Annotated in this window: 51 protein-coding genes (1 of these 51 only partly in view); 9 read left to right on the top strand and 42 right to left on the bottom strand. The window is 37.6% G+C overall.

The genetic code is table 11. From position 1 onward, the window contains the following. From IGI87_RS00515 to IGI87_RS00495, 5 genes are all read right to left on the bottom strand, one after another. Positions 1-1,832 carry the 5' portion of a peptidase domain-containing ABC transporter gene (locus tag IGI87_RS00515; protein ID WP_438736015.1) on the bottom strand. 292 nt of this gene lie to the left of the window's left edge, so only the first 1,832 of its 2,124 coding nucleotides appear in the window; the start codon lies at positions 1,830-1,832; its stop codon lies off the left edge, out of view. Further along, a complete protein-coding gene (locus IGI87_RS00510; protein WP_241690088.1) occupies positions 1,825-2,457 on the bottom strand; it encodes a hypothetical protein in 633 nt (210 codons plus the stop codon). Before IGI87_RS00510 ends, IGI87_RS00515 begins: the two co-directional genes overlap by 8 nt. After that, entirely contained in the window at positions 2,454-3,131 is a 678-nt protein-coding gene (locus IGI87_RS00505) for an ABC transporter ATP-binding protein (RefSeq protein WP_104854655.1), read from the bottom strand. Before IGI87_RS00505 ends, IGI87_RS00510 begins: the two co-directional genes overlap by 4 nt. A 15-nt stretch (positions 3,132-3,146) precedes the next feature. Continuing rightward, positions 3,147-3,608, bottom strand: coding sequence for a hypothetical protein (locus tag IGI87_RS00500; RefSeq protein WP_240185154.1), 462 nt, complete (start codon positions 3,606-3,608; stop codon positions 3,147-3,149). Positions 3,609-3,693: 85 nt separating this feature from the next. Beyond that, positions 3,694-3,843 carry a hypothetical protein gene (locus IGI87_RS00495; protein ID WP_002367605.1) on the bottom strand — a complete coding sequence of 50 codons (150 nt, stop codon included), beginning with the start codon at positions 3,841-3,843 and terminating at the stop codon, positions 3,694-3,696. 212 nt (positions 3,844-4,055) lie between these two features. Between IGI87_RS00495 and IGI87_RS00490 the strand changes: the two genes are divergently transcribed. Beyond that, complete coding sequence (locus IGI87_RS00490; RefSeq protein WP_438737378.1) at positions 4,056-5,006, top strand: alpha/beta hydrolase; 951 nt, start codon at positions 4,056-4,058, stop codon at positions 5,004-5,006. 35 nt (positions 5,007-5,041) lie between these two features. On the opposite strand, the gene serS is transcribed toward IGI87_RS00490, so the two are convergent. From serS to IGI87_RS00470, 4 genes are read right to left on the bottom strand one after another with little or no spacing between them, the layout of a single operon-like run. Continuing rightward, positions 5,042-6,313, bottom strand: coding sequence for a serine--tRNA ligase (gene serS, locus IGI87_RS00485; RefSeq protein ID WP_438736013.1), 1,272 nt, complete (start codon positions 6,311-6,313; stop codon positions 5,042-5,044). A 26-nt stretch (positions 6,314-6,339) separates the two neighbouring features. After that, positions 6,340-7,233 (bottom strand): L-serine ammonia-lyase, iron-sulfur-dependent, subunit alpha, encoded by an 894-nt coding sequence (gene sdaAA / locus IGI87_RS00480; protein ID WP_104854658.1) that lies wholly within the window; start codon positions 7,231-7,233, stop codon positions 6,340-6,342. A gap of 14 nt (positions 7,234-7,247) precedes the next feature. Beyond that, on the bottom strand, positions 7,248-7,943 hold the full coding sequence (gene sdaAB / locus IGI87_RS00475; RefSeq protein WP_438737376.1) for an L-serine ammonia-lyase, iron-sulfur-dependent subunit beta: 696 nt from the start codon (positions 7,941-7,943) through the stop codon (positions 7,248-7,250). Beyond that, positions 7,930-9,036: a PTS sugar transporter subunit IIC gene (locus IGI87_RS00470; protein WP_002383466.1), complete on the bottom strand. Its 1,107-nt coding sequence runs from the start codon at positions 9,034-9,036 to the stop codon at positions 7,930-7,932. Before IGI87_RS00470 ends, sdaAB begins: the two co-directional genes overlap by 14 nt. Positions 9,037-9,352: 316 nt before the next feature. On the opposite strand from IGI87_RS00470, the gene IGI87_RS00465 reads away from it, so the two are divergent. Beyond that, positions 9,353-9,973, top strand: coding sequence for a helix-turn-helix transcriptional regulator (locus tag IGI87_RS00465; RefSeq protein WP_002383467.1), 621 nt, complete (start codon positions 9,353-9,355; stop codon positions 9,971-9,973). A gap of 57 nt (positions 9,974-10,030) precedes the next feature. On the opposite strand, the gene IGI87_RS00460 is transcribed toward IGI87_RS00465, so the two are convergent. From IGI87_RS00460 to IGI87_RS00425, 8 genes are all read right to left on the bottom strand, one after another. Next, complete coding sequence (locus tag IGI87_RS00460) at positions 10,031-10,816, bottom strand: hypothetical protein (RefSeq protein ID WP_104854660.1); 786 nt, start codon at positions 10,814-10,816, stop codon at positions 10,031-10,033. A 157-nt stretch (positions 10,817-10,973) separates the two neighbouring features. Beyond that, the gene (locus IGI87_RS00455; protein WP_162782662.1) at positions 10,974-11,735 is read right to left on the bottom strand and encodes a formate/nitrite transporter family protein; all 762 of its coding nucleotides are present in this window, start codon (positions 11,733-11,735) and stop codon (positions 10,974-10,976) included. Positions 11,736-11,911: 176 nt separating this feature from the next. Continuing rightward, positions 11,912-14,779: an LPXTG cell wall anchor domain-containing protein gene (locus tag IGI87_RS00450; protein WP_438736011.1), complete on the bottom strand. Its 2,868-nt coding sequence runs from the start codon at positions 14,777-14,779 to the stop codon at positions 11,912-11,914. Continuing rightward, positions 14,776-15,033, bottom strand: a complete 258-nt coding sequence (locus IGI87_RS00445) for a hypothetical protein (protein WP_104854663.1) — start codon at positions 15,031-15,033, stop codon at positions 14,776-14,778. The genes IGI87_RS00450 and IGI87_RS00445 overlap by 4 nt, the downstream gene beginning before the upstream one ends. Positions 15,034-15,365: 332 nt before the next feature. Beyond that, positions 15,366-16,871 (bottom strand): helix-turn-helix domain-containing protein, encoded by a 1,506-nt coding sequence (locus IGI87_RS00440; protein ID WP_438736010.1) that lies wholly within the window; start codon positions 16,869-16,871, stop codon positions 15,366-15,368. Between the two features lie 82 nt (positions 16,872-16,953). Beyond that, positions 16,954-17,865, bottom strand: coding sequence for a diacylglycerol/lipid kinase family protein (locus IGI87_RS00435; RefSeq protein WP_438736008.1), 912 nt, complete (start codon positions 17,863-17,865; stop codon positions 16,954-16,956). A 946-nt stretch (positions 17,866-18,811) separates the two neighbouring features. After that, a complete protein-coding gene (locus tag IGI87_RS00430; RefSeq protein WP_205216596.1) occupies positions 18,812-19,015 on the bottom strand; it encodes a hypothetical protein in 204 nt (67 codons plus the stop codon). A 503-nt stretch (positions 19,016-19,518) separates the two neighbouring features. Further along, positions 19,519-25,653, bottom strand: coding sequence for a SpaA isopeptide-forming pilin-related protein (locus IGI87_RS00425; RefSeq protein WP_438736005.1), 6,135 nt, complete (start codon positions 25,651-25,653; stop codon positions 19,519-19,521). A 623-nt stretch (positions 25,654-26,276) separates the two neighbouring features. Here IGI87_RS00425 and IGI87_RS00420 point away from each other — a divergent pair. Both IGI87_RS00420 and IGI87_RS00415 read left to right on the top strand, forming a co-directional pair. Then, positions 26,277-27,764: a helix-turn-helix domain-containing protein gene (locus IGI87_RS00420; RefSeq protein WP_104854667.1), complete on the top strand. Its 1,488-nt coding sequence runs from the start codon at positions 26,277-26,279 to the stop codon at positions 27,762-27,764. Continuing rightward, on the top strand, positions 27,758-29,242 hold the full coding sequence (locus IGI87_RS00415; protein ID WP_438736003.1) for a helix-turn-helix domain-containing protein: 1,485 nt from the start codon (positions 27,758-27,760) through the stop codon (positions 29,240-29,242). The genes IGI87_RS00420 and IGI87_RS00415 overlap by 7 nt, the downstream gene beginning before the upstream one ends. A 117-nt stretch (positions 29,243-29,359) precedes the next feature. Here IGI87_RS00415 and IGI87_RS00410 read toward each other — a convergent pair whose 3' ends face one another. The 17 genes from IGI87_RS00410 to IGI87_RS00330 form a co-directional block, all read right to left on the bottom strand. Continuing rightward, positions 29,360-30,091: a WxL domain-containing protein gene (locus IGI87_RS00410; RefSeq protein WP_438736002.1), complete on the bottom strand. Its 732-nt coding sequence runs from the start codon at positions 30,089-30,091 to the stop codon at positions 29,360-29,362. A 90-nt stretch (positions 30,092-30,181) separates the two neighbouring features. Beyond that, complete coding sequence (locus IGI87_RS00405; RefSeq protein WP_438736001.1) at positions 30,182-30,898, bottom strand: WxL domain-containing protein; 717 nt, start codon at positions 30,896-30,898, stop codon at positions 30,182-30,184. A gap of 373 nt (positions 30,899-31,271) precedes the next feature. Beyond that, a complete protein-coding gene (locus IGI87_RS00400) occupies positions 31,272-31,451 on the bottom strand; it encodes a hypothetical protein (protein WP_002381345.1) in 180 nt (59 codons plus the stop codon). Positions 31,452-31,471: 20 nt separating this feature from the next. Beyond that, the gene (locus IGI87_RS00395; protein WP_438736000.1) at positions 31,472-32,707 is read right to left on the bottom strand and encodes an MFS transporter; all 1,236 of its coding nucleotides are present in this window, start codon (positions 32,705-32,707) and stop codon (positions 31,472-31,474) included. A 298-nt stretch (positions 32,708-33,005) separates the two neighbouring features. Further along, the gene (locus tag IGI87_RS00390; RefSeq protein WP_317095799.1) at positions 33,006-33,272 is read right to left on the bottom strand and encodes a hypothetical protein; all 267 of its coding nucleotides are present in this window, start codon (positions 33,270-33,272) and stop codon (positions 33,006-33,008) included. 9 nt (positions 33,273-33,281) lie between these two features. Then, the gene (locus IGI87_RS00385; protein WP_438735999.1) at positions 33,282-33,587 is read right to left on the bottom strand and encodes a hypothetical protein; all 306 of its coding nucleotides are present in this window, start codon (positions 33,585-33,587) and stop codon (positions 33,282-33,284) included. Further along, positions 33,584-34,969 carry a triacylglycerol lipase gene (locus IGI87_RS00380; protein ID WP_438735998.1) on the bottom strand — a complete coding sequence of 462 codons (1,386 nt, stop codon included), beginning with the start codon at positions 34,967-34,969 and terminating at the stop codon, positions 33,584-33,586. The genes IGI87_RS00385 and IGI87_RS00380 overlap by 4 nt, the downstream gene beginning before the upstream one ends. Continuing rightward, complete coding sequence (locus IGI87_RS00375; RefSeq protein ID WP_289853851.1) at positions 34,969-35,484, bottom strand: hypothetical protein; 516 nt, start codon at positions 35,482-35,484, stop codon at positions 34,969-34,971. Before IGI87_RS00375 ends, IGI87_RS00380 begins: the two co-directional genes overlap by 1 nt. A gap of 155 nt (positions 35,485-35,639) precedes the next feature. Next, on the bottom strand, positions 35,640-36,155 hold the full coding sequence (locus IGI87_RS00370; RefSeq protein ID WP_438735997.1) for a hypothetical protein: 516 nt from the start codon (positions 36,153-36,155) through the stop codon (positions 35,640-35,642). 39 nt (positions 36,156-36,194) lie between these two features. Next, on the bottom strand, positions 36,195-36,710 hold the full coding sequence (locus tag IGI87_RS00365) for a hypothetical protein (protein ID WP_438735996.1): 516 nt from the start codon (positions 36,708-36,710) through the stop codon (positions 36,195-36,197). A gap of 164 nt (positions 36,711-36,874) precedes the next feature. Continuing rightward, positions 36,875-37,117, bottom strand: a complete 243-nt coding sequence (locus IGI87_RS00360) for a GlsB/YeaQ/YmgE family stress response membrane protein (RefSeq protein ID WP_002356092.1) — start codon at positions 37,115-37,117, stop codon at positions 36,875-36,877. A gap of 23 nt (positions 37,118-37,140) precedes the next feature. Continuing rightward, positions 37,141-37,701: an Asp23/Gls24 family envelope stress response protein gene (locus tag IGI87_RS00355; RefSeq protein WP_002356090.1), complete on the bottom strand. Its 561-nt coding sequence runs from the start codon at positions 37,699-37,701 to the stop codon at positions 37,141-37,143. A 58-nt stretch (positions 37,702-37,759) separates the two neighbouring features. After that, positions 37,760-38,272, bottom strand: a complete 513-nt coding sequence (locus tag IGI87_RS00350) for an Asp23/Gls24 family envelope stress response protein (RefSeq protein WP_010816949.1) — start codon at positions 38,270-38,272, stop codon at positions 37,760-37,762. A 12-nt stretch (positions 38,273-38,284) separates the two neighbouring features. Then, positions 38,285-38,476 (bottom strand): DUF2273 domain-containing protein, encoded by a 192-nt coding sequence (locus tag IGI87_RS00345; RefSeq protein ID WP_002356087.1) that lies wholly within the window; start codon positions 38,474-38,476, stop codon positions 38,285-38,287. 12 nt (positions 38,477-38,488) lie between these two features. Beyond that, complete coding sequence (gene amaP, locus IGI87_RS00340; RefSeq protein ID WP_113795100.1) at positions 38,489-39,061, bottom strand: alkaline shock response membrane anchor protein AmaP; 573 nt, start codon at positions 39,059-39,061, stop codon at positions 38,489-38,491. 12 nt (positions 39,062-39,073) lie between these two features. Next, on the bottom strand, positions 39,074-39,967 hold the full coding sequence (locus tag IGI87_RS00335) for an SDR family oxidoreductase (protein WP_438735995.1): 894 nt from the start codon (positions 39,965-39,967) through the stop codon (positions 39,074-39,076). A gap of 85 nt (positions 39,968-40,052) precedes the next feature. Next, a complete protein-coding gene (locus tag IGI87_RS00330) occupies positions 40,053-40,241 on the bottom strand; it encodes a hypothetical protein (protein ID WP_104854674.1) in 189 nt (62 codons plus the stop codon). Between IGI87_RS00330 and IGI87_RS00325 the strand changes: the two genes are divergently transcribed. The 3 genes from IGI87_RS00325 to IGI87_RS00315 all read left to right on the top strand — a co-directional run bounded on the left by IGI87_RS00325 (position 40,241) and on the right by IGI87_RS00315 (position 41,652). Further along, the gene (locus IGI87_RS00325) at positions 40,241-40,894 is read left to right on the top strand and encodes a Crp/Fnr family transcriptional regulator (protein ID WP_104854675.1); all 654 of its coding nucleotides are present in this window, start codon (positions 40,241-40,243) and stop codon (positions 40,892-40,894) included. The two genes, IGI87_RS00330 and IGI87_RS00325, sit on opposite strands and share 1 nt — an antisense overlap. 104 nt (positions 40,895-40,998) lie before the next feature. Beyond that, positions 40,999-41,181: a type II toxin-antitoxin system HicA family toxin gene (locus IGI87_RS00320; RefSeq protein ID WP_317095793.1), complete on the top strand. Its 183-nt coding sequence runs from the start codon at positions 40,999-41,001 to the stop codon at positions 41,179-41,181. A gap of 33 nt (positions 41,182-41,214) precedes the next feature. Then, on the top strand, positions 41,215-41,652 hold the full coding sequence (locus IGI87_RS00315; protein ID WP_438735994.1) for a type II toxin-antitoxin system HicB family antitoxin: 438 nt from the start codon (positions 41,215-41,217) through the stop codon (positions 41,650-41,652). Positions 41,653-41,696: 44 nt separating this feature from the next. Here IGI87_RS00315 and IGI87_RS00310 read toward each other — a convergent pair whose 3' ends face one another. The 5 genes from IGI87_RS00310 to ruvA all read right to left on the bottom strand — a co-directional run bounded on the left by IGI87_RS00310 (position 41,697) and on the right by ruvA (position 48,158). After that, entirely contained in the window at positions 41,697-42,614 is a 918-nt protein-coding gene (locus IGI87_RS00310) for a helix-turn-helix domain-containing protein (protein WP_010713649.1), read from the bottom strand. Positions 42,615-43,156: 542 nt separating this feature from the next. After that, entirely contained in the window at positions 43,157-45,496 is a 2,340-nt protein-coding gene (gene ygjK / locus IGI87_RS00305; RefSeq protein ID WP_438735993.1) for an alpha-glucosidase, read from the bottom strand. A 178-nt stretch (positions 45,497-45,674) separates the two neighbouring features. Beyond that, positions 45,675-46,373 (bottom strand): N-acetylmannosamine-6-phosphate 2-epimerase, encoded by a 699-nt coding sequence (locus tag IGI87_RS00300; RefSeq protein ID WP_438735992.1) that lies wholly within the window; start codon positions 46,371-46,373, stop codon positions 45,675-45,677. Between the two features lie 141 nt (positions 46,374-46,514). Continuing rightward, a complete protein-coding gene (ruvB, locus tag IGI87_RS00295; protein WP_002381340.1) occupies positions 46,515-47,531 on the bottom strand; it encodes a Holliday junction branch migration DNA helicase RuvB in 1,017 nt (338 codons plus the stop codon). A 12-nt stretch (positions 47,532-47,543) separates the two neighbouring features. Further along, positions 47,544-48,158: a Holliday junction branch migration protein RuvA gene (gene ruvA / locus IGI87_RS00290; protein ID WP_113795107.1), complete on the bottom strand. Its 615-nt coding sequence runs from the start codon at positions 48,156-48,158 to the stop codon at positions 47,544-47,546. A 218-nt stretch (positions 48,159-48,376) separates the two neighbouring features. On the opposite strand from ruvA, the gene IGI87_RS00285 reads away from it, so the two are divergent. Further along, positions 48,377-49,363: an LLM class flavin-dependent oxidoreductase gene (locus tag IGI87_RS00285; RefSeq protein WP_438735991.1), complete on the top strand. Its 987-nt coding sequence runs from the start codon at positions 48,377-48,379 to the stop codon at positions 49,361-49,363. Between the two features lie 13 nt (positions 49,364-49,376). Next, a complete protein-coding gene (locus IGI87_RS00280; RefSeq protein WP_010822421.1) occupies positions 49,377-49,601 on the top strand; it encodes a DUF896 domain-containing protein in 225 nt (74 codons plus the stop codon). Between the two features lie 46 nt (positions 49,602-49,647). On the opposite strand, the gene IGI87_RS00275 is transcribed toward IGI87_RS00280, so the two are convergent. The 3 genes from IGI87_RS00275 to glmU all read right to left on the bottom strand — a co-directional run bounded on the left by IGI87_RS00275 (position 49,648) and on the right by glmU (position 57,485). Beyond that, entirely contained in the window at positions 49,648-51,327 is a 1,680-nt protein-coding gene (locus tag IGI87_RS00275) for a peptide ABC transporter substrate-binding protein (protein ID WP_438735990.1), read from the bottom strand. Positions 51,328-51,462: 135 nt separating this feature from the next. Then, the gene (locus tag IGI87_RS00270; RefSeq protein ID WP_438735989.1) at positions 51,463-55,668 is read right to left on the bottom strand and encodes a 5'-nucleotidase C-terminal domain-containing protein; all 4,206 of its coding nucleotides are present in this window, start codon (positions 55,666-55,668) and stop codon (positions 51,463-51,465) included. Positions 55,669-56,108: 440 nt separating this feature from the next. After that, positions 56,109-57,485, bottom strand: coding sequence for a bifunctional UDP-N-acetylglucosamine diphosphorylase/glucosamine-1-phosphate N-acetyltransferase GlmU (glmU, locus tag IGI87_RS00265; RefSeq protein WP_104855083.1), 1,377 nt, complete (start codon positions 57,483-57,485; stop codon positions 56,109-56,111). Between the last annotated feature and the right edge of the window lie 186 nt (positions 57,486-57,671).

The following is a 57,671-nucleotide window of genomic DNA, read 5'->3' as shown; positions in this document are numbered from 1 at the left end:
TTTTTTAAAATATCATAAATATATTCATCATCAAATGAATCAGCTTCTAAGAACAGATTTTCTTTTACTGTTCCAGCCATTATAAACGGTCTGCTCGTTATCTGGATAACGTCTTTTCTATAGGAACTTATATTATTGAAAATATCGTTGTTACCAAGGTATATATGTCCTTGGTCTGGTTTATAAAGTGATGCTAAGATATTACTTAAAGTGCTTTTGCCACTGCCATTTTTACCGTAGATACCATATGTTTTTCCAAAATAAAATTCTTCTGAAAAATCTTTCAAAACATAAGAAGTAGCTCCGTAAGAAAATCGAAGTTTCTTTACAGATAATTTTTTTGAATTATTGAAGTCTATTTGTTTTGCGATAGATTCAGTTTCTTCTTTTGTCACATGAATGATATCATTTAACTTTCTAACCATAACAACTACGTTTTGTATCTCTTTTTGATATTCAATGATGTTTTTTACTGGTGAAGTAAAATAAGTTATCAGTGATATATAGGCTATTAGTAGCCCAATACTTATACCTCCATTAATTACTAATATCCCCCCTTGCCATAATACACAAAGTGTGCCTACTGATTCAATCAAAATAATGATACTAGATTGTACGTTCTGATAAATTACACTAATTTTTTCTTGAGAAGTCAGTTTTTTTGCATTTTTTAAAAATTTTCTAGTAAAAAAATTTTCTAATTGAAAAACTTTAACTGTCTCATATCCATTTAAAATCTCATTTAATGAAGTAATTGTTCTTGAATTTATGTCTATAATTTTAGTATTAACTTTATTTAAAGGCTTAATAAACAATATAGTAATTAATAAATAACTAAAAAATATTCCTAAGGTAATACTAAAAAGTTCTTTACTTATAACAAATAAGATAGCTCCACCTGCTAATGCTATAAAAAATTCCAAAAACAGCGATAGTACTAGTCTAGTCAATATTGATTGTACTTGCGTAGCTATATTATATCTTGTCAGCACTTCTCCACTGTTTTTACTTTTTAAGTTAACTATCTCCATATTTATAAGCTTATTCAAAAAAACTGAGAACAAGCTATCATTCATACGCTTTGACATTTTAGCTATAAACAACGTACGTACTATTCCTAAAATCCATTGAAATAGATATAACAAAATGATAGCCATAAATAAATAATTAAAATTATCAAGTATATTTAGATAGATTTTTTCAAAAAAGTTATATGTATGTATTTTCTGCACGCTTTTTTCTGTCTGTAATATAAAAGTATCTATAAATTTTTGGTAAGAGAAGCTTCCTATAAAAGAAATTAATGCCATTATGATTGAAAAAAATAAAACAATGCTCAAGGTTCCTTTTTCTTGCTTTAAGCTCTCATAATAAAAATTGTGATTTTTCATCTTAGGAACAGAATTTTTTATTTTATCTATATTAAAGTTCACTATTCTTCCTGTCCAAGTAGATTGAAAATCTTTTAATTCTTGTTTTAAAATCCCCAGAGCTGGGTCAAAAATTTTGATATGCTTGTTATTTATAGCTTCCACTACTACAAAATGAGCTAAACCTGATTTTGTAATGATATGTGCTATAAAAGGCAGATGTATTTCATTATTTTGTATACCTTCAATTAATTCAGCCCAATTACCTTCAAGCCCTTCAGGATTTAAGTTTAATTTCCTTGAGCCATCCAGTATTCCTTGAATCGTAGTCCCAGATTCACTTGTTTTTGTTAATTCTTTAGCTGTCACCAGAGATAACTTCCCACCAGAAAGGTTTACGATGGTTGCTAAACAAGCTGGTCCACAATCCTTTATTTCTGTTTGTCTTATCCTTTTAAACATATCTTCCCCCTATTTTGAAATATTTAGATATTACTTTTCGATATACAAAAATAAATTGAATTCCACAAAAAATAAGTACTCCTAAAAATAGTTTCAAATCATAGAATAAGAAAAAATTGAAAGGAGTAATTAAAAAAACTTGAGCACGAGTATCGATTAAAAAGTCATACAGATAGAAATATGAAATACTTGTTATAGATATCCCTATACCACTTCCTATCCATGTACCCGTTAATAATTTTAAACAAAACTCTTTAGTCAATTGTAGCGGACTACACCCGAGGGATGTTTTTATTTGTAATTCTTGTTGTGACAACAAGAATTCTCTCTTTAATTGCATAACTATGTAAAAAATAAAAAATAAAAATAATGCAATTATTAATATTAACAAACTCACTTCCAGCATTGCTAACAAGAAAGTTAATTCCTCTGAAGTATCATTATTAAACAAATGGAAAATTGGAGAGATGTTTTGAGCATCCTTTTCTTGGCTCTTTTTAAATAAATAGACATAAAAATATAATCGGACAAACACAGTAATCCATAAGTTAATAAACATTGAAAAATAGAAATATTTACTGATTGATTTTATTTTTAATAAGTAATTAGACCTATTTATAGTCAATTCTCCACCTCTATAACTTCATTCAATTTTTTTTCTGTTATTTCGTAAATCTTCTTCTTTATTGATGGAATCTGATCATAGTCATGTGTAACCACGATTAGAGGGATATTATACTTATTACTTACACGGTATAAAATATTCATTATTTTTTTTGATGTATCTGGATCTAAATTTCCTGTAGGTTCATCTGCCAAAATAAGTTCAGGATTTTTTATAATTGCCCTAGCAATAGCAACCCGTTGTTTCTCTCCTCCTGAAAGAAGAGAGATTCTCGTGTATAGTAACTCTGTAATTTTTAACTCCACAGCTAGTTTCTCAACCTGTTTTTTGATAATCTGACTAGGAATTTTTTTGATTTTTAAGGGATAAGCAATATTTTCATACGCACTTAACCATTCAATTAGTTGAAAATCTTGGTGAACATAACCTATGCTCCGCCTATACGATATTAATTTTTTCCTCGTATCTAAACAGACTTTTTTTTCATCTAGAACAAATTCTCCCGTAAAATAAGGATGTTCACCTGCGAGTATATTTAAAAGTGTTGATTTCCCTACGCCGCTTTTTCCTATAATAAAAGAGACTTCTTTGCTAGAGAATTCAACAAAATCAATTTGATAAAGGAAAAAATTTTTTTGAGTCAGTACTTTTACATCTATCAACTTAATATTCATTATCTAACCTGCAATTCATTCTAAAAATACGCTATAATGTTTTTTGATTTGTTCTTTGTATGTGGAAGTAAATTCAAATATTACTTCTTCATCAGATACTAACAGAAATTCAACAACTACTGTGCTCGTTTTTAAAAATTTATCTCCCTCAATTTTAGTGGATAAATTTTTCAAATTAACTTCACCTTGTAAAGCCTTAACTGAAAATATATCTTTTATCTGTGTATTCTGAGGAACTCCATCATTCAATAAATTAAGCGTTAATTTTATACTATTGTTAACTTCCTTTTTTAATTTACTTACTTCAACTAACTGAACATAATAATAGGGAAAGGCTATTTGTTCTGCTTCTGAATACGTTTCAACCACATCGATAGCCGAGTCATCATCTTGCTTATGCACTAGAGACTCAGGTGCAGCACATCCTGTAATAACTAACAAAGCTAAGATATTGTATAATACCTTCATATTTTTCATTCGTACAATCCTCATATTATCTGTGCAACTTCAAAAGAATACAATTTTTGTTGACTAAACTGTATTCTTTTGAAAAGACAACATTTTATCTCCAATAAGAAACAAAAATATGGTTATATACTTGCACATGTCTTAAATAACCTGCTTTACTTCCACCACCTGCATTACACAACCAACAATGCCAATGAAAACCAGCTTTAACTTCTCTTGCAACCGTTTCGTTAATCTTTTTCATTTTATCACTCCTTTCTAAATTATAAAACAAATATATTATAATTAGAAAACAATGTCAATTGTTTTAATATTAAAAAACATTGCTTGTCCAAAAGCTTGTATATAAAGTTATTTTTTGGTCAACCTTTGCATTTAGTTATTAAAGAATAAAAGCTGTAATGTAATTTTATTCTAATAAAATAATGATTTTTTCTTTTGAACACCGTCTTTTTTTTGTATAATAATCAAAAAGCAAAGAAAGGTTTTCTTATGACTGAACAATTCATACTTACTTCAAACGATCAACAAACTCAGCTCAATGTACGTCATTGGCCCCGTCCTTCACCCAAAGCCGTGGTTCAATTGATTCACGGCATGGCAGAGCATATCCAACGTTATGATGAATTTGCTCGTTTTTTAAATCAATTAGGGTTTGCCGTAGTTGGTCATGATCATCTAGGTCATGGCGAATCTGTACAACCAACCGCACCTGTCTACGGTTTTTTTGGAGAACAAGGGCCTGAAAATGTCGTTACAGACATTCATCAAGTGAAACAATGGGCTGTGAATCGCTATCCACAATTGCCCTATTTTATGATGGGTCATAGCATGGGGTCTTTCGCCTTGCGCAACTATCTGCAAGACTATCCTGTAACTATGCAAGGAGTCATTTTCATGGGCACTGGAACAAGTCCGTTACCTTTAACCGCGGCATTGCCTTTTATTAAAAAAATGGCCAAGAAACAGCCGACAAAACCAGCTCCGTTCATTGATAAGCTGGCGTTTGGTTCTTTTAGCAAAAAATTTCCTGAAGCAAGTTCCTTTAATTGGCTTTCTAAAAATCAAGCCAATGTGGCTGACTATGAAAATGACCCATTAATGGGCTTTATATTTACCAATAATGGTTTTGCTACCCTTTTTTCACTTGTTAAACGAGCCAATCAAAGGAATTGGTACCAAGCTATCCCAAAAGAATTACCTATTTTGATCATTAGTGGCGCTGAAGACCCAGTTGGTGATTTCAGCAAGGGGCCAGAGAAAATTCAAAAGCAATTAAAGCATGCAGGTTTTCAGCACGTGACGTTACGACTATTTCCCACATTACGTCATGAAATTTTATTAGAAACGGAAAAAGCAACGGTTTTTCAAGAAATTGGGCATTGGTTAACGGATTTAACAAACTAAAAAGAAGGTTGATGCTGTGACATCAACCTTCTTTTTTAATCTATTTTCGTTAAACCGCCCATATAAGGACGTAGAACTTCTGGAATCGTTACCGTGCCATCTTCATTTTGATAATTTTCCAAAATGGCAGCCACTGTTCGACCAACAGCAAGCCCTGACCCATTAAGTGTATGGGCATATTGAACTTGACCCGTTTTATCACGATAACGAATCAACGCCCGACGTGCTTGGAAGTCTTCACAGTTTGAACAAGAACTAATTTCTCGATACGTTTTCTGTGCCGGAATCCAAACTTCTAAATCATAGGTTTTCGCTGCTGAGAAGCCCATGTCACCTGTCGAAAGAGTAATCACTCGATAAGGGAGGCCCAATTTTTCTAAAATATCTCCAGCATTGTTGGTCATTTTTTCTAATTCTTCATAAGAGTGTTCTGCATCACTAAATTTGACCATTTCTACTTTATGGAACTGGTGTAAACGAATTAATCCTCGGGTATCACGGCCTGCGCTACCCGCTTCCGAACGAAAAGAAGGACTTAAAGCAGTAAAATAAATGGGTAACTCTTGCGCCTCTAAAATTTCATTATTATAGTAGTTAGTTAACGGGACTTCCGCTGTGGGGATCAGCGTCAAATCACTTTCTGCAACTTGGAAAACATCTTCTTTAAACTTAGGAAACTGGCCAGTGCCAAACATTGCTTTGCTATTGACCAAATAAGGAGGAATCACCTCGGTATAACCATGTTCATAAACATGTTGATCTAACATAAAATTATAGACCGCTCGTTCTAAACGAGCCCCTAAGCCTTTGTAATAAAGAAAACGGCTACCAGATACTTTCGCACCTCTTTCAAAATCTAAAATTCCTAAGGCTTCACCGATTTCCCAATGTGGTTTCGGTTCAAATGAAAAAGTTTTTGGCGTACTCCACCGCCGAACTTCTACGTTGGCGGCTTCGTCTGCACCAACAGGCACACTCTCATGTGGTAAGTTAGGCAGACGTTCTGCAATGGCTGTGCATTGTTCTTGCAAATGAACAACCTCTTGGTCTAAAACTTTAATTTGCTCGCTAACTTCTTGCATATTTAGCAATTGTTGTGAAGCATCTTTTTGCGCACGCTTTAATTGTGCAATTTCTCCTGACACCTGATTACGGTGTTTTTTCAGTTCTTCAACTTTAACAAGTAATGCTCTCCGTTCTTCATCTAAAGCCAAAAAGCGTAATAAAACTTCCTCGTCCACACCACGTGTTTTTAACTTTTTCTGTACCACTTCTACATTTTGGCGAATTTTTTTCATATCCAGCATCTTATTTCCCTCTTCATGATTAAATTTTAAACAATGGTGAATTTTACTTTTTCAAAAATTTCATTCTTCATTCGTTGGCCAGTCGCTGTGCCAGCTAAGCCACCTAAACCCGTTTCTCTCAATTCTCGTGGTAATTGACGACCGACTTTATTCATGGCTTCCACTACTTCATCTGCTGGTATTTTATTTACAATCCCAGCTAGAGCCATATCTGCAGCGATTAACGCATTGCCTGCACCTACTGTATTTCGTTTGACACAAGGAATTTCGACTAACCCAGCTACCGGATCACAAACTAAACCTAATAAATTCCCTAAAGCCATGGCAAAAGCTTCAGAAGATTGGCGTGGTGTCCCGCCAGCCGCTTCAACAGCGGCGGCAGCGGCCATCGCTGAAGCACTGCCTACTTCGGCTTGACACCCACCGACAGCACCAGCAATCATCGCATTGTTGGCTGTGACCATCCCAAATAAAGAACTGGTAAACAAAAAACGAATTTGTTGGTCACGCGTTAAATTCAAGGTATTTTTAATCGCTGTTAAAACCCCTGGTAAAGTGCCACTTGCACCAGCAGTTGGCGTTGCGCAAACAACGCCCATTGCTGCATTGACTTCATTAGTACCTAGTGCGGCTTGAACTGCAGACATCATTAAATCACCTGATAACGTTTTGCCAGCTGCGCGGTATTTTTTTAAACGAGCCGCATCACCGCCCGTTAGCCCAGTAGGAGAAAAAACGCCTTCTCCTTCTTGCGAGCGTTTGACAGCAGCATCCATGACATCCAAATTTTGACCCATCTGCGTCCAAATTTCTTCATAGCTTTTTTGGCTACGTTCCATTTCTTGCTCAATCATCAAATCAGAGATTTTTTTTCCTGTTTTTTCAGCTTTATCGATAAATTCTTCAATCGAAAGGTACATATGTCAAACTCCTATCATAATAAGATTATTTTCGATGTGTCATCTAGTGAAAACAGTTGTTCTTTCACCGAGGAAATTGGTGCCGAATCTAAGTCAAAGATGAACAAAATTTGATCCCCTTCCACATAACGAGACACAGCATTCACTTGAATATTATTTTTTTGTAACGTATCTTTAAAAGCTTGCATCGCCTGCTCTTCTTGATTAATAACTAACAAAATAGGTAACGGACCATGTAGTTGTACATTGAAACCATCTAATTCAATGTATTTCACCTCGATAGTACCACCACCTACAGAAATTCCTGTTAAATGGATTTCATGCGTTGCATCACTGAGTGTCACACATGCTGTATTAGCATGATTCACTGGACTTTCTTCACTCATTTCTAAAAATTGAATCTCGATCCCTTGTTCTTCCGCAAGTTCAATAGATTGTGTTACGTTGGCATCATCTGCTGCTAGCCCAAGAATTCCACCAATAATTGCAAAATCAGTCCCATGTCCTTTATGCGTGTCTGCAAAAGATTCATAGTATTTAATCACAATTTTTTCTGGCGTTCCACCGAATAATTTTCGCGCCGCTAAGCCAATCGCCAATGCTCCAGCTGTATGCGAACTAGAAGGACCAATCATAATAGGACCGATAATGTCAAAACAACTTTTATAGTTCATTACTTTGTTTACTTTTTTAGGTTTATTGATGGCCATAGCTGTGTTCATACGTAACTCCTCCTTTGGTTTTTACTGCTTCTTTTTCTTTCTCACTGGTTACTTCCGTCGTTCCTTCAAATTCTGGTGTATTATCCACCGCTTCAATTCTGTAACGTTTAAAGACCAAAGCACCTAAAAATCCAAACATCAGACTAACCACTGTGATAATCGCTACTGCTAGTAAAGTCGTTTGAATGGCATTGTTGCCTAACGTCACAAGTAAACCAGCCCACGGCGTTGCCATTCCTGTCACAGGTACTTTTAAGCCAAAGAAGGTTACCACGATACCACTAACCATCCCTGAAAATAAATTGGTTGCGTAAATAGGAATTGGATTGGAGCTGATGATATCGACTTGTGTTAATGGCTCGATTGCCACAGCTAACGGGGTTGAAGCTGTGCCTAGTTTTAACTTTTTAAATAGCGCCGCATTGACAATGGAACTACCGTAACAGGTCAACGCACCGACAGCCATTGGTACACCAGTCAAACCAATCAAGGCAGTTAAAACCATTGAACTTAACGGTGTCATACCAACAATCGGGATAATAGCGCCTAAAATTGCGCCCATCACATATGGATTGCCATCCACTGCACTTAAAATCGTTCCCCCAATAACTTCTAGGACGCCTAATACAACGGGTTGAATAAAACCAGCAACTAACGAGGCAGCGACTGGAATGACTAAAATAACGACTAATAAGTCAATCCCTTCTGGAATACGTTTTTGCATCTGCTCAACAACAAAAGATAAAAGATACGCGGTAATAAAGGCTGGTAACAAGCTGACTTTAATCAATGACAGACCTAAAATAATTGAAAAAACTGGACTAATCCCAAAAGCGAGCGGCACAAGAGCTCCAGCCGCTAAACCACCTAGACTACCCATCGTTTCACCAATTTGCGACACATAATCTAAATGAAAAACGCCGCCTACTGCATACCGCAAAAACGCCTCTGGTAGAAAGGTGGCGCAAGCTGCACCAGACAAAGCACTTAAAGATTTTTTCCCTCGCGGTGCTTTAAAAGAGAATAGGGACATGCCACATAAAACTAAGACTAACATCAAGATTCCTGATAACGTTTTCATTTCTTTGCCTCCAAATATATTTTTTTATAACGGATGGTACTCCTGAATAAAATTTTTATTACTCAACAAGTGAAAGAATGAACGAGCATCCCGATGAACTAAAGTACAATGAGTAATAAAAATTTCATTCCACATTCTGAGTATAAGACTAAACAAAAGTTTAGTCAATGTATTTTTTTAACATAAAGAATCTTATTGCTTTTCCATTAAAAAAGTATTACACTAAAATTAATTTCAGTGTAGGGGAGGATATCACTTGGAGTCATATTTACGTTTAAGTGAAGTAGATAAACAAATCTTACATTCACATGCCTTAATGCTTGATGGATTAGGGAACTTCTTTGGTAGTACCCATGAAGTCATTCTTCATAGTTTAGAAAATTTGGAAAGTTCAGCTATCAAAGTCATCAATGGCCATTTCAGTAACCGTAAGGAAGGTGCCCCCATTACTGATATGGCGTTAAAAATGTTAAGTCAAGTAGAGTCGGAACATGATTACGCTGTGAAACCCTACTACAATAAAAATCAAAAAGGGGTTATTTTAAAATCTTCCACCATTCCAGTTATCGGTGAAAATGATCGTATCATTGGATTAATCTGTATCAATATGCATCTAGAAATGCCATTAATTGATTACTTGCAAGACTTATTACCTTCGGGACAACAAAATGATATGTCCCAAGAGCTTAAAAATTCTGAACATTTTTCTGACAATATTGACGAATTAATCACTACTTCACTGACAAAAGTGAAACAAGCAGTAGAAAGCGACCCAAACGTATCACATTTGAATCAAAACAAAGAAATTGTTATTCGTTTATATGATCAAGGAATTTTTAATCTCAAAGATTCTGTCATAAAGATTGCCGATCGATTAGGTATTTCAAAAAATACCATCTATTTACATATTCGCAATCATAAAAAAGAAGAAGCCTAAACCATAAAAGCCACCAACACTAGTTAGCGTTGGTGGCTTTTATCACTTCTCTTCTATTTAATTTGGTAAATCAAACAAGTAAGGTGTCCCTATTTCTCCATTTAATGTAACATCTAAGCGATTTTTCGTGCCAGGAACTAAATTACTGGCTGTGAAATTCCCTTGGGCATCCGCAGTAAAACTTGCTAAAATCACCCGCGCATCATCTGCACGCGACACTAAAATAGTTGCATTAGGTGCTGTTTTACCAGAAATTGTCCCTTGTTTCGGATCAATCGTAATATTGCTAAAAGAAAGCTCTGCTTCTTGTCCTGAACTTGGAATATCAATTTGGACAGGTGCGCTATTTCGTTGATCAACGGTTGCGATTAATTGAGTAGTCGCTCCCGCTCTGGGACTAACTACTGTAAAGTTGCCATTGGCATCCGCATAAAAAACACCTGCTTGTGCAGAAGCATCACCAACTACCGTTGCTGTAATTATGGCATTAGGCAACGTGGTACCATTAATTTCATTTCTTTCAGGATTATAAACAACATTGGTAATTGTAATATTTGTATCAGGTGTTTGGTTTTGAGGGATTTCATTCGTTTCATCGGTTCCTACAGAGGGCTTCGTGCCATTCCCCGACGGATTTTCCCCTGCCACATCAGAATTTTGACTCGTGACAGACGAACGACTACTTTTCATTTCTTGTTGGCTAGATGATTTCTTCGTGGCGTTCTTTGTTTCTTGTTTTGGCTTAGAATCATTTGTGCTGGCTGTTTTTTTGTTTCCACAACCTGCTAAACTTAAAGACAACACACTGAACGTTAACATACTGAACAAAACAATTTTTTTCATTTTTGTTACCTCCAGAAATCTTTTTGTAATATTAACGTAACATAATTTTAAAAAACTGGCAATAATTTTTTAGTCATTTTTGATAATTTTTCACAAAAAGTAAAAACCTTCACAAAGGCGTTTAGCCATAGTGAAGGTTCTTATCTGCTAAAGGGATTTAATGTTTGCGATAGCTTAAATAGTAGAAGCCAGAAACAAAAATAGCGCCACCAATGATATTACCTAAATAAACAAAAATAAAATTACGGAAAAAAGCCCCCCACTGAACGCCGCCTTCAAAAATTGCGGCTGGAATGATAAATGCATTCGCCACACTATGCTGAAAACCAATCGCGACGAAAATCATTACTGGAAACCAAATACCTAATACTTTCCCCGCTGCATCTTTCGCACCATAACAAAGCCATAAGGCCAGTCCTACAAACCAGTTACAGCCAATACCTGAAATAATTGCCTGAAGCCATGTTGCTGCAACTTTATGTTCTGCTAGAGAAAGAACCTGATTTAAATAGACTCCGCTAGTGGTTAAACCTAAATAATGGCCAAAAAAATAGGCAACAAATAGGGCACCAACTATATTTGCCAATGTAATTGTGACCCAGTTCACGAGCAATTCTCTGAAAGAGACCTTTTTAGCAAACCAAGCCGTACTCACCGCCATCATATTCCCTGTGATTAACTCACCACCAGCCATTAAAATAACAATTAGACCAATTGGGAAAACCGCAGCCCCCACTAAAGCTTGAACACTGGCTAAATCTGCTGGAATAGAGGCGGAAACACGCACATAAGCCAAATAGCCGAGAGAAATCATGGCACCGCCGATAAATCCTAAAATGAGTTTTGCTACCAAAGGCTTTTGAATTTTTCTCTGACCGTTTTCAATACTAATACTTAAAATTTCATCTGGTGTATACAAACATTTCACTTCCTTTGTTTTTTGTCCTCCTTTACTTTACCCTTATATCACAGAAATTCAAGTACTTTTGTGTAATTTTTCACTAAAAAACTGTTGTTCTTTTAATTTTATATAAAAACATCCTGAAACAAGCCTTATTTCTTGTTTCAGGATATTTACTTATCCGTTTTAAAGAGTTATCTTTTTACTTTAAAACAATAGGTTGCTGTAGCTAACGATAACAAGCTAAGACCTAAGAAGCCCCCAACTGCTGAAGTTTGTTCACCTGTTTTGGGGAGTTTTTTCTTGGCAATTTTAGTCGTATTATCCGCTTTTTTAACTGTTTCTGACGATTTTTGATTCGTCTGTACCTGTTTAGTTGCTTGACTTTCTGCTGCTGATTCCTTTTTTTGACTAGCCTTGGTAGACGTCTTTGAATTGCTTTGATAATCATTAGGATCTTGATTAGACTCTTCCGCGTAAATGATAGAATTCTGGCCTTTGTTTTGGCTGTTTTCGTTTACAGTACTTGGGGTGCTACTCTCACTTGTACTGTTGGTTTCGCTGGTTGTACTTGAAGCACTGCTTTCACTTTTACTACTTGTTTCGCTGGTTACGCTTGGTGTATTGCTTTCATTTGTATTGTTTGTTTCACTTGTACTACTTGTTTCGCTAGTCGTACTTGAAGTATTGTTTTCACCTGTTGTGCTTGGCGTGTTGCTTTCACTCGTACTACCTGTTTCGCTGGTTGTACTTGGAGCGTTGCTTTCATTCGTACTGTTGGTTTCGCTGGTCGTGCTTGAGGTGCTACTTTCACTTGTACTGTTTTCGCTTGTGTTACTAGTTGTATCTGTTGGTTTTTCAACTAACAGAAGTAACGCCATTTTTATGGTTTGTGTTAATTGATTAATACGCTTTTGTGCATCTGCGGGCGTTTTAAAATTACCAAGTGTTAGCTCCAATAATTCTTCATCTGACCAAGCAAGCAGTTGTTGTAACTGTTTAGGACTTTCTACGCCATTTGTTGTATCTATTAAGGCTTCTTGCATGGCTTGCCAAGAGTCTTTAGTATATGCGGACTCATCTAATTTATGAATGGTTGCTAGTTCGTTTTCTGCTTCTGCACGTTCTAGCGTGATATCGGTTTTTTTAACTAATACTTTCATTGCAGCCTGCAAATTACTTGTTAACTGATCCACTTGTTCTTGTGTTTGGTTCTCAATTTCCGCACCTTCTGCTAACAATTGTGTCGCCTGCTGATAATAGGGAGAAACAGTCGTTTTAGGACCAAGAGCAGTGAATAACTGCCAAGAGTAAACCGTGTATTGGTTTGCTTCACCTATCGAAGCATAAACAGTTTGAAGCTTAGACAGATCAAGCTTTTTAGCTGGGGCCTCTACCGTCACTGGTACGTTCACCGTTACCAGTGACCCTGTTTCATAAGTTAATTGAACGGTCACTTTTTGTTGACCAATTTGATTTAAAACCTCTGGATTGACGACTTTAGCGGTTGGTACTTTTTCATCCGCATCATTTGTATTAGCAACCAGTTGATAAGGATCAATTGATTGTCCTTGTACAATCGTTGTAGCCACAGGGGTTGCTAAAGTATTTCTAACCGGAATTGGCGTATTTTTATATTGCTCATAAAGCGTTGGTGAAATTAACGATTCCCATGTTGCTGGCATTAAGCGATAGTCCGCCTCTGTCCAATTTTCCACCAATAATTGACCGTTTTTAAGGCCATCATCTCGGATATTCCCTTTCACAAAACTCGTTTCTGGTCGGAAACCACCACCACTAGCGATTAACAATTCCCGTCGACGATTCTGTGGAATATTATGATAATTAACAAATTGATTGTCGATAAACACACCATTAAACACATTGTTATTCCCTGTATGTCGATTGTATTCCATTCCAATTGCATATTGATTGTCCCAGTATTTCCAATCAAAAATATTATTAGCCACTAACCAATTGGATAATTCTGAAATAGCACCTTCTGCTTTTGTTTCTGCCAAACCAATCTCTGGTGTTCCATACATAATAAGACCTGTATTTCGCAAATAATTATTCATAATCGTAATATTACGCCCTGATTTAAACTTAAATCCGCCAGCTGGACCATTTTGCAGTCCGCGTAAATGATTCCCTACCACTGTGATATTTTGGGCGCCACGGAAATAAATTGCATGATCTCCCACCAAGCCATTCAAGTTTTCATTATCATAAGGTGAATAGAAAAAATTATGTTGAACGGTTACATCTTTCAACATATTATAAGAATTAACCCCGGTGGATAGATAATTTTGTTCATTAGGCACTGAAATAGCACCGGCTTCAATGGCTGTTTGTAAACGTGTAATAGTCGCTGCTAAGTCTGAACGACTGGTACTTTTAATTGCATCTAATTCTGTCACTTTTAACCCAAATAAATTGTCCACGATGTCTACATCTGACATATACTGAAAGCGACTTGGTGTGGAATAACCACCAATATAAATTGCTCGATTAAAATCAATCTTCGGTTGCATGTGTGCTGTATCTCGCATAAAAATATTACCTGAAATTTTAACGCCAATATCTGCATTTAAATTGACCACGAATCCTTTCAATGGATTATAAAAGATATTGTTTGCTAAAGTTAATTGATTCGTCAATTTCAAAGTCACATTGATGCCATCAAAGGCAATATTTTGAAGTCGGACATTGGTTTTCGTTCCGTACGTTGTGTCTGTCAGCTGAAGCGGTGCCCCTGTAGCATTATGTAAAATAGTGGCCCCTTCTGTATCACCAATTAATTGATAATTTGAAGAAATAACAATGTCTTTCGACAGAGCGTAACTTCCCTGTGGTAAAAATAATGCCCGTTCTTCCTTTGCCGACTGACTCAACAATGCTTGCAACTTATCTGTTTGATCCTCGGTGCTATTAGGCACCATCGCTTGCGCACCAAAAATTGTTGCATCTGTTGCATCAACTGGTTCAGCCGCTTCAGTCACCATTGGTAGACCAGCCACTGTCAATAAACCAAACAGAAGAATAAGTATTGTTTTCTTCATCTGGTTCCCTCTTTTCGTTCCATCACTTCCAACGGCTTATTTTGCAAAAGTTGATACAGCGTGACGACACGACTGTCTTCGTATGCATATATTTTTTTGAATCTTGGATTCATATGTAAAACACTTGTCACCTTTAACAAATTTTGATTCGTGACTTCCAATTCTAAAGCCTCAACCAATTCCTTTAATCGGACGCCCGCACTATTTTCTTCACAACTTAAAATTCCTTCAATTTGTTCCATCCGTTTTTTCATCTCATCCCGCCTTTCTTCCCTTGCTACTTCTATTATATAGAAAAATTCTTGTGAGAAACCTCAATATTTTTTAACTACCTATCAAAAAAAGCAATAGTTCCTTTACTACCAAAGGCCAATCACCTATTATTGATGCTAAAAAAGTAAAAAAAAGCGCCTTTTTGACGTAATTTCAAGTTGAACTGGTGTAGAATTTATAAAAAATAGCAAGAAAACATCAACAAGTAGGTGCTAAGCACTTACCTATTGATGTTTTCTTCTTGTTTTTTTAATTTTTAGAAAAACTTTTTTACAATTTGTCTGACGTGTATATAAAAACAGCTCATTTTTTATTAAAGTGACGTGGTTCTTTTCTCGTTGATTCTTACTATTTTTTGATTCAATCGATTATATTGCTCAAACGTTAACTCACTTGAAAGTAAAAAGATGTCTGGATGTCCCGTTTCCACATCTGCCAAAGAAGTCACTAAGAGTAAATCAATGTTTTGCCATTCTTCTGTGCTTGCTTCACTGTATCGTAAAACTTCCAATGCATAAAATCGACGAAAATTATTTTCAATCGAAAGTTTCACACGTTCTTCTTCCAACACTGGCAAGCCTGATTTTAAGCCTAAAACAATTTTTTGTTCACGATGAATTAAATCATTGGAAAGCGCCAAAACACTAGAATAACGCAAAGCCAAAAATTCTTTATTTGTAAATAATTCATTGCCTGTTTGTTCGTAAAGTTGATTTAAGCCTTTGCTTAATTCTTCTAAAAGAATTGGATATTTTTCTTTAACTTTATTCCAAAAGACATTGTAAAATTTCACATTTTGGACATAGTAAAGTTCGGCAAACAAATGTGTAGCAAACAAATAATAAAAAATTTGCGGACGAATTTTCTCCAATTGCGGCGTCATTTGTATTTCTTCTAATAAGAAATGTTGGACTAAATGAGTCAACATATAAACAGGTGCTTCAGACTCATCAAAATGCGCTAAAATTGCTTTTGCAGTGGCTTCATCTTGATAAAATTGGTCATTAGCCAACAAGAAAAAGTACACAAAGGTTAAATCGTTTTTATTAAGGAAAAGTGTTGTGGCTGTCATCTCTTCTATAAACGCTTGATAATGTTTATTTCCTTCTAAATAAGTTTCTTGCTCAGCTGAAGGTCGGTATTCGGCGCCTTGCGCACTACGGACTTTTGAAATAGCGACCATATATTTAACCCGACGTAATACCGTTTCCGCAACTTCTACGTTGAAAAAAGCCATCATTTTTTGGACGGTTTGTGTGACTTCCGTTTCTTGGATATACTCAAAAGGCCAAGTATCACGGATTAAGTCCATAAAAATAGTGTAAGCAAAATGGCGCAAATACGCTTCATTGCCTTCAATTTTCCAGGTGCTTTTATTAATCACTAAACCCAATGGCGCTAAAATTTCTGTAAAACCTTTGAGTAAGCGCCGAATCGTGGCATCACTGGTATGATATTTTGTTGTCGCTGGCACAATTCCATTAAATCGCCCCCAGAATAAATCTTCCATTACTTGATAAGTTAAACTATCTTGAAAAATTGCTGTATAGAGTTTCTGGAATGCTTGGCTGGAAGCTAAGTTCAAGCGATAGCCATGACCCTTTTCAAAAGCCAAAGAAGCATCATTATCCACAGCATAATACGTAATGTCATCTTTTAGAAGCTCTACGTATTTTTTGACTGATTTTTTGTTTAATTGTAATTCTTCGGCTAACTCATTGATGTCAATCCAGCCTTCATTAATTGGCAAATTTCTTAAAATAATAATTTTAGAAACGACATCTGTATCGAATATATCAACATATTCATCCCATTTCACTGTTCACTCAACTGCCTCTCTTCTGTTCTATTGTACACAAAATGAGAAATCTATTCCACGAAAAAAATAACAGTTGTTTCTTTTATTCTTTCGTAGATGTGGACGTTTCAGGAACAAACACGTTGAGTCCCCCAGCTTCCACCGTTACTTTAATCGGTAAATCATCGGTAGGGTCGCCATCTGTTCGTGTTTGGACTTTCTTATTTTTTTCGCCACTAATTTTAAATTGACTCCCAGAGAAATACACGACGCCAGGTATTTTATTTAATTGACCTCTGATAATTTTAGGTAAATAATAGACAAACTTATAAAAAACTAACTTAGGCAAAATGATGATGTGTACTTCGCCGTCATCTGGCGTGGCATTGGCATCGAAATTGGTAAAGCCACCAGCAGAATTTGTCATGGTCATCGTTAATAATTGGGCTTTGCCATGCCAACGTCTTTCATCGCCATCAATTTTTAGTTTGTACTTTTTCTTTTTCATTAATAAGCGGAAAAATTGCTTTGTAAAAGCTAAAGGACCATATTTTTGTTTCTCCTGTTGGGTCACATTCGCTGCTGTGTCCGCTAATAAGCCAATCGTTAAGGTTGAAATCATTACATCTTGATTTACCATCCCAAAGTCAACTGGTGTTGTCTTGCCTGCCAAAATGGTTTCAAAGGCGTCTTCTTCTTTCAAAGGAATACTTAACACACGCGCAAAATTATTAACTGTTCCACCTGGAATAATCCCTATTTGATAGTCACGAATGGTGTCTTTAAAATTTTGAACGGCATGATGAATGGTCCCGTCACCACCAATAACAACCAAGACACCCACTTGATTTTCTTTGGCATTTTTCCGCATTTCTTCAGGATCAATATCCGGGTTGGAAGGTTGCAAAATAACCGCTTCGCCTTTCGCTTCTGCAGCTTTTTTAAAGCGTTCCGCAATCTCTTTACTTTCACTACTTCCTGAAGTTTCGTTGTATAAAACCATCATCTTTTTCATTATTCTATCCTCATATCTCTAACTAAATTTCTTGCACATGTAAAGTGTACAATATTTTAGCCAAAATACCTAAAGATATCACCGAAAAACAGGAAAGACAACGAGCAATTGCTTGTCAACTGTGTTGTATTATTCCCCTAGATAGCAAGTCCTAACGTCTTTCTGTTTATATAATTACTTTTGTCCTTTTCGAAATATTCAATAAATGCTCATCCATTCTTTGAAAGACAAATTCATTCAATTTAAAATTCCTTTGCTAAAAAATATTTTTTGTTGCTCGCAAAAATTTGCTGGTTATCTCACCTATGTTCGATATTTTAAGAAAACCGCAATCCTGAAATACATCAACAGAATTACGCTTCTAAATTCTAATACTCTCTTCTTCATTCGCTACAATTAAGAAAAAGAATCACCAAGCATTACATACTTCACCAACAAATACACCAAGCTTGCATATATGCTAATAAAATAAACAAATTTTCTGCACTTTTGTGTCGATTTGATTAATATCTATCCAGAATCCATAATAGATGGTTTTCAATACATACAAAAATATCTCTAATGTCAATTTTGACAATAGAGATATTAAGAAGGAGAGTGATAAAACGGACTATTTATATTATTTTTATTAAACGTTTCTAAAATCTTCTTTCTTTACAAAAATTCTTACAACTTTTTATTCAGGAACTAACCAGTTAAATAGAAATACTTAATAACAGGCACTATTTTACCCTAGCTATTTTTCACATACTGCTTATTATAAAACTCTCCTTAAAAGTTTTCTCCTTGTTTTTTAAAGAGTAACAAAATGTTCACAACCATATTTTAAATAATATACATTCTTTTCATTTTGCCAGATGAGACTATCAATTACAAAAACCGTCGACTATTGAAGTCAAATCTGAAACTACTATTAAATAACTAATTTTTTTAGCACCTATAACTTTTAATTACTATCTTTTGATGAACTTGTACTTTCCACACTTGTACTTGTGTCGGTTTTTTTCCCTTTTTCAGATTTTGAAGTTTGTGAAGTTTGCGAAGAGCTCGAAGAACTATTATTTGTAGGTTTTTGTTCTTTTTTCCCTCCACAACCTGCTAAACCGAAAATAGACAAAATAGTGACTGTAGACAATAAGATTTTTTTCATGAATATTCCTCCCAATTAATATTTTTGGTTCAGTATATATCGTACCTTAAACTTATGAACTTTCCATGCTTTATTTTTTAAATTATAATTAAACCATTATCTATATATTATAAGGGCATAACTAATCGCGAATGCAATTGTGTTCCACGGATTAGTTATATGAACTTTTAATTGTGACCCTAAGTAGTATTTTTAGCGCATACCTAAAAATTTTTAGTTTGCTTTGAAATGAATCCAGAAAAATAAAACTAAAATATCTTTTTTCTGCTTGATGAACAGGCTAGAGTTGTGTGTTACCAAAGTAACATCTAGGGGAACCATTTTTCAGCTTACTACTTGTTATACCTTTACTTTCTCACAGAATAATTTGCATAAAAAACGTTCTTTGATGTTTAAAAGTGTAAATTTTTAACACAGTGAACATTCCTCTAGAGACAAAAATAGACCCAGAACAGTGGCTTTTCTGTTCTGAATCTATTTTTGTTAGACATTCCTATGCCTCTTTATTTCATTCTCTTTTTATAGAAGAGCCAACTTGCCAAACCGACCAGCAGGAGGCCAATCAAGACAAAGAAGTAATTGACTTGTGTGTTGGTTTTCGGTAAACCAAGCCAACCTGTCTCTCTAGCTGCTTTCGTCGTTGTTGGTTGATTTGGTATTGTTTTTTGGGATACAGGTTGTTTCTTGTTAACAAACGTGCCCGCATCCACGAGTTCAGGTTTGTCTTTCGCTGTTGCTGCAATAGTGAATGCGACAGCTTGCTTAGACAGTTGGTAACCATCAGGTGCTTTTGTTTCCACAAAGGTATATTTACCTGGTTGTAAGTGGTTCACTTGAACTAACCCTTGGTTGTCAGAACGTAATGAACGAGCGACGGTTTGCCCTGTCTGCACATTTGTCACTTTAAATTCAGCGCCCGCTAAGGCATTCTTTTGCTGGTCAATTTTCACCAGCTTGGCAGCACCTTGGTAATTAATAAAAGGTGCTTTAAGTACCACAGTGGCTGGTTTGCCTTGGTTGTCTTTGGCAATCGTAAAGCTTGCGCTTGGCGTTTCATTAAGAAGATAGCCAGTTGGCGCTTGTGTCTCCACAAAACGATACGTTCCCGGTGCTAAGTTTTTCGCCATGACTTTGCCTTGCTTGTCAGACATCAGATTGGTTTGTCCAGCTACGGTTTTCCCTGTTTCATCAATGACCTTAAACACCGCACCTGCCAATGCTTCACCTGTTTCGTTTTCTTTGGTTAATTGAGCAGTTCCTTGATAATTGATAAGATCGCCTAAAGCAATTGGCTGCTCTTTTCCTAATTGGGCGGTTACATCAAAGGGATGTGGCGTTGTGTCTAACAGATAGCCTGTTGGTGCTTTCGTTTCCACTAAAACGTAATGCCCTTCATTCAGCCCTTTAGCGTAAATTTCGCCAGTCTTATCCGTTGTTATTTCAGAAACTTTTTCTCCTGCACGATTCAAGAATGTTATCGGTGAACCTTGTGGCTGATTCTGAACATCAGCTTTATAAATTACAAAAACTGCACCCGCTAAGGTTTGACCTTGCTCATTGACTTTACGTCCCGTTACTTCCGCTTGATAATTTACAAACTCTAACTCATCTAGTGGTTGTTTATCATTTGAATTCTTCTTCACTACAAAATAAATGGGTTGTTTATTGACGATATAGCCATCCGTTGCATCCATTTCATCTAATTCATAGCTACCAGCGCCTAAATCGTCCATAGCCAATGAACCATCTTTTTCAGCAGTTACTTCTCTTTCAAAAATTTTTTCCCCGTTTTCGATTCGATACAATTTGAAAATGGTTCCTGGAAGAGGATTCGCATTGGCATCAATTTTCTTAAAGACGGCACGTCCTTTGAAATTGGCAAAGGCCCCTAATTGTAAGATTCCAGGATCGCCTTTGAAATCCCCACGAATTTCTACTTTTACTAATTCAGGATAAATAATATACTCTGAACCATCTGGTAATTTTGGTGCTTTGATTTCTTTGTAATAATAGGTACCTGGCGCCAAGTCTCTAAAGATAATTTTGCCATCTTTGCCACTCGTTGCTGTAATCCCTAATGATTGTTTATTGTGATCATATAATTCAAAAACAGCACCTGCTAATGGTTGGTCTGCGCTATTCGTTTTCACGATTTGGAAAGCCCCTTTGTAATTCACAAAGTTGTCACTAGCAACCACGACCGCTGGTTTACCAGCATTTTTCTCAGCAATTTCAAATGGAACTGGCGTGGTATTTAATAAATAGCCTGTTGGCGCTTTGGTTTCTACAAAGCGATATTTACCTGGGGCTAAGTGCTCTGCAACAATTTCTCCTTGATTATTTGTCGTCAAGCCTGTTTGAATCGTTTGTCCCTTCGCATCGAGCACTTTAAATGTCGCACCACTTAATAAGTGTCCATTCACATCTTTTTTGATTAATTTAGCTGCGCCTTGATAGTTAACAAAGTTAGCCGTTGCTATAACTGTTGCTGGTTTGCCCCGATCGCTTGCTACAATCGTGAAAGCACTTGGCTCAGTGTTTAAAAGGTACCCTGCTGGCGCTTTGGTTTCCACAAATTGATATTTGCCTGGGGCTAAATCCGTCACTGTGACTTTTCCGTTTGCATCCGAAACTAAGTGTTCTCGAACCGCTTGTCCTGTGGCATCAAGGACTGAAAATTCAGCATCCGCCAATGGATTGCCTGCTTGATCTTTTTTAATTAGTTCAGCAGAACCTTGGTAATTAAGCATTTTAACATGAACATCACGAATTTGTCCGCTCGTGTTCTGTGTCACGATGAATCGTTTGGGTGTCGTATCTAAAAGATAACCTGTTGGCGCTTCGATTTCTGTGAACCGATAAAGACCTGGTTTTAAACTATCCACTTCCAACTGGCCATTTGCGTTGGTTCGATCAGGCGCAAGGATAACTTCTTCCCAATGAGTAAACGGCGTGGTTACAGCATGCTCTAATTTAAAGCGCGCATTGACTAACTTTTTACCCTTCTCATCCGTTTTTTCTAAAATCACTTTACTCACATCATTTTTGATGATGGTTGGTTGTGCCCCTTCAGCTGAAGTTGCTTCATTGAGCGTGATGGTTTGCCCTTTGGCTAATTCGTCAGAAACTGTATAACCTTCTGGCGCTTTTGTTTCCACCAGAATGTATTCCCCTTGTGGTAGGCCGCCAAATGTAATCACACCTGTGGCATCCACTGTTCCTTCACGAAGAACTTGTGTCCGCTCTTTATTCCAAAGTTGGAAATGAGCACCAGTTAAAATGGTCGTGCCATCCATCGCTGTTTTCTTCAACTGGATTTTACCTTTGGTGCCGCTGGCATGGCCGCCACTATGATCAATGTCAACAACGATATCGCCGTTATCATCTCCATGAATAATTTTTGAACCGTTCCCTGTAATGTCCACTTGGTTAGACACAGTATCCGTGCTTCCAGCAGCCGAAGAGGTAACTAAGCTACGATATTCTAAATAATACGGCGCTTCAATGTGGGCCATTTTTACAACGATTTGTTGTTGCCCTGTTTCATTATCGGTGGTAACTTCCAGTGTGTAATCTTTTCCTTCTTCTAAAACCACTGATTTATCTGGGGTAATGGTGCCATCTACACTAACTTTCGTTCCATAAATCACAATCGATGCTTGGTCAACAACTTGGTTTGGCGAAGGAGTATCTGTCACTACTACATCATCTAACACGGATTGGGAGCCATTGATCGTCACATGCCAATCGACATAATTGGGATCAGCCGGGTCAACTTCTCCAGTTTTAGCGACCGTTTCACCGCCATGGTTAATGGAAACCTTACCAATCACATCACGACTTTGGCCGTTGTTGGTGTATGAAGCGACGTTGTCATACTTTTGAGCCTCTTCAATCACCCTATCATCAATGGAGGTTTTGAATTCAACAATATAGGTTTTAGTCTCTCGTGGTGTTTCACGATTTGGAAAAGCAACGTCCACTGTATTCTGGTTGCTCTCACTTGGCTCAACCACATGAGCCATTTTGTCGTTCACTGGTTGATTTGGATTGATCTTAGCAACGGTACCGTCTGCCAAGGTTTCTCCCTCGTAAACGTTCAAACTGCCGCCAACATACTGTTGATTGTCTAAAATAGGATCCGTTAAAGTTGCATTAATCAACGGATTATTACTTAAGTTCACGGCAATGGTCCAAGTAATTTCTTTCGTTACCGCATTGTAAACGCCACTTTTTTGGGCATTTAGTGCATAGGGTGGTAATGGTTTAAATGGCTTGGTGTCATCAGAATGATGCGAATCACCGTTTTCATCCGTCCAATCAATGGAGGCACGATTGGTAAACTGATTCGGTCCTTCTTCATTACCATCTGAATCAAGTTGTGTGACATCAAAGTTCGTTAAGTATTCAATATGAAATTTATCTGTTGTATCTGCATATTGCCCTTTAAATGTAAGCGTAAAGCCCGTTTCAGCGCCTGCAGCGTTTTGTTCAACATGTAAATCAAAGTCACGGCCTAACACTAAGGTTGCCCCTGTCGTTTGATCAGTAATTACTAAGGTACTCGCAATTAATGTTAACCCTGGTACCGGACTAAATTCATCCTTTATGACTTCATTAATCATCTGATACCCGTTATTATTGACATCCAATGTCCACCCAATCGTTGAGTTATTATAGTTTGGCTTGCCAATTCCTTTAATAATATTTTGTTGACTTGCTGTGCCATCGCCTTCTGAATGCTGACCAGTACCGACATCCACACGATTATTCACGGCGACATCGCCCTCAACAATTCCAGCAACTTTGGTTTTATAATTAACCTTGACGGCGCCAGTCACATCATGTAAAAAGTCAATCTCAAAGGAGCCATCTCCGTTGACAACCACTTTGTAATCTTTTCCTTCCACAAGTTCTGCCCCAACGACTTCATTTCCTTTGTCGTCAAACGTCACTGAATATAAATGTAAAGAGTCTGGCTCAAAGGTTAAATTATCGCCCATTGTGTCTGTTATGACTGCTTGTTCTTGCGGAATGGTTTGTTCGCCATAATTGTAGTTAATTTCCCAAGAAAATTCTTGGTTGGCTTCATCATAATCTACATTACGTTTGTCTAACATTTTGCCATACGTTGCCGTGACAGTTGCTTCAGCGTCTAACCCCTTCGGATTATTATCACTTGTTAACGTCGCGTGGTTTTTAAAAGGCACATCGCCACCGCCATCTGGAATAACCGCCTCATCAATCGTGGTTTGATACTCCAAATGATAGGCTTTATTGGTGTCCCCTTTAATGGTCACATTGCCATTCTTATCGACAGTATACTCATCTGGGCTAAGTTCACGACCAACTTTTTCAACCGTGCCATCAAGATTCATGACTAATTCATAGACTTTCACTGACTTAAAAGTATTTCCTGCTGGCCACGTTTCTGTCACCGTTAAATTTGTTTGATCTTTCATCGCTTGATTGATAGCTACCGTCCAAGTGATACTACTAGGATTTGGTGTCCGATCAAAATGTCCTTGTTTATCAATCTGATCCTCCGTATCGGGTCTCACAGGAATGACAACAGGCGGTTGATGATCGTTTGTAGGAATATCAATCACCCAATCACCAGGGCCACGACCATCTGAATCATCCAGATGCGTGTCTAAAGCAAAATCGCCATGAATCTCACTTTCAGCCGTCACTCGTTCATTAAAGGTAAAACGCACGGTGCCATCTTCACTAATTGTATACGATCCATAAACATTGCCCTCGGTATCCATCAAATCACCTGAACCTGGTTTATTGGGCTTCAAATTACCAGGCAATTGAAACTCGAAGTAATCGCCGGCGTTCATTTGGGCTCGCACATCTTCGGGAAGCGACCAGTTAAACTTCCAATGAATGGTCACATCTTCTTTGTATGGCGGTGTTGCCGGTGTCCCATCAGGGTTTAAATAAATCGGATCCTCAAAATTATCGATAATCGTTGTTTCAGCATCTGTAAAATAGTCACTGATATCTGTCGGCCCCGCTGCACGTGGTTTGACAGTCGTCGACTCGGTTGGTTTACTTTCTGTCGCTTTGGTTGTGCTTCCTACAGTTTCTTCTGACGAACGAGCAATGGCGTCATTTGTAGATGTTGCTTCTGTGGAACATTTATTCGTTGATGTCACTGAAGAACTCGTGACTGCCGTTGATTCTGTCGGATCAGTACCACTATTTAACATTAGCGCCCGTTGTTGCGCCCCATAAGAAAACGTCACTTCTGTTGGTACTGAAGGTGTCGCATTCAACGTAACAACTAACGTATCTGCTAACGCTTGTTGATTCAATTCAAACTGAATCTGTTTCTTTTGATCATCCACTCGAACCTTACGGATATTATTGGTCGCTGCCCAATGCGCCGCTTTCAACGAAACATTGGCACTGTAATGTAATACGACCTCTTGTGTCGTTGGTTCGGCTGGTCCTTGAAGCGCTAGGGTCATTTCCTGCTGGCTGGTTTGCTTCACTTCTCCTAGTGTAATCTGTCCACTGCTGTTAACCTCTTCCGCCAACGCTATAAGCGGCGTACCATAATTTAAAACAAGCAACAAACTCAGCAAACCATAAATCCAACGATTGACGATGGAGCCATTCTTTTTCATTTCTTTCATCCTTCCTCTACTAACAACATAGAGAAGAGAACGTTCACTCTTTACCAATTTTTTATTTTAAAACAAGTGCGTGCTCTTCTGTTGTTTTTTCCTGACGAAAACAGATAGCCAACACACCTTTTCTTTTTATCTCCTTAAAACGCATTTTTACATTGCGTGTTATTCACTATAGAATAAAAAGAGTATAACGAGATTTTCCCGTCAAATTCATCAACAATTTCCTCTTCAAGCAGAAAAAGTTGACGCCTTTTCGAAACCCTTTTCAATCCCGCGAAAACACGCGCTGACACGTTTCAGATTTACATGATATCTTCTTCAACTATACCGTTTTTTTAAAATTTTTTCATAAAAACAAGTCAGACAAAAAGCCAGAATTGTCTAGGGTTTCCCATCAAAAAACACAACAATCAACTTTAGTGCTTTCGTTATTTAATCAATTAAGCGCAGACCAGAATTTTTGAAACTGCGGACAAATACCGTCTTTTTTCCCTCCTACCACAGCAAACGGATGCTTTCAATTCTTCTTGATTTTTAAGAATAGATACAGTAGCATAAGGACAACAAGCTCTTTCGCTAAAAAACAAAGAACATAACCAATTAGAAAGGTGGTTATTATGTATAACTTACTGACCAAACAAGAAATTCAGTTACTATCTTTGATTGAATTTCTATATGACAACAAAGAAAAAGTCCCCATGCAAGAACTGCGGCGAAAATATGAATTTTCCCACTACAATATCAACAATTTATTGAACCAATTAAACTTGTTAATTTCACGCGTCAATACACATGAAAATGTACATATTCGCATCATTAATCATCAACAGTCCATAGAATTAGTCGCCGATGAAAACATCCCGATTGAACTAATGAAGGAAGCCGTTGTGCGTAGCTCCCTCACCTATACCTTAGCAATTGAATTACTCTTAAAACGCTACACTTCCGCCAAAGATTTTTGTGATGAACACTTTATTAATTTCTCTATTTTTAAACAAGTCAGTGATCGGTTGAATAATCAGCTAGCTAAATTTAATTGTCATTTAAATTTAAAAAGACGAGAAAAGATTTGTGGCAACGAGACCGACTTTCGGAGTTTCTTTTACTCCTTATTTTTTATTTCAGGGACTTCTCTGGTACCTTTCTTAGCTAAAAATAACCAAGCGCAATTAAAAAATTTTATCGAAATTATTAAAAATCGTTACCCTTACTTTACATATACTGATCTACGCAAATTAAAATTAATTATGTCCATAGGTTTACTGCGTTACCAAGCTGGTTTTACGATTACCGATTATCCGAAAGTTGCTGCCATTAATCTGGCCTTTCCTTATCCAGAGTTCCAATTATTAGTGAATGATTGTTTTATTGATGAACAAACGAAACGAGCAAGCTGGCAAGCAGAAATTCGCTTTTACTATGACTTATTCAGCACCTTAACCATGTATTCGCTAGAGCAAATCGAAACAATTAACTTTGCTAATTTAGCCATTATGGGCATGGACCAAAGTCCACATACTACTTGGATTTTTGAAAAATGTTCCCAATTACAGTTGAACTTAAGCGCTCTTGAAGTCGTCTTTTTATTGGTGAATCTCTCCAACGCCAGTGAACGTCTAACCCATTTTCCTATTGAAGAAGAATTAAGCTATGAGGTGGCGAATGTCTCCTTATATGAAAAACAATACCCCAATGTTTCACGGACAACTGATTATTTCTTAAAACGCTTGCCTTTTGCCAAGTATCATCCTTTAGATGCTTTATTTAAAGAAACGATTTTTCTGATTATCCGTAGCGTCCTATTAAATAAACAAGTACCAGTCAAAATTTTATTACATTCTTCAATTAATCAAATTCAAGAAAAATGGCTCACGAAAGAGATTGCCAATTATTGTGACGTTCCTTTGAAATTTGTGAACCACATTCAGGAAATACCTGATTTAGTCATTACAGATAAAAAAAACCCGCTTTTCCATGCTAGCCGTACCTTCTATTGGCATCCCGTCCCCTACTTAGATGAATACTATCATCTCAAACATGTGGTCCGGAAAATCTATTTCGACAAATTACGAGACGAAAACAGTTTGGAGGAGATTGGATGTTAACAGGCTTACTTGATACCCCTTACCGCAAAAGTTTCGCCGTTTTAGAAAAGTTATTAGAACGTAGCGAAGCTGCCGAACAAACACTGGCGCTCTCCACCTTGGCGACGCAATTAAAAATGCAACAAAAAACCCTTCTGCAAACGATTGAATTATTTCAAGCAGGAATTGAAAAAAATGGCTGGGAAAAGCTCCTTTCCTTATCCATCGACACCAAAGAAATCACCTTTTGGTTTGCCCCTTACTTCCAGTTGTCGTTTCTGATGCCTTACTTTGTAAAAAAGAGCTTCGCCTATCAAGTGCTAGCCTATGCCTTTAATCACGGCACGCTGGACAACAAGTATTTTGAAGAACACTTAGCGATTTCTTCTTCGACGTTGACTCGGAAAATCGGTCAACTGAATCAATGGCTCAAAAAATATCAAATTGAAATCAACCTAAAACGGACGAACGTCTTAGTGGGCAAAGAAAAAGATATCCGTATTTTCTTTATGATGCTTTTTTGGAACAACTACTCAGAAGATGATTGGCCGTTACTGACGGTCCCAAAGAAAGATGTCAATAGTCTCTTTAAGCGCTTAAAATATTCCGTTTCCTTTGACACAACGCAGGATTTCACGAAGGATTTGATTTTTTCTGGTGTGATTTTAGCCCGGTGGCGCAGTGGCTTCTATATGAAAGAAATGCTGGTAGAGAAAGAGGAAATTGTCAATCCTTTTGTTAGTTTGACAGAGTTTAACTTATTTTTTAAAGAAGAAGCGTATCATCAAGTACCGATGAAGTTTGTCCAAAAAGAAGGCGTCTTCGCGTTCTTTTTATTGACGATTAGTGCCAGCTATGCGACGAAGGACATTTCAGAAATTCCGGCGGCTCGAATGCACATGGTTCAGTTGTTAGCCTCACCGATTAAAGAGGTCGTTTATCAATTGACGTCTTTCTATCACATTAAGTTGACGTTTCATGAATATCTTTATTTATATACGTCGATTCAAAATTTGAGTGTCTTTTTTCAGACCTTTGTGACGATTGCCAATCCCTTTGTGCAAGACAGCTTTTTGAAGGAAGCCCGTCAGAAACACCCGAGTCTCTATAAGGATATCACGCGTTTGTCTGCAGAGCTGTTGCCGACACTGGGGGGCAATGCTGAATTGTTGGCTGATAGTTTATTTATGTTGTTTAGTACTTTAAAAGATCAGTCAGTCCCGCCCATTCGGGTCTTGGTCCGCACCAATCAAAGCAACTTGATTTTAGATACCCTCTACGAAAAGCTGAACAAAGCGGTGGAGAAAAAGTTGGTTTTTGTGGCCTCACCAGAAAAGCCGTTCGATGTCATCATTACAGATGTCTTTTCTGAAATGACTGCTAAAGCAACTATTCCCACCTATTATGTCGACTTTTCCGCCAGCATTGGCGCATTAGCGCAGAGCTTAGCGAACTTAAATACACAAGTAGTGACGAAAAAAAGTCCCCGCCATTTTTAGAAGTTTTCACGTGAAACATTTTAAAAAAACGCAGCCTACTTCCTCTTTTGAAGAAGTGGGCTGCGTTTTTACTCTGCTGTGTTGCTGGGAGCAAATAGTCTTGTAATTAATTGTACGTTAGTTAGCTGGCGCTGGTGTAGAAGGTCCTGCGACTAGGTTCCATGTGATGGTGCCTGTGTAGTTGCCTGCTTTGATTTCGTTAGCAGTGGTGGTAAGGTTTAAGACTGTATCTAGCATTGAAAATTGCCATAATCCTTGGCCTTTACCCGTTGTCGCATTAGCCAACAGCTTTGCATCTCCCCCTAAATCAAGCGTCCAATTTATTGATGTTGGCATTTCTGGTCGAGTTGTAGGGGCTGAAACATCTACTGTAAGATAATTATACTTCTTACTCACTTCATCATATGCCAAATCATATCTATTCATTGAACCAACAACTATATTGCCTTGTAATTTTTCATTTCCCAATGTCATACCATTAGATTGAGCGGTCAAGTGCCATCCCTCTTTTGTACCTCGTAAATCGCCAACACCTATTGCTTCTCTATAACCATGTAAACCGGCATCTGTTTTATTGGGTATTGGTTTAGTTAAATCATCTGTAATAGATAGTTTTCCAAAATTAAATCCACTTGGAATAAACAGCAAATCAAAATTATTATTCTTGGCATCAGGATCGGGTCGCACTGTATTTGGTGTAGGTCCATCTCCATCTGGCAACGTACCCCCTTCAATCCCTACCGTCACTGGTGTAGTCCCTGTTGTAGTTGCCTGTGCTGAAAGTGGTGCCAAACTAGCGCCAACCACGGCGCTACCAACCAATAAACTTGCCAATAATTTCTTTTTCATCTTATGTACCTCTCTTTTTTTATTCTTCTATAGAGAATGGACGATTGAAAACAGAAAATCGATAGCCATCCTCTTTTTATTCATCTGTGTTTAGATAGACGGTCCTGCGACTAGGTTCCATGTGATGTTGCCTGTGTAGTTGCCTGCTTTGATTTCGTTAGCAGTAGTGGTAAGGTTTAGTGTTACATCACGCAATCCAGCTTTCCATAATCCTTGGCCTTTACCAGAAGTAGCATTCATGAGAAGTTGGGCATCTCCCCCTAAGTCAAGTTTCCAATTTAAATATACAGGTAAATTAGGGGTAACCTCAACGGGATTTGTGTCTGCTGCGGCCCCATTAATATATGTATTCGTGTCTTTATCGTATATTAAATTAAACACAGCAATTCCCGCAACATTGATATTTCCTGCTAACTTTTCACTTCCTGATACCAGTCCAGATGATTGAGCTGTCACATGCCAACCTTCCTTAGTTCCGCGCAAATCACCAACCCCTACTGCTTCTCTCATTCCAGCTACGCTTTCATCTACTTGTGTAGGAATTGGTTTAGTCAAATCATCTGAGATAGATAATTTCCCAAAATTTAACCCTTTTGGAATAAATAGTAGATCAAAATTACTATTTGAAGCATCCGGGTCAGGCCTTACGGTATTTGGGTCACCGTTACCATCCGGCAACGTGCCCCCTTCAAACCCCACTGTCACTGGTGTTTTCCCTGTTGTAGTTGCCTGTGCCGAAAGTGGTGCCAAACTAGCGCCAACCACGGCGCTACCAACCAATAAACTTGCCAATAATTTCTTTTTCATATATGTACGTCTCCTTTGACTCTCTGAATTTTCAGCCAACGCCAATCTGCTTCCGCGCCGCTAAAGCTATGTTCTTATTATACAAGAACTGCCACCATTTGTAATTTTAAATATTTAACACCACCTGCATGAAAAATAATGTTTCTTGATATGACAATGTTTATTTGTTGTTTGGCACTAGATTTTCAATTAATTTTGATAATTAAAGATGTTATTTAATCGATTTCAGCGCTAAAAAGTTTAACAAATAGCAAGAAAACGTCAAAAAGTCAGCGTTGAACCCTAACTTTTTGACGTTTTCTTCTAAAATCTTATCATTTATTTCACTATTTCGGTCGCAAACTACCGAAAAACCATTTAATGACACCCGGTTTTACATGACGTTGTTATTTTCAGTCACCAATTCTAGCTCTTGCAAGTAATGATCCAAAGTTGCATGATGTTGGTCGACATCGGCTAACTCTGTTTCAATTTTAGCTAAACGTGTGTTCATGCGTTGAATTTCCGTTAATGTTTGTTGTAAAACGTTTAAAATCCGTTCATCATTAGGCATTGAAATCACTCCTTGTCCATTTATAGTTCTGAGCCGTGTTCAATCTCTTCAATCGTTTCAAGAGACAAATCTTTGGCATCATTTTTAGCTTTGTGGAAGACCATATATAAAATGGTACAAACGATTGGGATACAGCCTGCTAAGAAGTACATTTGTTGGAATGACATAAAGTTGCGTAATTCACCTAAAACGTACGGACCAACCCCTAATCCAAGGTCTAAACCGATGAAATAAGTCGATAAAGCAATCCCGATACGGTGAGGACTTGGGCTTTCTTGAAGACAAACTGCTTGGCCATTTGACATGAAGGTACCATAACCTAAGCCAATTAACCCACCTGAAACTAATAACATCCAACCAGACGTAGTCATACTTAATAAGAACAAGCCTAGTGTTAAGAAAATGTAGCTCGGATACATGACGTAGCGTTCACCTTTGACATCAAAAATTCGACCTGTCGATGGACGTGTTAAGGTAATCACGACCGCATAGACGATAAAGAAGAAGGTGCTGACGTCCACTAAATCGATCACTTTGACATAAGAAGATAAGAAAGATAAAACACTTGAATAAGCAAGACCCATTAAAAAGGCGATAAAGGTAATAAATAAAACTTTCTTTTCAACAAAACTATCAAAATTCCATTTAGATAAAGCTTCACGATGTTCAGGTGTTAACGCAATATTTTTCACTGGGAAAATGAAGCAAGCAATGGTTGTTAACAAAATTAAAATAATTGAAAAGTTAATAATGACATGGAAGTTGGCAACATTTAACAATAACATCCCAATAAACGGCCCAATTCCGGCTGCTAAACTCGTACTTAAGCCATAATAATTGATGCCTTCCCCTTTTTTATTTTTAGGGATATAGGCGGTAACAATTGCGTTAGTCGCTGTCGAAACGGTTCCGTAACCAAACCCATTTAAAAAACGGACCAGATAAAGAATACCCATGCTTGGCATATACAGATACGCAACAGTCGTTAACAGATAAAACAAAGCCCCATAACGTAAGACTTGTTTGCGCCCAATCAGTTCAAGGAGTTTCCCCATGAAAAGTCGTGCAAGCAATGTCCCGATAATGTAAATTCCTGAGGCCAAACCCGCTTGACCTAAAGTGGCGTGTAAGCTATCTTGCGCAATCACCGCAATAATAACCATTAATAAATAATAAACAAGATAGACAATGAAATTAATCACTGTAATGCTGATAAAGCCTTTATTCAAAAGCTTTGTTGGTGTTTGTTCTGTCATGATTCTTTAAATTCCTCTCTCTTTTTTGTTCTGTTTATTTTTTGTTGCTATTTTTCAATAAAAGACCGCTATCCCCTCACTTTGATGACTTATCAAAAAATTTTCTGAAATTCATTTGCAGTTATTACTATACGAGATATCCGTTACAAAAAAATGTAAATTTGTGAATGATAAACGTTATCTACAAATAACTTCAACAAATGTTGTTGACTTTTGTTGAAGAAAGAGCCCTCAACTATTCTCAAAATATCGAATGGTTGAGGGCTCTTTCTTTTAATTAAAAATAAGTTCACATCTATTACAAACTGTCTATAGTTTGACTCTGTGTTTCTAAGACATCGGTTACTTTTTTACCAAATTGTCCTTGGATCGACTTTTCTAAGCCAGTATTTGCATTTTCTATTGAGCGTTTGGCTTGTGCTAAAGCATTTTTTCCCCTTCGCTTGCTTTTCTGTACTTTTTTACTCTGTTGTTGTAACAGCGATAAACCGAGAGACTGCGCTGTTACTTTTTGTAGATTCTTTTGGTATTCTTTCCATAATTTCTCCAATAACTCCATGAACATCCTCCTTCGTTAACTTTCCCGCTGTGCATTTAATTTTCTATACGTTATTTCCAACTCTTCCCTCTGACGGTAAAGTTTTCTCTTAGCATGACTTACTTCTTCTGAAAAGTCATATTCTAATCGGCCAAGCGCTTGTCTCGCTTGTTGTAGTGGTTGCTGATTTTCGGCAATCATTCGAATAGCAGACTGAATGTTATAATAAGTTTCTTCAGCGAGTTGTTGGCTTTTTCTCTGATAAGAAGCTAAGAGCATTTCTTGCTCATCTAACCCCCGCAATTGTCTGCGGCATCTTTCTAGCTCATCGGCTGTCGTCATGTTAAGGCTCCTTTCAGTTGGTTCGCTAATTCTTGATCTCTCTGAACCAATTCATTTATTTTAGCGGTAATTTGTTGGGTTAATTGGACAAATGAGGTTCTAATACGATTGATTTTGCTGAATTTTTGCTGGAAATATTCCAGATCTTGGTCAACCATCGTTTGTTTCGTACATTGGACTTGATCCATCGCCTCTCTCATTTCTGCATACGAAAGTTCTGGTGTATGTCGTTGAATGAGTTGCAATCCGTTTTCCCAATCTTCTTGTAATTCTTGCATCACTTTTTTGTAAATATGTAGGCACTCTTCCATCGCTACATCAAATTGTGATGCGGCGACTTTAACAACCGCTAAAGCTTGACTATCTTCTAAATAAATCCGTTCATTACTAGATAATCCGCCACCGCTCGCCGTTAAAGAAACACGTAATTCATTCAACTGATTAAATTGTTTCAGTTGTTCTTGAAGCCATTTGTTTTCTTTTTTTAAACGGTTGATTTCTGCCAATGTCTCAGGATTCGTGCCGTCGTAAGTCTCCAACCCACGGATTCTATTTTTATTTTCTAAAATCTGCTGCGCCAGGATGGTTTGTTCGATTGCAACGCCACCATACCCATCTGAATAGACAGCAATATCGCCAAATTTATCAATATAATTACCGGCATCATCAGTTTTAAACATATCCAAATCATGGCCGAACGTCTTTTTAACCCAGCCAACAATTACGCCACTATAATTATCAACTCCAAAACTATAAAAAGGAATTTTGCCTTGTCCACCTGTTACAAAACTGTTGGTAACCGCATCTGAAGTATCATAGAAATTAATAATTTGACCTTTGTAGTTTTTAATTTGTTCGTCTGTCAATCCTGAACCAGCCGCACCATACGTGATGGCATTGTAGCCTTTCAAAACCGCAACGTAAATTGCTTCGGCACCACCAAGAGAATGACCTGTCGTGTTAATTGTATAGCCAGCTCCAGGAGAATATTGGCGCTCAATCTGACTGGCATATGTTAAAGCAGATTGGAACGCTCCAGCTTGGTGTTTATCATTAAAACCAATTTCTCGAAAATTGGTTTTCCAATCTTGCCATGATTTGGTACCAGCGTAGACAATGGTGAGGTTTTGACTGATTACGGATTGGGGATAGCCTGGTACACCCTTTATATTTTTATCATTTTTATATTCATCTTTGATTTCTGCCACTGTCATAGCTTGCATGCTGTTTCTTCTTGGTTCATGTTCGTATCCGAGGGTATCTTTATAGGTATCAATGGTATCGATTACAATGTGATTTGTTCCTTTTATTTTCTCATTGATTTGAACATTTTCTTTCTCTACCTCATATACTTTTTTTGAAAATTTTCGATAATTATCCATTACTTTATCCCTCCTTCATCATACACAATTAAGTCTTCTGGCATTCTTTCCTTTGTAGGTTTGTCTTTTTTCTCAATGTAATAAGGGCCATTGCCTGTACTATTTGTTATGCTATAAATAAATTTTTCAGTTTCTGCTGATATCGTGTCTAAATCCACTTCTTCTTCATACACGTCGTTGATTGTAAAATAAACTTCTAATGTATTCATTGCTCCTACTGAAAAACTGGTAAATTCTACTTTGTTAACGTCGTAGTATTTTGCAATCTCATCTAATTTATTTGAATACTCTCGATAACTCAAGTCCCCATTTCCCTTATTATATCTCTTCTCTAATTGTGCTCTTTCTTGCTCATCAAATGTATAAATTCGGTAGTTATTATACAAATAGTTCGCTAAATCTGTTTGGATTTCGTGTAATTTTGCTTTTTCTTGTTCGTCCATGTACCATTTCCCTCCAATTCCTATGAATAAAATAATGAGTAATCCGATTAACCATTGCTTTTTATGTTTCACTGATTCACCTCCTTGTTCTTTATGTACGATAATTTTTATTGGTTTGTTCCTTTATATGTCATCGATTACAATTTTGTCAGTACCTTCAAGCTTAGTATTTATTTTATCCTTTTGAACGCCGTAGACCTTATCTGATAAAATTCTATTATGATCCATTAACGAATCCCTCCTTCATCATACGTCACTAAATTTTCTGGTACAGATAAATTGGTTGCTGTTGGCTTTTTCTCAAGATAATAGGGGCCTTCTCCCTCATGCTCACCGATTTTGAATACTAACTTATTTGTCTCTGCGGAAATAGTGTTGAGATACGTCTGTTTATCTAGCTTATTATTTATTGTATAGTGTACTTTCAACATTTTCATTGGACTTACCGAAAATCTGGTAAATTCTATTTTGTTGATGTCGGAGTATTCTCTTAACGCACTTAATTTATTAAAATACTCCTCTTCTGAAATACTTCCTTTTCCCTTATAAAACTCTTGATAAATCTCTTCGACTTTTTTTTGATTTCTCGTATAAATCCGATAGTTATTATACAAATAGTTCCCTAAATCCGTTTGAATTTCGTGTAATTTTGCTTTTTCTTGTTCGTCCATGTACCATTTTCCTCCAATTCCTATGATTAAAATAATGAGTAGTCCGATTAACCATTGCTTCCTATGTTTCACTGATTCACCTCCTTGTTCTTTATGTACGATAATTATCCATTACTTTATCCCTCCTTCATCATATACAATTGAGTCCTCTGGCATTTTCTTCTTTGTGGGCTTATCTTTTTTTTCAATGTAATAGGGACCTTTGCCTGTACCATTTGTTATGCTATAAATGAACTTTTCAGTTTCTGCTGATATCGTGTCTAAATCCACTTCTTCTTCATACACACCGTTGATGGTAAAATAAACTTTTAATGTATTCATTGGCCCTACTGCAAAACTGGTAAATTCTATTTTGGTAATGTCGGAGTATTCTCTTAACGCACTTAATTTATTAAAATACTCCTCTTCTGAAATACTTCCTTTCCCCTTATTAAACTCTTGATAAATCTCTTCGACTTTTTTTTGATTTCTCGTATAAATTCGATAGTTATTATACAAATAGTTCGCTAAATCTGTTTGGATTTCGTGTAATTTTGCTTTTTCTTGTTCATCCATGTACCATTTTCCTCCAATTCCTATGATTAAGATAATGAGTAGTCCGATTAACCATTGTTTCCTATGTTTCACTGATTCACCTCCTTTTTGCCCCACAACGTCTTTTTAATTAAATTTTAACAAAACCACCTATCAAAGGAAAGTTACATTTAATCTAATTTTAATAAACCAGATAATATTAAAGAATATAAAAAAAGAGTTTGGACAATCGCCCAAACTCTTCTGAAAAATCTTCTCTATTTTCTTCCTAAAATCCATGAAACGATGGCAACTAAAATCACTGCCCCGATAATCGATGGCACAATAGCCATACCAGCTAAGCTTGGTCCCCATGTGCCTAAAATGGCTTGACCAATTGTTGAACCAACTAAACCTGCAATGATATTGGCAATAATGCCCATTGATGATCCTTTTTTAGTAATTGCTCCAGCGATTGCCCCAATGACACCGCCGACAATTAATGCCCAAATAAAGCCCATGATTGTTTCCTCCTTTTAACCGTTTACTCTACACGTGGTTCCATGTTTTCTTTGACTTGTTCTGTTCCTTTATTCACAGCTTTTTTTGCTTTTTCTGTTTGTTCAGAAGCAAATTCACCGGTACTTTTGGCAGCGCCTGTGACTTTATCTTGAACCGTTTCGCTATCTTCTTCGTATTCTTCTTTTGATTTGATATCAACTACGTTAACATTCACTTCAATCACATCTAAGTGGGTCATTTTTTTCACTTCACGACTGATTAATTCTTTCATTTTTTCATAAATGTCTTGAATATCTTTACCGTATTCTACCACGATATCCATGTCAACAGCGACTTGTTTTTTACCAACTTCGGTATCAATACCAGCTGTGACGTTATCTGTATTTACTAATTTTTCAGCAATATTTGAGAAAAAGCCGCCATCGACTGTTAATAGACCATCAACATTTTCTAAGGCTAAACCGATAATTTTTTGAACGACTTTATCTTCAAATGTTAATTCACCTTTGATTGCATGATCTTCTGGTGTGTGTGGTCCGTTTCCTGCTGGTTTTGGTACATTATTGAATTTTTCGTTACTCATGGTTCATTCCTCCTAATTTCTTCTATTATTGCTTTATTTTTAATAAAATAATAACCCATTATTGAACACGAGGTGCCGTGTTTTCTTTGACTTTTGTCTTGCCTTTAGTTACCGCATGTTTGGCTTTGTTGGTTTGTTTTGACATAAAACTACCTGTCGCTTCAGCGGCGTTACCAAGTTTATCTTGGACCGTTTCACTTTCTTCTTGGTACTCTGCTTGTGTTTTGATATCTACTACGTTGACATTAACTTCGATTACTTCCAAGTGAGTCATTTGTTGGACTTCACGAGTAATAACCTCTTTCATTTGATCATAAATGGTCTCGATATCTTTTCCGTATTCGGCTACGATGTCCATATCCACTGCGACTTGTTTTTTGCCGACCTCAGTGTGAATTCCTGTTGTAACATCGTCACTGTTAATCATTTTGTCTCGTAAATTCGAGAAAAATCCACCGTCAACAGTTAACAAACCGTCGACTTCTTCCAAAGCAATGCCAATAATTTTTTGGATTACTTTATCCTCAAACGTCAACTCACCTTTAACAATCGATACATTTGCATTTTCCATAGCCAAAACCTCCTATTTATGATGAAAATAATTTTTGACAATGCCTGTCTGTTCCAAATACAAACCTAGCCAAATACCTAGTCCTGTCAGGAGTACCACTAACAATGTTTTAAAGAAGCCGATTGACAGAAACAAGATTGCAAAAACCAAGCCGACTAAGCCACCAATTAACGGAACGGCATATTGTTTTATCCATTCAACCATTGTACATCCCTCCTACTCCACACGTGCTTGTGTTTGCTGTTGTTGTGGTCGTTTTACTGATTGAATATCTTCAAAATGAACATCAATCGTAATCTTGTGACCAGTTCCCACCAAACGAGCAAGCCGTTCTTCCATTGTTTTTGACCAAGCTTCTGTTTGTCCAATTAAATCTGTCGTTCGTTTCAGTGTACCTTTGACATTGACCTTAATGCGCCGTTTTGTCGCCTTTACACGAATGGTTGGTGCTTCCAGAAAATCGCTGTCTTGTAAGCTAGAGCGTACAAATCCTTCGATGGCTTTACGGTGTAACACTAACTTCCCTTGCTGCTCTTTTAATTCAAACGTGCCTTTTCTTCTTGGGAATAAAAGAATGAATAAAAATAGAAAGAGCATAATTCCTAGTAAAACCAGCGCTACCCAAAAAATTGCTTGACGAGCGTACTCATTGTCTTGCAAGAACCATTGAACATTATCTGGGGGCTGCCAAGCCGTCTCGGCTGACCAAGTGGTGATGGCCACCGCGCCAAATAATGCCATTAAAATCAGTGAGCCTAGAAGCAAAAGTATTTTAACAACTTTATTCACGGAACATCCCTCCTAAAGATTAATTGCTTCTCCACCAGTTACGCCATAAACTTGAGCCGTAACATAACTTGCATCGTTGGACGCCAAGAAAACATAAACAGGGGCTAATTCAGCAGGCTGACCAGCACGTTCCAGTAAAGAATGTTGCCCAAATTCTGGCAACTCTTCAATTGGTTGTCCATGATCTAATTGTAACGGTGTCCAGATTGGTCCTGGGGCCACGCCATTTACCCGAATGCCTTTTGGTGCCAGTTGTTTTGCTAAACCAACGGTAAAGTTGGCAATTGATGCCTTCGTTGCTGCATAATCCAACAAATGCTCACTTGGATTAAAGGCTTGGACGGAAGTCGTAGTCACGATGCTGCTTCCAGCAGGTAAGTGAGGCACTGCTGCTTTGACAATGCCAAACATCGCAATAATATTGACATGGAAAGTGTCTATCACTTGTTCCATTGGTAATTCTTCAATAGCGGCACAGGAAATTTGTTGGGCTGCATTTAAAACAAGTGTATCTAAGCCGCCTAAAGATTCACGAGCTTGTGCAACCAAATCTGCAGGCGCTTGTTTGTCTCTTAAATCTGCTGGGAAAAGAAAGACTTTTCGGCCAGCTTCTCGTATATAGCGCGCTACCTCTTCAGCATCTTTTTCTTCACCTGGGAAAAAATGTAACGCAATATCCGCGCCTTCGCGAGCAAAAGCAATGGCGGCTGCTCGTCCAATCCCAGAATCACCGCCTGTAATTAATACCCGACGATTTTCTAATTTGTGATTTCCGACATAGCTGTCTTCCCCACAATCCGGTTTAGGAACCATTTTGTCTTGTAATGCGGGAGTTTCTTGATCTTGCTGCGGAAATCCATCACTATAAAATAACTTTCTTGGGTCTTTTAAGTTTGGTTCTGTCATGAAATCTCCTCCCTTTCTACTATTACCTTAATACAATTTTTTAATTTTGAAAAATATTTGAGCACATAAAATAAAAAAAAATTTTTTAATACTCATTAAGCGAAATTTTTCGCGAAAGTATCTGAAAGCTGATTTTATTTTTCAAAACAGCGTTTAATTGACCATTTTTATCAACATTTGTTATTGACATATGATGTCCAATTCGCTTAAATAAGAAAGAAGCCAACAGGCAAAGACAAAAAATATTTAGAAATAATTGAGGAGTTACCGCCAATGAGAAATGTTTTACAAGACTACTTAGATGAGCATTCATTTCGAGTCGTTGTAAAAAAGAAGAAAAATTATTTAACTTATGAAGGACTGCAGGATCGTTATGCCTATATTTTAAAAAGTGGCATCATCAAAACCAGCGTTATTTCCAAAGACGGTCGTGAATTTAATTTACGTTATATCAACAATTTGGAAATTGTTTCATTGCTACGTGATGAATATTCAGAATTTATTGATGCACCTTTTAATATTCGCATCGAATCTCCACAAGCAGAACTTTACCAAATCGACCGTGTACAATTTTGGCGGGATATCAATAATAGTAAAGAGTTACAGATGTATGTCAAAGAATACTATCGGGACCGTCTAATGCATTCCATGAAAAAGATGCAGCAAATGTTAATGAACGGTAAATTTGGAGCCGTTTGTACACAAATCTATGAAATGTACGATTCATTTGGTGTAGAAACAGAGGAAGGTATTTTAATCGATTTCGTGGTGACCAATGAAGAAATTGCGCATTTTTGTGGGATAACTTCTGCTAGTAGCGTTAACCGGATGATGCAGCAACTAAAAGAGTTAGGGGCAATCGAACTACGTAATCGCAAAATTTTGATTAAAGATTTAGACATGATTAGAGATAACATTATTGTTTAACATCAGCACCCCCGTAAGTTTGACCTTACGGGGGTGCTTTTTCATCCACTTGACAATACGTATTACACGTATTAAAATATATCCTGTCAGGAGGTATTGTGCACATGCCAATGACACAAAAACAAATGGTCAAATTGCTAAAAAAGCTCGGTTGGTTACCAACCGATGGTGGAAAAGGCTCCCATATAAAAATGGAGATGTCTGGCAAAAGACCGATCATTATCCCACACGGAGAATTGAAAAAAGGAACCGAAATAGGGATTTTAAAAGAGTCAGGGCTGAAATAGCCTTCCTCAATGATTGATAAGGAGGCATCATTCATGCTAATTAGTTATCCTGCATGTTTCTACAGTGTCGAGAATGGTTACTATGTTTATTTCCCAGATATAGGTGGTTCTGGTACGCAAGGAGATACAATTCCTGATGCAATTGCGATGGCTTCCGATTATTTAGGTATGATGTTATCTGATGATATTGAACATCAAAGAACAATCAACCAGCCATCTCCTATCAATACGTTGTCGTTAGAAGATAATAATCCCTTTAGAGATGACGATGACTTCAATTTTAACCTTGCAGACTCGTTTGTTACTATGGTAAATGTAGAACTAAATGATTATTTAGGAACAAATACGTTAGTCAAAAAAACCGTCACCATTCCCAAGTGGTCTGATGAACTCGGGAAAAAAAATAAATTGAATTTTTCTAAAACCTTGACCGATGCTATCGTTGAAAAGTCGCTACATGTTTTAAAGTAGCCTAGAGAAAGCCCCCCACAAGTTCAAACTTGCGGGGGAGCTTTTTATTTTTCAGTGACAATATTCACAGGAAATTGTCCATAATCTAAATTAAATGTCCGACCAGCCGTCAGCTGAAGCATTTCTTTTTTCATGCCTTCCGCCAAACGTGCATCCCCAAAACTTTCAATCATATCAATAACGGTGATTACTTCTTTATAATATCTCATTTTGCCAGTGTACAGATAATACGTAAGATTTTTTAAATAACGTAAGTTAAAATGAATATAGTAGATTTCGGCAGGAATCGTGGTAACACTCATTAGCGCTAAATACTCCCGGGCTTTCGCATAATTTTTCTTATAAAGTTGCGCTGTAATGATATTTAGGTAAAAACCATAGGCGACATTTAATGTTTGGGTATCACGTAATTCAGCATCTTTGACAGGAAACATCTGCTCAAGAATCTGAAGGACTTCGTTTTCAGAAAATAACGCCCCTGTATTAGTCACCATTTGATAATCGTAATATGTATAGTAGCTTTTGCTAGAGATAAGTGCGAGAATTGCCATTCGATCAGTTTCATCGAATTCTGGAATTTCCTCCCAATCATTACTGAAAGTTAGCTTAATATCTGTATAAATAGACATCTCTACTGCGTTTTTTTGGGGATTGCGCTCTAATTGATAAAAGTAATGAATCAGGTTCTTTTTTTCACTTGTATTGTTCAACCCCATTTGACAACATTCAATTTGATGCATAATTTTAGATGAAGCCGTACTTCTTGTTTCAGAGACCATATGAAAAAATTCATTAAAGGTAATCCCAAGTGACTGTAATGCTGTCATTAAATCCTCGTAACTTAGCTTGGCTTCACCAATTTCGATTCTTCGATAGGTTTGTTTCCCTTTTTTTGGTAAAACATCTTTCTGAGCAATTTTTTTCTTTTTTCTAAAATACTTTAATGCCTCTAACACATCCATAATATGCTCCTTTCTATTAATAATTTAATATTAAGTATTATTTTTTTATTAAATAAAATATAACATTTTATAAAAATTATTTTTACGAACTTTAATATTACCAAATAATCAAATAATATATTTGTTTAAATTATTTTTTTGAACATTATAATTGTCAGGCGTCAACAAATTTAAAAAAACTTTTCTAATTCGTTCTTGAAGAAACTAAGATATCTGTCTTATAATGAAATTCAATATAACTTAGAGCAGGAGGTGTCGCAATGTTTGGTTTCAATATTAGTTTATTTCTTATTACTCGGTTCCGTTAAACCCACTCTTCATTAACCATTGTACAATCAATCTCATTGAATATCTATTTCATTTTTATTAAATAACATTTTTAATAAAAGTACATATAGTTTATTTTTAGATATTTTGTTTAATTATATGAAATATATTTATTTAAATAAATAAATTACATTTAATTAAATCAGAGGGGAACAGATTGTAGCAAGTGAAGAAAAAAACAGCTCTTGAGCAATATTTTCTCAAGAGCTGTTTTTCTATTTTATCTCAAAAGCGGTTTGCGTTGTGGGGTTATTACTTAATAAGGTGTTTTTATACAATAAATAGTATGCTGCCGCTGACCAACTAAAGTTTTTCGTACTTAGGCCCTTCCCTGTCAGTGGATCATAATTTTCATGAATAGGTCCTTCTCCCATCAATCCTTCGGCATGTAAGAAGAGTTTTTGTGTCATTTCTTTTGCTTCTTTTGTGTAGTCATAGTTTTGAAGAGCTTCTACACCAAACAAGGCTTGATCAAGCCAAACTGGTCCTCGCCAATATTTCGTTGCAGCAAATTTTTCATTGTCTTTGGATGCCGTTGGGAATGGCATAAAGGTATTGAACATTTCTTGATTCATCATGTTTTTCTTAACTGCCGCCGCCTGTTCTTTGGTCGCTACTTTTGCCCATAGCGGCAACCAGCCCTCTGTTCCTTTGCCACGATTGACTAATAATTTCGTTTTCGAGCCGTCTTCATTTATTTGTAAGTCATAGAAGAAGCCGGTTTTTTCATCAAACATATTTTCTTGAATATATTTTTTTAGTTTCTTCGCTTCTTTTTGATAGTTTTTATAATCCTCTTTTTTGCCTAATTCCTCTGCTATTGAAGCTAAATAACCCTTTTCAGCGTAGAGATACGCATTCAAATCCACTGATTCTTGATTAATCGAATACCCCACTACTTTTCCTTTATTTTTATTTTCAAAAACTTTAACTCCGATGTCGCCTTTGCCCACACCTTCTTTGTCAAACCGTGTAGCGTTATCCATGCCACTTTCCCACGCGGCTGCTTCAATAACAGCATCATCGTCCACTTTAGGTTGGCCATTCTTATCTTTAATGATTTGATCCTTGTCATCTTTTTGCCAGTGGGCATCGCTGACCATGCTTCCATATTCTGCTATCCCATTTTTATTGTGGTCTCGGTTGGTATACCACCAATTATGATAAGCCACAAGTTTGGGATACATTTCTTTTAAAAATTCCTTATCTTTGGTTTCTTGATAAATATGCCAAACTGCCCATGCAGCCAATGGTGGTTTAGAATTTCGTTCATTCCAGTTGCCACCTTCACCACCACGCGCACTGTCTTGATTGTAAAAGACAGCATCAATGATCGCTCCTGCATCTTGTGGACGTACGGTATCATCTTTTTGAATTTGATAATCAAACAAGGCTCGCATATTATTTTTAGCTAACTCAGGATTAAAATCAGCCGTTGCTACATCCGCTTTCCACGAATCCCAAGCCCACATACCAATAAACCATTTATAAGACATGGATGGAACAATCCCGTCGTGCTTAAAGGCACCTGCCGCACTTCGCCAATTGGTATTAATCGTTTCAATCGATTTGACAAGCGCATTTTGATATTCAGGAAATTCTGCTGTTTTCTTTTGATCAAACGTTTTATCTAGATACCCTTGCCATCTTTGCTTGTTCTCTTTGAAATAGCGCGCCGCATTTTTGGTATATTCGGGTGCTTGTTTTTGTTCCTTTGCCTCTTCTTCTTTTGTAAAAGTATAGCTTTCTGTCGTATAGGTGTTGTACGTTTGTTTAGGCTTTAATTCAATTGGTTCAGCGGTCGCTGTATAATTCCGATTATCAATTTTTGTTGAAACTTTATCTGCGTGATGAATCGTATATTTTGTGTCTTTCGTAGCAAAATAATTCCACGTTTCTCTGACTTCGCCAAAATTCACTTGAATGTCATTGTCTTTAGCAGTTAAACGAGTGCCAATATCTAAGGTTTCCGTTCCCTCTTGAATTTTGTCAAAGACCGCACCTGTCCAGCTTGCTTCAAGTGACAAGGGCTCTTCACCAGTGTTTTCAAGTGTCGTTTGGATAAGCGCCGTTCGATTGCTGACAAAAATTAAAGCTAAATGAATCGTTAGATCGTCTAATTCATAGGTTTGCTCTAGGCGCCCAGGATAATAAGACAAGTCCATGCGGTTGCTTTGGCTTAAATCATAAGTTTCTCCCGTTTTTTTATTTTTGACCGTTAATTTGTTTAAACTTGCCGCCAAGTTTACTGGATATTCTTCCGCAATAATCAATGGCCCCGCAAAACCACCCAGCAGCTCTTTATTGCTTTTTTCAGGTAAATAGTAGCCATGCCATGCACCTAAATCAGAAAAATTATTAAAATAATTGGTATCGTATACACCATTCGTCCGTTCTGTTGGTGATGCACTCACATCTAAAACATTCGCAAATTCATCAACTTTTGTTCTTTCAACACTTGCTTGCACTTCCCCGCTTAACGCAAAGCAGCTGACTACGGTGATTCCTAACGCTAACCAAGTAGACACCCGTTTCTTTTTTGATAATCCCTTCATAAAACCCCTCCTATAAAATGATAGCGTTTTATACACTAATTTATTATCAGCAAGGACTATGCCAAATGGAGTGTATCCCTTTTCATTATTGAAAGATTCAACTTTCTCCAGAAAAAAAAGCGACCGTGTCGAAGTGTATTAATCAAAAAATAACGAGTGTATCGATAGTGTATTTAGTTTATGCTTCATTCTGTTTTATTTTCGTAGCTTCCACAAATTTTTCAGTAATTTTTTGCGGTCTTGTAATAACAGATCCCACCACTACGCTATAAGCACCTAGCTCCAGAACACGTTGGACTTTTGCTAGTGTGTCAATCGTTCCTTCTGCAATGATGGGCGTAGTAAAATGCTTCTTCGCTTCTCTTAACAGTTCAAAATCATTTTGTTCAATCCGCTGATTTTCACTTTGTGGCGTATAGCCGACTAACGTTGTGCCAATGTAATCAAAGCCTAACTCTGCCGCTTCAATCATCTCTTCTAGCGTGGAACAATCCGCCATCCATTCTTGGTCAGGATACTTTTCTTTTATTCTTTTGAAAAATGTGGCTAACGTTTCACCATTCGGTCGTTTCGAATGGGTTGCATCGAGAGCGATAATTTCTGGCTGAACAGCCATTAATTCATCTACCTCACGCATAGTTGCGGTAATATATACTTCTGCTCCAGGATAATCTCGTTTAATAATCCCAACGATTGGTAAATCAACCTCTTTTCGGATTGCTTGAATGTCTACTACAGAATTTGCTCGAATGCCTTTAGCACCTCCTTGTTTAGCGGCCAAAGCCATCTTGGACATGATAAAGGAACTATGCAACGGTTCGTCTGCCAACGCTTGGCAAGAAACAATTAATGCCCCTTTGATTTCTTCATTCAACATTGATCCCTCCAATTTAAAAGCGATTACAAACACAGTATACCTACAACAGTTGAAATATGCCACTCTCCCAAATAAGAACAAACGTTTCACGTGAAACAAAAGAAAGCAAGCGGTTATAGCTTACTTTCTTTTGGCTTATTTTTAATTTTTACGCCCCTCTAAATAATCATACCCAAAATGTGCATACGCAAAAGGCGTTGCAATCCGTCCTCGCGGTGTTCGTTTAATGAAACCTTTTTGAATAAGGTAGGGTTCATACATATCTTCCACCGTTTCGGTTTCTTCACCAATATTTACAGACAAGGTACTTAAGCCAACTGGACCACCGCCGTATAAATCAATCATTGTTTTCAACAATTTTTGATCGACATAATCTAAGCCTTGATGGTCCACTTGCAGTAAGGTTAACGCTTTGTCTGCAATCGCTCGGTCGATTTTGCCATCTGATTGGACTTGGGCAAAATCACGGACACGTTTTAACAAACGATTGGCAATTCGCGGGGTTCCTCTTGAGCGGCGCGCAATTTCAAAGGCACCTTCCTCAAAAATCTCCGTTTGAAAAATATCCGCGGAACGGAGAACGATTTCTTTTAAATCCTGCTCTTGATAATACTCCATGTGAGAAATAATCCCAAAACGATCTCGTAATGGCGCTGAAAGCATCCCTGCACGTGTGGTAGCGCCCACTAAAGTAAAAGGCGGTAATGGAAAATGAACGGGATGTGCCGTGGTTCCTTGACCAACCATGATATCAATGTAAAAATCTTCCATTGCGGAATACAGCATTTCTTCCACAACTCGCGGCAAACGATGAATTTCATCGATAAATAACACATCACCAGGCTCTAATTCGTTCAAAATAGCGACTAAATCTCCCGCCCGTTCGATGGCTGGGCCACTTGTGGTCCGAATGTTCACATTCATTTCATTGGCGATGACCATCGCCATTGTCGTTTTCCCTAAACCTGGCGGACCATAAAGAAGGGTATGATCCAACGCTTCATTCCGATTTTTTGCCGCTTCAATATAAATCGTTAGTTCTTGTTTTACCTTGTCTTGACCAATATATTGTGCTAAAAATTGCGGACGTAACGATTTTTCAATTGAAGCTTCTGCTTCTTGACTTGCAGCTGAAAGCAACCGTTCTTCTTCTGTCATCGTTATTCCTCCTTAGCGTTTCATCATGAATTTTAACGCATTGCTCAAATAAACATCTGTCGTTGTCTCACCTAATGCTTCCAATTGCTTAGTAATACGCTTAATCTCTCGGTCACTATAGCCTAGGGCACTTAATGCTTCTAACGCTTCTGCCAATGCTTGATTGCTTGTTGTTACCACTTCGGTGGCGGTCATGGCCGCCACCGCTGCTTCGGAGGACTCTAATTCGCCTAATTTTCCTTTTAAATCTAAAATCATTTGTTGGGCTGTTTTCTTGCCAACACCTGGGAACTTCGTTAAATATGTAACATCTTCCCCTTCAATTGCATTGATTAAACCACCATGGTCAGCTACAGAAGCCATGATAGCTAAGCCACTTTTAGGTCCAATTCCAGAGACACTGATTAATTTTAAGAATAATTGTTTTTCTTCTAAACTGCCAAAACCAAATAAAAGTTGTGCATCTTCCCGCACGACTTGGTGAAGATATAGTTTAATATCGGTATCCATTTTTCCTGAATAGCGATACGGGTTATCGACTGAAATCTGATAGCCAATGCCATTTGCTTCAATGACAATATAGTATGGGCTAACAAACGTTACTTTTCCAATAATATATTCGTACATGTTGTCACCTTTCCAATTGCTGATTGCGTACATATGTTCCATTTTAACACAAAGCATCAAAAAGCAATAGCGGAGAATTTTTTATCATCGACCTTGGCTACATCTATTGGTTACTTTTCGCTCACTAGGGAATTAAAAAGTGCGTACTGTTTTTTTTGACATGCTTGCGTAATAATAGCGGTAGCTTCAAAAAAATAATCAAAAAGGAGACTACATACATGAAATTAAGTATCTTAGATCAATTAACGGTTCCTAAAAATCAATCAGCAAGCGACACCTTACAAGAAGCCAAAGAGCTCGCTCAATTAGCGGAAAAACTTGGTTACACAAGAATTTGGTATGCCGAACATCACGGTTCAGACGCCTTTGCCAGTGCAACACCAGAAATTTTAGTTGCACATATTGCTAGCGCCACCGAAAAAATTCGTGTTGGCGCGGGTGGCATCATGACCATGCATTATGCGCCATTTAAAGTCGCGGAAACTTTTAAAACGTTAGCAGCTTTATATCCTGACCGAATCGATTTAGGCATGGGCCGCTCGCCTGGTGGCAGCCCTTTAACTACGTTGGCGTTAAATAATGGTCAGCCACCACAACTAGATCAATTTGATAAATTACCTGAAATTTTACTCTTTTTAAGAGAGGAATTTCCTGAAGATCATTTATATTCTAAAATTTCAGCTGTTCCGCGGGAAGTACTATTGCCACAGCCTTGGTTACTAGGTGCTAGCAAAGAAAGCGCACGTTCAGCCGGTGAATATGGCATTAATTTTTCCTTTGCGCAGTTCATTCATGGACAGTTGCCCAAAGAAGTATTGTCAGCATATTACAAGCATTTTCGACCAATGACTGAACAACAAGAGCCTCAAGTGAGTGCTGCTTATTTCACTTTTGCCGCCGACACGAAAGAAGAAGCAGAATACCATGCGGCTAGTTTCGAGCATTATATTTTTGCCACCGAACACGGGCTTCCTAATAAGTTTTTATCGCCAGAAGAGGCTCTTGCTTTTCCTTATAGTGAAATGGACAAGCAGGTGTTAGAACAAAATAAACAACGCTTTGTCATTGGCAGTAGTCAAGAAGTTGCGGAGTTTTTCCACCAACAAGAAGAATTAGGCTTAACAGAAGCGATGCTGATCACCCCAGGTTACGACAAACAAACGCGCTTTCAATCATTTGAACGCGTGGCAAAAGAATTATTGTAGAAAGGAGACAAAAATGTTAGATGTTTTAAAAAGAATTAATACACTTGCGCAAAAAGAGCGTGAACAGGGCTTAACACCTGAAGAACAAGCCCTTCGTGTCGATTTACGACAAGAATATTTGCGGACCATTCGTGAACAATTCAATAAAACGTTAATGGGGGTCACTATTTATGACCCTACTGGTGAAGATGTAACACCAGAAAAATTAAAAGAAGAACAGCAGAAACATTTTGATTAAAAGAGACACGGAACAGTCAAATCGACTATTCTGTGTCTCTTTTTAACTACTCTTCTGTTACATATGTCCACTTATAATCATATTGCGCGCCAGCACCATGGGCAACGACACCTTTCACTTCTTTACTGCGTAGATGGGCAGTCGCCTTTTGATAAAGTGGTGCTAAAGCTGTCTCTTCACCAATCAATAACTTCTCGGCCTTAACCATGTCTTCCCAACGTTTTTCAGGATCTGATGCATCTCTTGTGGCTGAAGCCTCGATCAACTCATCATAGGCTTTACTTGAAAAACGCCCACGGTTATAGTTATTGCCGGTGACAAAAAGGTCTAAGAAACTACTTGGATCAGCGTAATCCGCAGCCCAGCCACCTAAGATTGTCTCAAAATCGCCCCGACTTCCTCGATCAATTCGAACTGAAAACGGCACTGGGCTCACTGTTACATCAATGCCCTCTAAAGTATCTTTTAATGTACCTTGAATATATTCCGCTAACTTTTTCGTAGAATCGACATCATCGGCAACAATATCCATTTTGAGTGTTGTTATGCCCAATTCTTTCTTCGCTTTTGCCCAGTATTCTTTTGCTTTTTCCGGGCTATATTCAACAATTTTTTTATTTTCATCAGCAAAATCTTTGTCATCTGTCGGCGAATACGACATCCCTTCTGGAATTAAGCCTGTAGCGACTACTGAACCGTCGCCTAAAATTTTATCTACTAATGCGTTGCGATCAATCGCTGCTGAAATTGATTTGCGTAAATTCACATTATTATACGGTGAATTTTTATCTCGCTGATTAAATTCCAAATAGCTGGTTCGTGCTTCTTTTTCGATAACCAATTCTGGATCCTTCGCCATTTGCTGGGCCAATTCGCCACTTAAAATAACATCGTCTGCTTGGCCATCTTGGAATAAGTTCAAGGCAGTTGGTGCCTCCTTGACAACATCAAAATTGATTTTATCTAATTTGACATTGTCTTTATCCCAATAGTTTTCATTTTTTTCTAAAGTCCAATTGGTATCTGAGCCAGCCCCTTCAAAGTTAGCTAAGACAAACGGACCATTATAGACTGCTTTTTCACTGGAAGCAGCGTAATCTTTGCCATATTTCTCTACGGTTGCTTGATGTTGCGGGAAAAATAGTGGAAAGGCCAGTAAATAATCAAAATATGGTGTTGGTTTTGCCAGTTTAATTTCTAGCTCGTAATCCCCGTTTGCTTTAATGCCTAATTCAGAAACTGGTTTCTTACCAGCTACAATGTCTGCACCATTTTCAATCATTTCTAGAAAATAAGCATACTCAGCGCCAGTCTGAGGATCTGCTGTACGTTGCCAACTAAAAACATAATCGGCAGCTGTGACAGGATCACCATTGGACCATTTTGCTTCTTCTCTTAGTTTCACCGTATACGTCAGACCATCATCACTGACTTGTACTTTTTCTTTAGCCCCTGCTGGTTGCGGCTTGCTTTTATCATCTAAACGATAAATTCCTTCATACGCATTATTCAGTGCCGTGAAACTAATTGTATCTGTTCCTAAAGATAAATCTGCAGAAGGCATTTCTTGTTGAACCACTACTTTAAATTCTTGTTTAGCGGCGGTTTTCTCTGACCCGCCCTTTGCTTTTTCGGCGCCAGCTCCCCCATCACCACCACAAGCAGCTAAAACTAACAGCGTTGTTAAACTTAACCCGATAAGTCCTTTTATACGTTTACTTTTCATGCCTTTCTCCCTTCACAGAAAAAACTCTTCATTTTTTAATTTTTAGAATATTCTTATAATACTAAAATTAAAAACAAATGGCAAGTATTAAAATAAAAAAAGAACCAATCCCGAAGGACGGTTCTTAAAAAATGACTAACTAGCTTTGTTACGTCGTTTATAAATATACCAGCCAGAAGAAGAAAGTCCAACGAACAGTAAACCATATAACGCAAGCGTTTCTGTTTCTGTACCCGTTTTAGGTAAAAAGCCGCCATATTTTTTCTTCTCTGTTACGGATTGATTGCTCTGTCTTGCTCCCGCTTGGTTCTGTTTATTGGTTGCTACTGGTGTTTCTGGTGTTGGTTTCGGGTCTGATTTTGGATCTGATGTTGGGTCTGGTTTTGGGTCTGGTTTTGGATCTGGTTTTGGATCTGGTTTTGGATCTGGTTTTGGATCTGGTTTTGGATCTGGTTTTGGATCTGGTTTTGGATCTGGTTTTGGATCTGGTTTTGGATCTGGTTTTGGATCTGGTTTTGGATCTGGTTTTGGATCTGGTTTTGGATCTGGTTTTGGGTCTGGTTTTGGATCTGGTTTTGGATCTGGTGTTGGATCTGGTTTTGGATCTGGTGTTGGATCTGGTGTTGGATCTGGTTTTGGCGTCTCTCCTCCACCGATTAACTCTTTGTAAGCTTCTTCCGAAAGAGAAACAATTCGTTCGCCTGGGAATGGTTCTTTATATTGTGCTAAATCAATCGTCGTTGCTGCACGATACAACCGCAAGCTGGTTGCACTTTTCAAGTATTCAATCAAGACAGCATCTAGTGAAATCCCTTCTTCTCGTTCACCACCTAGCATATCGTAACCATCACCACCAGCAGCTAAGAAATCATTGGTAGCCATCCGGTATTGTTTCTTCTCATCCAATGGTTCAAACTTTTGTGTTTGCCGATTTTTAATTTCTATTCCTAATACGCGACTACCGACAATCGTTTGTCCTGTTTCATTGCCTTCGTCACTAGCCAAGCGAGTACCTGGTTTTGTGGAATCATAGTGGATACGAATGGAGCTTGAAACATGTAGGAAACCACCATTTGCGCCAAGTTTTGGTTGGCCAGCATCATCTAGTAAAATTGTGCCATTCTCATCTTTTTGTGGAATCGAACGAACAGACATTTCAAACATTTCTTTAACTTGAGCGCCGGTTACTTGAATTTGCGCAATGCTATTGCCAAAAGGTAACACAGCAATGACATCCCCAACTTTAATTGGCCCTTGTTTAATATCAGCGCGAATGCCGCCACCATTAGTTACTGCAAAATCAGCAGGTTGACTAAACGCGTCTTGGCCATATGACATAATCGCATCACCAATCAAATTCCCTAAGTTGGTCTCTCGTGTGCGCACATTTTCTCGTTGTCCATCCAATGTGAATGGAATATAATCGACAATTACTTTTTCATTTTCAGCGTTAAAATTCGTTCGTGCTTCATCAACGATGGCTTTAACTGCCGGGTTTTCTGACAATTCTAGCAACTCTGCTGCTGGAATCAATTTTGCTGTTTTCTTAGTTAGTTCACTCTCTGGTGCTGTGACAATTCCAACATTATTTAAATAATTACCCGTTTGAGCATAGATTACTTTGCCATAACGTTTGCCACTTTCGACGGCTGTATGCGAATGGCCATCAATCACAGTGATATCTAACTCAGGATATGTTTGATTAAGGGTTTCTGCTAGCGTATCACCACGCCAGATATGCGGCGTCGTCTCATCTACGCCTAAATGCCCAGTAACCACGAAAGCTTGAATATCCGCGTACTTCTCTTTAATTTCCTTAATTACTGCTTCTACTTCTGGAATCGGGTCTTTAAACGTCACCTTCTCCACGTTTTTCGGGTGTGTTTTCGTTGCTGTTTCTGGGGTTGTCACACCTACAATGGCAAACTTTTTCCCAGCTTTTTCTACGATTGTATACGGATCAAAAACCCGTCCACTGCCATCTTTGTAATACGTATTACTAGATAAAATCGGAAAATTCAGTTGGTCTTTATAGCCTAGTGCAATCTCTAAACCAAAATCAAACTCGTGATTTCCCACCGCCATGGCATCATAACCAACTTCATTCATTGCTTTGGCCATATCCGCGCCTTTGGAGAAATTGGAGATTGGTAATCCTTGGAAAACATCCCCGGCATCCACCATCAAGGTTGGGTTTTCTTGGTCTTTAAAGGTTTTTAGACGCGCCATACCTAATTCGCCTTTCCCTGCTTCTAGTCGTCCATGAACGTCATTTGTGTGCATAATGGTATATGCATTATCTAAATCAAAGCCCGCATTACGGACGTCTTGTTTCGTAATAGAAGCGGCGTTTGGTGTACGTCCATCAGGAGAAGTCGGAATTTGAAGAGTGCCGTCATTCACTAATTCGATTGCTTTGGCACGCCATTTTTCATCAAAATTTGTCCCAATAATTGACCAATTTCGTTCGATTTCTTGTTCTGGATCAAGCGTTCCTTTTTTCTTAATATAATCAACAATCATTCCTCGTAAGGTTTCTGGATCAGAATTTTTAATAGGTTCCCCTACTTGAATCCCTTGGCTAGCTAAACCGCCGTAACGATAATTATTCATAGCAATCGTATATTCTTTGGCAGGATCAAGCGGTTGGCCGTCAATTTTCGCATCTACAATTCGTTTACCCACTGGTTTTGAAATGTCAATCTTGTAGTCCACTCCAGAAATCATGTCATAGTTATACACACGAATGTTTGGATTAAAACTAATGGTCAAATCATCTGGCTGTGTTTGGTTATAGTACGCCCCTTGTTTTTCTAAATACTTCAGTAAGTTTTCACCGTTAATGGGAACACTCACTAAGGTATTCGGGTATTTGTAGATATCAAAAATCGTGGCGTAGGAAATCTTCCCAGCAGGTAATTTACTGTCGTATTTAAACAGGGCTGCCGCACTTAATTGTGCGCCTGTTACTTCTTTTTGAACGTTATTAATTAAAGAAATCATCGCTGTTGGTTGTAATTGTGCTTCGGGAATTCCTTTAACTTCTTGTTTTGGTAGGAAATCAGCTGTGGCTGTGCCGATTTCCTCTTGAATAAACGCTCGCGTTTTTTCATGGTATTCTTTCGTCGCTGCCTTAACTGCTTCATCTGCCGGAACATTCGTTGTTGGTACAATCGTTGCTGTACCTTCTTGTACTTCCCATTTATCAGCATTTTTAGCAACTGAAAGATCAATCTTGACAACTTCTGTCCCCGTATCTTTCGGTCCGCCTACCGGTACAGTTTTTCCATTCGGCGCTGCTCCTTGCTTGGTAAAAGAAAGGTGGTCATGGCCCAGAATATACGCATCAATCCCCGCGACATTTTCAATCACTTGGTCGGCACTGGCAGCTGGATCACTATTTTGTTGTCCCGCATGAATCGAAGCAACAATAATGTCAGCCTGATCGTTAGTTTTCAACTCAGCAACTGCTTTTTCTGCTTCTTCTTTCAAAGGTAAAAAATTAAGCGAAGTAACACGAGGGCCATCCCACAAAGGAATGTGCGGGATTGTTAAGCCGATAATCCCAACTTTTAAATCTGGCTGCCCATCTTGATTAAAATCAAGTTCCTTCGTGGTAGTCCCTTCAACAAAACGACGACCATCTTCCTTATTGTAGGTATTCGCAGACAAGATTGGAAAAGTGGCTTCTTGTTGAATTTTTTTGATTAATGGTAAACCAAAATTAAACTCATGATTCCCCAAAACCATTGCATCATACTTCATCACATTCATTGCTGTGATCATTGGATGAGTCTTTTCATTCACTAAAGGCGCTTTATTATACAAGTCATCTGTTAAAATAGTGCCTTGAATATTGTCGCCATTATCAATTAAAACGGTGCCTGCTGGGTTTTGTGCCCGGACTTGGTTGACGACTGTACTTACTTGGGACAAACCAACTGGTAGTTCTTTATCATCTTCATAAGACCAATTCCATAATTGACCATGAACATCTGACGTACCTAAAATTGTTATTTTTTGCGGCGTGCTCGTTTCTTCTTTTTCAGCGGTTGACGTTTCTAAATTCGTCGTCTCTGTTGGTGCCGTGGTTTCTTGTGACTGCTTGACACTGTCACTCGTAGCCTGATTTGGTGCTTCTTGTTTGCTGTCTGTTGTTTCCTGTGTGATGACTGGTTCTTGTTTTCTACTTGAATCGGTGGTACTTGTTACTGCTTCTGAACTTTGTTGACTCGTTGTTTCTATTGCATATGCCGTACTAGTAACGCTTGGCGCTATCAACGCAACAGCCATTAAAAAATGCATGCCCCACTTCACTTTTTTAAAGCTCAACTTTTTCACAAATTTCCTCCTTGTGTTTCAACCCATTTGCAACAAACAATTGTCAAAGTAACAAACAACAAAAAGAGCCTTCCCCCATCACACTGCTCTTCTTTCCCTATAATAATATATCCGTTAAATAAAAAACAGTAAATTCCGTTAAAATAAGATGTTTTTCCTGTAAATTGTTTTTATTTTTGGACAATATAGTGGGTTTTTTTGTGAAAAAAATAATAATTTTAACTAAAACACGAACTTTATAAAAAAGAAAGTCTTTTTATATTGGAAAAGAAGAACAAAAACTATTTTTTTGAAAAAAATAACTAAAAATACCGAACAAACAGCATTGGTCTAGTCCTTGAACGTCTCTAAACAAATACTAGCAGCAATTGGTCTAGTCTTTAAGGAGGAAAAAGAACGCTCTTTTGCTTAAGCAAAAGAGCGTTCTTTTTTATTTGAGATTAATCCTTCATATAAGGTAACTTTTTAGCATAGCCTTCTTTATTCACTTGACGTGCCCGGGCAATCGCCAAATCTTCTGAAGGGACATCTTCCGTGATGGTTGAACCAGCAGCAGTCACCGCATGATCACCAATCGTGACTGGCGCAACAATGTTCGTTGCGGAGCCAATAAATGCGTGATCACCTACGATTGTTTGGTGTTTATTTTTGCCATCATAATTAACAAAAACAACGCCGCAACCGACATTAATATCTTTGCCTAATGTTGCATCACCAACGTATGTTAAATGGCCCACTTTTGTGCCTTCATCGATTGTTGCATTTTTTACTTCCACGAAGTTACCAATGTGTACGTTTGCCCCCACATCTGCTTTAGGACGTAAATGTGCATACGGACCTACATCGGCCCCCTCGCGAACCACACTTTCTTCAATCATAGACTGTTTAACAACCACTTGATTGCCGATGTGACTATCAATGATTTCTGAATGTGCGCCAATCAAGCAATCTTCGCCAATCACTGTTTTTCCTTTGATAGTGACTCCCGCTTCAATGACTGTGTCTGAACCAATTACCACGCCTTCATCAATATACGTTGTATCAGGATCAATAAATGTAACACCATTTCGCATATGCATTTCATTTAAACGACGATGCATAATTTTATTAGCAGTGGATAAAGCGACACGATCATTTACACCCATTGCTTCGTCAAAGTCTGCCATTTGGTAAGCAGCAACAGCTTTGCCTTCTTTTTTCAAAATTTCAATGATATCTGTTAAATAGTATTCCCCTTGTGTATTGTTTGTATCTGTTTTCGCTAACGCTTCAAACAATGATTCATTATCAAAACAGAAGGTTCCTGTATTAATTTCTTGAACACGCGCTTCTTCTTCACTAGCATCTTTTTGTTCCACGATTCGTTCAACAATGCCCACATGATCACGAATAATTCGACCATAGCCTGTTGGATCTTCAGCATGTGCTGTTAAAATAGTCGCACTTGCATTTTTACCTTGATGGTAATCGAATAAGTTTTTCAAGGTTTCCGCAGTTAATAACGGCGTATCCCCTGTAATAACTAATGTTGTTCCTTGTTTACCACCTAATAACTCTTGTGCTTGCATGACTGCATGCCCAGTTCCTAATTGTTCAGCTTGTAAGGCATATTGACTACGTTCGCCTAAATGACTTTTTATCATTTCCGCCCCGTGTCCTACAATCGTTACGATTTCTGTTGGTTCTGTTTGTTCTACTTGATCTAAAATATGTTCCACCATTGGTTTACCAGCAACTGGATGCAATACTTTGTAAAGTTTAGATTTCATGCGTGTTCCTTTACCAGCTGCTAAAATAATTGCGTATCTATTTTCCACGTTTGCCACCTCAAATTAACTAAATTGTTTGCTTTTCTTCTAAATCGTTCTCATCAATACCTTTTCTAGTTTATCTTACTCTTTTGTCTTTTTCAACAAAATAAGGCATTTAAAAGGTAGACCAATTTATTTTCTCATCTTTTTTTAAAGGAATAAAACAGAAAAAAAGAACCTGAAAATGGGATG

The organism is Enterococcus sp. DIV1444a, assembly GCF_051712125.1.
Taxonomy (GTDB): domain Bacteria; phylum Bacillota; class Bacilli; order Lactobacillales; family Enterococcaceae; genus Enterococcus; species Enterococcus faecalis.
The sequence above is the reverse complement of the archived record's forward strand: the minus strand, read 5'-3'. Positions and strand labels throughout refer to the sequence as shown.

What these genes read in the sequence shown, in the direction of transcription:
- IGI87_RS00505 (WP_104854655.1), bottom strand. Translation starts at nt 3,131, where the DNA reads ATGAATATTAAGTTGATAGATGTAAAAGTACTGACTCAAAAAAATTTT.
- IGI87_RS00500 (WP_240185154.1), bottom strand. Translation starts at nt 3,608, where the DNA reads ATGAAAAATATGAAGGTATTATACAATATCTTAGCTTTGTTAGTTATT.
- IGI87_RS00495 (WP_002367605.1), bottom strand. Translation starts at nt 3,843, where the DNA reads ATGAAAAAGATTAACGAAACGGTTGCAAGAGAAGTTAAAGCTGGTTTT.
- serS (WP_438736013.1), bottom strand. Translation starts at nt 6,313, where the DNA reads ATGCTGGATATGAAAAAAATTCGCCAAAATGTAGAAGTGGTACAGAAA.
- sdaAA (WP_104854658.1), bottom strand. Translation starts at nt 7,233, where the DNA reads ATGTACCTTTCGATTGAAGAATTTATCGATAAAGCTGAAAAAACAGGA.
- sdaAB (WP_438737376.1), bottom strand. Translation starts at nt 7,943, where the DNA reads ATGGCCATCAATAAACCTAAAAAAGTAAACAAAGTAATGAACTATAAA.
- IGI87_RS00470 (WP_002383466.1), bottom strand. Translation starts at nt 9,036, where the DNA reads ATGAAAACGTTATCAGGAATCTTGATGTTAGTCTTAGTTTTATGTGGC.
- IGI87_RS00465 (WP_002383467.1), top strand. Translation starts at nt 9,353, where the DNA reads ATGCTTGATGGATTAGGGAACTTCTTTGGTAGTACCCATGAAGTCATT.
- IGI87_RS00460 (WP_104854660.1), bottom strand. Translation starts at nt 10,816, where the DNA reads ATGAAAAAAATTGTTTTGTTCAGTATGTTAACGTTCAGTGTGTTGTCT.
- IGI87_RS00450 (WP_438736011.1), bottom strand. Translation starts at nt 14,779, where the DNA reads ATGAAGAAAACAATACTTATTCTTCTGTTTGGTTTATTGACAGTGGCT.
- IGI87_RS00445 (WP_104854663.1), bottom strand. Translation starts at nt 15,033, where the DNA reads ATGAAAAAACGGATGGAACAAATTGAAGGAATTTTAAGTTGTGAAGAA.
- IGI87_RS00435 (WP_438736008.1), bottom strand. Translation starts at nt 17,865, where the DNA reads ATGAAAAAGATGATGGTTTTATACAACGAAACTTCAGGAAGTAGTGAA.
- IGI87_RS00430 (WP_205216596.1), bottom strand. Translation starts at nt 19,015, where the DNA reads ATGAAAAAAATCTTATTGTCTACAGTCACTATTTTGTCTATTTTCGGT.
- IGI87_RS00425 (WP_438736005.1), bottom strand. Translation starts at nt 25,653, where the DNA reads ATGAAAAAGAATGGCTCCATCGTCAATCGTTGGATTTATGGTTTGCTG.
- IGI87_RS00420 (WP_104854667.1), top strand. Translation starts at nt 26,277, where the DNA reads ATGTATAACTTACTGACCAAACAAGAAATTCAGTTACTATCTTTGATT.
- IGI87_RS00415 (WP_438736003.1), top strand. Translation starts at nt 27,758, where the DNA reads ATGTTAACAGGCTTACTTGATACCCCTTACCGCAAAAGTTTCGCCGTT.
- IGI87_RS00410 (WP_438736002.1), bottom strand. Translation starts at nt 30,091, where the DNA reads ATGAAAAAGAAATTATTGGCAAGTTTATTGGTTGGTAGCGCCGTGGTT.
- IGI87_RS00405 (WP_438736001.1), bottom strand. Translation starts at nt 30,898, where the DNA reads ATGAAAAAGAAATTATTGGCAAGTTTATTGGTTGGTAGCGCCGTGGTT.
- IGI87_RS00400 (WP_002381345.1), bottom strand. Translation starts at nt 31,451, where the DNA reads ATGCCTAATGATGAACGGATTTTAAACGTTTTACAACAAACATTAACG.
- IGI87_RS00395 (WP_438736000.1), bottom strand. Translation starts at nt 32,707, where the DNA reads ATGACAGAACAAACACCAACAAAGCTTTTGAATAAAGGCTTTATCAGC.
- IGI87_RS00390 (WP_317095799.1), bottom strand. Translation starts at nt 33,272, where the DNA reads ATGTTCATGGAGTTATTGGAGAAATTATGGAAAGAATACCAAAAGAAT.
- IGI87_RS00385 (WP_438735999.1), bottom strand. Translation starts at nt 33,587, where the DNA reads ATGACGACAGCCGATGAGCTAGAAAGATGCCGCAGACAATTGCGGGGG.
- IGI87_RS00380 (WP_438735998.1), bottom strand. Translation starts at nt 34,969, where the DNA reads ATGGATAATTATCGAAAATTTTCAAAAAAAGTATATGAGGTAGAGAAA.
- IGI87_RS00360 (WP_002356092.1), bottom strand. Translation starts at nt 37,117, where the DNA reads ATGGGCTTTATTTGGGCATTAATTGTCGGCGGTGTCATTGGGGCAATC.
- IGI87_RS00355 (WP_002356090.1), bottom strand. Translation starts at nt 37,701, where the DNA reads ATGAGTAACGAAAAATTCAATAATGTACCAAAACCAGCAGGAAACGGA.
- IGI87_RS00350 (WP_010816949.1), bottom strand. Translation starts at nt 38,272, where the DNA reads ATGGAAAATGCAAATGTATCGATTGTTAAAGGTGAGTTGACGTTTGAG.
- IGI87_RS00345 (WP_002356087.1), bottom strand. Translation starts at nt 38,476, where the DNA reads ATGGTTGAATGGATAAAACAATATGCCGTTCCGTTAATTGGTGGCTTA.
- IGI87_RS00335 (WP_438735995.1), bottom strand. Translation starts at nt 39,967, where the DNA reads ATGACAGAACCAAACTTAAAAGACCCAAGAAAGTTATTTTATAGTGAT.
- IGI87_RS00325 (WP_104854675.1), top strand. Translation starts at nt 40,241, where the DNA reads ATGAGAAATGTTTTACAAGACTACTTAGATGAGCATTCATTTCGAGTC.
- IGI87_RS00320 (WP_317095793.1), top strand. Translation starts at nt 40,999, where the DNA reads ATGCCAATGACACAAAAACAAATGGTCAAATTGCTAAAAAAGCTCGGT.
- IGI87_RS00315 (WP_438735994.1), top strand. Translation starts at nt 41,215, where the DNA reads ATGCTAATTAGTTATCCTGCATGTTTCTACAGTGTCGAGAATGGTTAC.
- IGI87_RS00310 (WP_010713649.1), bottom strand. Translation starts at nt 42,614, where the DNA reads ATGGATGTGTTAGAGGCATTAAAGTATTTTAGAAAAAAGAAAAAAATT.
- ygjK (WP_438735993.1), bottom strand. Translation starts at nt 45,496, where the DNA reads ATGAAGGGATTATCAAAAAAGAAACGGGTGTCTACTTGGTTAGCGTTA.
- IGI87_RS00300 (WP_438735992.1), bottom strand. Translation starts at nt 46,373, where the DNA reads ATGTTGAATGAAGAAATCAAAGGGGCATTAATTGTTTCTTGCCAAGCG.
- ruvB (WP_002381340.1), bottom strand. Translation starts at nt 47,531, where the DNA reads ATGACAGAAGAAGAACGGTTGCTTTCAGCTGCAAGTCAAGAAGCAGAA.
- ruvA (WP_113795107.1), bottom strand. Translation starts at nt 48,158, where the DNA reads ATGTACGAATATATTATTGGAAAAGTAACGTTTGTTAGCCCATACTAT.
- IGI87_RS00285 (WP_438735991.1), top strand. Translation starts at nt 48,377, where the DNA reads ATGAAATTAAGTATCTTAGATCAATTAACGGTTCCTAAAAATCAATCA.
- IGI87_RS00280 (WP_010822421.1), top strand. Translation starts at nt 49,377, where the DNA reads ATGTTAGATGTTTTAAAAAGAATTAATACACTTGCGCAAAAAGAGCGT.
- IGI87_RS00275 (WP_438735990.1), bottom strand. Translation starts at nt 51,327, where the DNA reads ATGAAAAGTAAACGTATAAAAGGACTTATCGGGTTAAGTTTAACAACG.